Annotated in this window: 52 protein-coding genes and 1 other annotated feature (2 of these 53 cut by a window edge); of the genes, 13 read left to right on the forward strand and 39 right to left on the reverse strand. The window is 32.5% G+C overall.

All coding sequences use genetic code 11. The features are described 5' to 3' along the window. Nucleotides 1-678, forward strand: the 3' portion of a protein-coding gene (locus LQ673_RS07330; protein ID WP_025905507.1) for an NAD kinase. It extends 126 nt beyond the left edge of the window; only the last 678 of its 804 coding nucleotides appear in the window; its start codon lies off the left edge, out of view; its stop codon occupies nt 676-678. A gap of 57 nt (nt 679-735) precedes the next feature. On the opposite strand, the gene LQ673_RS07335 is transcribed toward LQ673_RS07330, so the two are convergent. From LQ673_RS07335 to ezrA, 4 genes are all read right to left on the reverse strand, one after another. Beyond that, the gene (locus tag LQ673_RS07335; protein ID WP_126477579.1) at nt 736-1,509 is read right to left on the reverse strand and encodes a sulfite exporter TauE/SafE family protein; all 774 of its coding nucleotides are present in this window, start codon (nt 1,507-1,509) and stop codon (nt 736-738) included. 47 nt (nt 1,510-1,556) lie between these two features. Further along, nucleotides 1,557-2,774, reverse strand: coding sequence for a tRNA uracil 4-sulfurtransferase ThiI (gene thiI, locus LQ673_RS07340; RefSeq protein WP_126477580.1), 1,218 nt, complete (start codon nt 2,772-2,774; stop codon nt 1,557-1,559). Further along, a complete protein-coding gene (locus tag LQ673_RS07345; RefSeq protein ID WP_191835679.1) occupies nt 2,764-3,909 on the reverse strand; it encodes a cysteine desulfurase family protein in 1,146 nt (381 codons plus the stop codon). Before LQ673_RS07345 ends, thiI begins: the two co-directional genes overlap by 11 nt. 142 nt (nt 3,910-4,051) lie before the next feature. After that, nucleotides 4,052-5,746 carry a septation ring formation regulator EzrA gene (gene ezrA, locus LQ673_RS07350; RefSeq protein WP_037588531.1) on the reverse strand — a complete coding sequence of 565 codons (1,695 nt, stop codon included), beginning with the start codon at nt 5,744-5,746 and terminating at the stop codon, nt 4,052-4,054. Nucleotides 5,747-5,882: 136 nt separating this feature from the next. Between ezrA and LQ673_RS07355 the strand changes: the two genes are divergently transcribed. After that, complete coding sequence (locus LQ673_RS07355) at nt 5,883-6,347, forward strand: GAF domain-containing protein (RefSeq protein WP_037588533.1); 465 nt, start codon at nt 5,883-5,885, stop codon at nt 6,345-6,347. Between the two features lie 225 nt (nt 6,348-6,572). Then, entirely contained in the window at nt 6,573-7,175 is a 603-nt protein-coding gene (gene rpsD, locus LQ673_RS07360; protein WP_037588534.1) for a 30S ribosomal protein S4, read from the forward strand. A 54-nt stretch (nt 7,176-7,229) separates the two neighbouring features. Here the strand turns inward: rpsD and LQ673_RS07365 are convergent, their stop codons facing one another. Then, nucleotides 7,230-7,982 carry a glycerophosphodiester phosphodiesterase gene (locus LQ673_RS07365; RefSeq protein WP_191835680.1) on the reverse strand — a complete coding sequence of 251 codons (753 nt, stop codon included), beginning with the start codon at nt 7,980-7,982 and terminating at the stop codon, nt 7,230-7,232. A 73-nt stretch (nt 7,983-8,055) separates the two neighbouring features. Between LQ673_RS07365 and LQ673_RS07370 the strand changes: the two genes are divergently transcribed. From LQ673_RS07370 to serA, 3 genes are all read left to right on the forward strand, one after another. Beyond that, nucleotides 8,056-8,499: an SACOL1771 family peroxiredoxin gene (locus LQ673_RS07370; protein WP_037588539.1), complete on the forward strand. Its 444-nt coding sequence runs from the start codon at nt 8,056-8,058 to the stop codon at nt 8,497-8,499. 101 nt (nt 8,500-8,600) lie between these two features. Continuing rightward, nucleotides 8,601-9,758 carry a pyridoxal-phosphate-dependent aminotransferase family protein gene (locus LQ673_RS07375; protein ID WP_037588540.1) on the forward strand — a complete coding sequence of 386 codons (1,158 nt, stop codon included), beginning with the start codon at nt 8,601-8,603 and terminating at the stop codon, nt 9,756-9,758. Beyond that, nucleotides 9,751-11,346, forward strand: coding sequence for a phosphoglycerate dehydrogenase (gene serA / locus LQ673_RS07380; RefSeq protein WP_037588542.1), 1,596 nt, complete (start codon nt 9,751-9,753; stop codon nt 11,344-11,346). The genes LQ673_RS07375 and serA overlap by 8 nt, the downstream gene beginning before the upstream one ends. Nucleotides 11,347-11,399: 53 nt before the next feature. Here serA and LQ673_RS07385 read toward each other — a convergent pair whose 3' ends face one another. The 3 genes from LQ673_RS07385 to LQ673_RS07395 all read right to left on the reverse strand — a co-directional run bounded on the left by LQ673_RS07385 (nt 11,400) and on the right by LQ673_RS07395 (nt 13,976). Beyond that, nucleotides 11,400-11,933 (reverse strand): helix-turn-helix domain-containing protein, encoded by a 534-nt coding sequence (locus tag LQ673_RS07385; RefSeq protein WP_037588544.1) that lies wholly within the window; start codon nt 11,931-11,933, stop codon nt 11,400-11,402. Nucleotides 11,934-12,076: 143 nt separating this feature from the next. Continuing rightward, nucleotides 12,077-13,192: an HAD family hydrolase gene (locus tag LQ673_RS07390; RefSeq protein ID WP_204171243.1), complete on the reverse strand. Its 1,116-nt coding sequence runs from the start codon at nt 13,190-13,192 to the stop codon at nt 12,077-12,079. 154 nt (nt 13,193-13,346) lie between these two features. Next, nucleotides 13,347-13,976 carry a lysophospholipid acyltransferase family protein gene (locus tag LQ673_RS07395; RefSeq protein WP_126477584.1) on the reverse strand — a complete coding sequence of 210 codons (630 nt, stop codon included), beginning with the start codon at nt 13,974-13,976 and terminating at the stop codon, nt 13,347-13,349. Nucleotides 13,977-14,143: 167 nt separating this feature from the next. Here LQ673_RS07395 and LQ673_RS07400 point away from each other — a divergent pair, with 167 nt between their 5' ends. Further along, entirely contained in the window at nt 14,144-15,400 is a 1,257-nt protein-coding gene (locus LQ673_RS07400) for a S1C family serine protease (protein WP_078099924.1), read from the forward strand. A 59-nt stretch (nt 15,401-15,459) separates the two neighbouring features. Here the strand turns inward: LQ673_RS07400 and LQ673_RS07405 are convergent, their stop codons facing one another. From LQ673_RS07405 to tyrS, 3 genes are all read right to left on the reverse strand, one after another. Beyond that, on the reverse strand, nt 15,460-16,314 hold the full coding sequence (locus LQ673_RS07405) for a TPM domain-containing protein (protein ID WP_037588550.1): 855 nt from the start codon (nt 16,312-16,314) through the stop codon (nt 15,460-15,462). Then, nucleotides 16,314-16,892 carry a LemA family protein gene (locus LQ673_RS07410; RefSeq protein WP_037588552.1) on the reverse strand — a complete coding sequence of 193 codons (579 nt, stop codon included), beginning with the start codon at nt 16,890-16,892 and terminating at the stop codon, nt 16,314-16,316. The genes LQ673_RS07405 and LQ673_RS07410 overlap by 1 nt, the downstream gene beginning before the upstream one ends. A gap of 120 nt (nt 16,893-17,012) precedes the next feature. Continuing rightward, nucleotides 17,013-18,275, reverse strand: coding sequence for a tyrosine--tRNA ligase (tyrS, locus tag LQ673_RS07415; protein ID WP_103361687.1), 1,263 nt, complete (start codon nt 18,273-18,275; stop codon nt 17,013-17,015). A 50-nt stretch (nt 18,276-18,325) separates the two neighbouring features. Then, nucleotides 18,326-18,519, reverse strand: a binding site (T-box leader). Nucleotides 18,520-18,619: 100 nt separating this feature from the next. On the opposite strand from tyrS, the gene LQ673_RS07420 reads away from it, so the two are divergent. Continuing rightward, entirely contained in the window at nt 18,620-21,079 is a 2,460-nt protein-coding gene (locus LQ673_RS07420; RefSeq protein ID WP_037588556.1) for a transglycosylase domain-containing protein, read from the forward strand. Nucleotides 21,080-21,647: 568 nt separating this feature from the next. On the opposite strand, the gene LQ673_RS07425 is transcribed toward LQ673_RS07420, so the two are convergent. Next, nucleotides 21,648-23,315, reverse strand: a complete 1,668-nt coding sequence (locus LQ673_RS07425) for a formate--tetrahydrofolate ligase (RefSeq protein WP_191835683.1) — start codon at nt 23,313-23,315, stop codon at nt 21,648-21,650. Nucleotides 23,316-23,480: 165 nt separating this feature from the next. Then, nucleotides 23,481-25,193: an acetate--CoA ligase gene (gene acsA, locus LQ673_RS07430; RefSeq protein WP_126477587.1), complete on the reverse strand. Its 1,713-nt coding sequence runs from the start codon at nt 25,191-25,193 to the stop codon at nt 23,481-23,483. A 149-nt stretch (nt 25,194-25,342) separates the two neighbouring features. Here acsA and LQ673_RS07435 point away from each other — a divergent pair, with 149 nt between their 5' ends. Genes LQ673_RS07435 through LQ673_RS07445 form a run of 3 tightly spaced genes read left to right on the forward strand, consistent with a single transcriptional unit; the run spans nt 25,343 to nt 27,776 of the window. After that, complete coding sequence (locus LQ673_RS07435; protein WP_037588559.1) at nt 25,343-25,978, forward strand: GNAT family N-acetyltransferase; 636 nt, start codon at nt 25,343-25,345, stop codon at nt 25,976-25,978. A 15-nt stretch (nt 25,979-25,993) separates the two neighbouring features. Continuing rightward, nucleotides 25,994-26,638, forward strand: coding sequence for a CBS and ACT domain-containing protein (locus tag LQ673_RS07440; protein ID WP_191835684.1), 645 nt, complete (start codon nt 25,994-25,996; stop codon nt 26,636-26,638). Continuing rightward, nucleotides 26,631-27,776, forward strand: a complete 1,146-nt coding sequence (locus LQ673_RS07445; protein ID WP_191835685.1) for an acetoin utilization protein AcuC — start codon at nt 26,631-26,633, stop codon at nt 27,774-27,776. Before LQ673_RS07440 ends, LQ673_RS07445 begins: the two co-directional genes overlap by 8 nt. 50 nt (nt 27,777-27,826) lie before the next feature. On the opposite strand, the gene ccpA is transcribed toward LQ673_RS07445, so the two are convergent. From ccpA to LQ673_RS07515, 14 genes are all read right to left on the reverse strand, one after another. Beyond that, entirely contained in the window at nt 27,827-28,816 is a 990-nt protein-coding gene (ccpA, locus tag LQ673_RS07450; protein ID WP_025905288.1) for a catabolite control protein A, read from the reverse strand. 260 nt (nt 28,817-29,076) lie between these two features. Next, nucleotides 29,077-30,156: a bifunctional 3-deoxy-7-phosphoheptulonate synthase/chorismate mutase gene (locus tag LQ673_RS07455; protein ID WP_037588564.1), complete on the reverse strand. Its 1,080-nt coding sequence runs from the start codon at nt 30,154-30,156 to the stop codon at nt 29,077-29,079. 257 nt (nt 30,157-30,413) lie between these two features. Continuing rightward, nucleotides 30,414-31,076: a YtxH domain-containing protein gene (locus LQ673_RS07460; protein ID WP_191835881.1), complete on the reverse strand. Its 663-nt coding sequence runs from the start codon at nt 31,074-31,076 to the stop codon at nt 30,414-30,416. Between the two features lie 91 nt (nt 31,077-31,167). Then, on the reverse strand, nt 31,168-31,719 hold the full coding sequence (locus LQ673_RS07465; protein ID WP_025905285.1) for a DUF948 domain-containing protein: 552 nt from the start codon (nt 31,717-31,719) through the stop codon (nt 31,168-31,170). Between the two features lie 90 nt (nt 31,720-31,809). Next, nucleotides 31,810-33,117, reverse strand: a complete 1,308-nt coding sequence (gene murC / locus LQ673_RS07470) for a UDP-N-acetylmuramate--L-alanine ligase (protein WP_037588568.1) — start codon at nt 33,115-33,117, stop codon at nt 31,810-31,812. A 22-nt stretch (nt 33,118-33,139) separates the two neighbouring features. Next, a complete protein-coding gene (locus tag LQ673_RS07475) occupies nt 33,140-36,376 on the reverse strand; it encodes a DNA translocase FtsK (RefSeq protein WP_191835884.1) in 3,237 nt (1,078 codons plus the stop codon). Nucleotides 36,377-36,383: 7 nt separating this feature from the next. Next, a complete protein-coding gene (gene ytpR, locus LQ673_RS07480; RefSeq protein WP_037588570.1) occupies nt 36,384-36,989 on the reverse strand; it encodes a YtpR family tRNA-binding protein in 606 nt (201 codons plus the stop codon). Between the two features lie 12 nt (nt 36,990-37,001). After that, nucleotides 37,002-37,880: a DUF1444 domain-containing protein gene (locus LQ673_RS07485; protein ID WP_025905281.1), complete on the reverse strand. Its 879-nt coding sequence runs from the start codon at nt 37,878-37,880 to the stop codon at nt 37,002-37,004. A gap of 155 nt (nt 37,881-38,035) precedes the next feature. Beyond that, the gene (locus LQ673_RS07490) at nt 38,036-38,350 is read right to left on the reverse strand and encodes a thioredoxin family protein (RefSeq protein ID WP_025905280.1); all 315 of its coding nucleotides are present in this window, start codon (nt 38,348-38,350) and stop codon (nt 38,036-38,038) included. Next, complete coding sequence (locus LQ673_RS07495; RefSeq protein ID WP_159315521.1) at nt 38,347-39,363, reverse strand: PTS sugar transporter subunit IIC; 1,017 nt, start codon at nt 39,361-39,363, stop codon at nt 38,347-38,349. The genes LQ673_RS07490 and LQ673_RS07495 overlap by 4 nt, the downstream gene beginning before the upstream one ends. Nucleotides 39,364-39,450: 87 nt before the next feature. Further along, the gene (locus LQ673_RS07500; RefSeq protein ID WP_025905278.1) at nt 39,451-40,179 is read right to left on the reverse strand and encodes an amino acid ABC transporter ATP-binding protein; all 729 of its coding nucleotides are present in this window, start codon (nt 40,177-40,179) and stop codon (nt 39,451-39,453) included. Continuing rightward, complete coding sequence (locus tag LQ673_RS07505; protein WP_191835880.1) at nt 40,176-40,895, reverse strand: amino acid ABC transporter permease; 720 nt, start codon at nt 40,893-40,895, stop codon at nt 40,176-40,178. Before LQ673_RS07505 ends, LQ673_RS07500 begins: the two co-directional genes overlap by 4 nt. Further along, nucleotides 40,876-41,655, reverse strand: coding sequence for an amino acid ABC transporter substrate-binding protein (locus tag LQ673_RS07510; RefSeq protein ID WP_058611995.1), 780 nt, complete (start codon nt 41,653-41,655; stop codon nt 40,876-40,878). Before LQ673_RS07510 ends, LQ673_RS07505 begins: the two co-directional genes overlap by 20 nt. A gap of 87 nt (nt 41,656-41,742) precedes the next feature. Beyond that, nucleotides 41,743-42,819 carry a M42 family metallopeptidase gene (locus LQ673_RS07515; RefSeq protein ID WP_239705213.1) on the reverse strand — a complete coding sequence of 359 codons (1,077 nt, stop codon included), beginning with the start codon at nt 42,817-42,819 and terminating at the stop codon, nt 41,743-41,745. Nucleotides 42,820-42,898: 79 nt separating this feature from the next. On the opposite strand from LQ673_RS07515, the gene LQ673_RS07520 reads away from it, so the two are divergent. After that, nucleotides 42,899-43,213, forward strand: a complete 315-nt coding sequence (locus LQ673_RS07520; protein ID WP_159315520.1) for a hypothetical protein — start codon at nt 42,899-42,901, stop codon at nt 43,211-43,213. Nucleotides 43,214-43,280: 67 nt separating this feature from the next. On the opposite strand, the gene LQ673_RS07525 is transcribed toward LQ673_RS07520, so the two are convergent. From LQ673_RS07525 to LQ673_RS07565, 9 genes are all read right to left on the reverse strand, one after another. Beyond that, nucleotides 43,281-44,480 (reverse strand): MalY/PatB family protein, encoded by a 1,200-nt coding sequence (locus LQ673_RS07525; RefSeq protein ID WP_159315519.1) that lies wholly within the window; start codon nt 44,478-44,480, stop codon nt 43,281-43,283. Further along, entirely contained in the window at nt 44,470-45,312 is an 843-nt protein-coding gene (locus LQ673_RS07530; RefSeq protein ID WP_232193771.1) for a YtnP family quorum-quenching lactonase, read from the reverse strand. Before LQ673_RS07530 ends, LQ673_RS07525 begins: the two co-directional genes overlap by 11 nt. Before the next feature lie 132 nt (nt 45,313-45,444). Next, the gene (trmB, locus tag LQ673_RS07535; RefSeq protein WP_025905271.1) at nt 45,445-46,080 is read right to left on the reverse strand and encodes a tRNA (guanosine(46)-N7)-methyltransferase TrmB; all 636 of its coding nucleotides are present in this window, start codon (nt 46,078-46,080) and stop codon (nt 45,445-45,447) included. Nucleotides 46,081-46,093: 13 nt separating this feature from the next. Next, nucleotides 46,094-46,885 (reverse strand): phosphotransferase family protein, encoded by a 792-nt coding sequence (locus LQ673_RS07540; RefSeq protein ID WP_025905270.1) that lies wholly within the window; start codon nt 46,883-46,885, stop codon nt 46,094-46,096. Nucleotides 46,886-47,148: 263 nt separating this feature from the next. Then, nucleotides 47,149-47,997 (reverse strand): D-amino-acid transaminase, encoded by an 849-nt coding sequence (dat, locus tag LQ673_RS07545; protein ID WP_037588586.1) that lies wholly within the window; start codon nt 47,995-47,997, stop codon nt 47,149-47,151. Beyond that, a complete protein-coding gene (gene pepV / locus LQ673_RS07550) occupies nt 47,994-49,412 on the reverse strand; it encodes a dipeptidase PepV (RefSeq protein WP_037588588.1) in 1,419 nt (472 codons plus the stop codon). The genes dat and pepV overlap by 4 nt, the downstream gene beginning before the upstream one ends. A 252-nt stretch (nt 49,413-49,664) precedes the next feature. Continuing rightward, on the reverse strand, nt 49,665-50,090 hold the full coding sequence (locus LQ673_RS07555; protein WP_025905267.1) for a YtxH domain-containing protein: 426 nt from the start codon (nt 50,088-50,090) through the stop codon (nt 49,665-49,667). Nucleotides 50,091-50,153: 63 nt separating this feature from the next. After that, nucleotides 50,154-50,861: a pseudouridine synthase gene (locus tag LQ673_RS07560; protein ID WP_191835882.1), complete on the reverse strand. Its 708-nt coding sequence runs from the start codon at nt 50,859-50,861 to the stop codon at nt 50,154-50,156. A gap of 3 nt (nt 50,862-50,864) precedes the next feature. Further along, nucleotides 50,865-52,499, reverse strand: a complete 1,635-nt coding sequence (locus LQ673_RS07565) for a putative polysaccharide biosynthesis protein (RefSeq protein WP_025905265.1) — start codon at nt 52,497-52,499, stop codon at nt 50,865-50,867. A gap of 122 nt (nt 52,500-52,621) precedes the next feature. Between LQ673_RS07565 and LQ673_RS07570 the strand changes: the two genes are divergently transcribed. Next, nucleotides 52,622-53,881: a BaiN/RdsA family NAD(P)/FAD-dependent oxidoreductase gene (locus LQ673_RS07570; protein WP_191835878.1), complete on the forward strand. Its 1,260-nt coding sequence runs from the start codon at nt 52,622-52,624 to the stop codon at nt 53,879-53,881. 153 nt (nt 53,882-54,034) lie between these two features. Here the strand turns inward: LQ673_RS07570 and LQ673_RS07575 are convergent, their stop codons facing one another. The 3 genes from LQ673_RS07575 to LQ673_RS07585 all read right to left on the reverse strand — a co-directional run. Then, a complete protein-coding gene (locus tag LQ673_RS07575) occupies nt 54,035-54,346 on the reverse strand; it encodes a rhodanese-like domain-containing protein (protein ID WP_191835877.1) in 312 nt (103 codons plus the stop codon). A 21-nt stretch (nt 54,347-54,367) separates the two neighbouring features. Continuing rightward, nucleotides 54,368-56,752: a leucine--tRNA ligase gene (leuS, locus tag LQ673_RS07580; protein WP_191835876.1), complete on the reverse strand. Its 2,385-nt coding sequence runs from the start codon at nt 56,750-56,752 to the stop codon at nt 54,368-54,370. Between the two features lie 290 nt (nt 56,753-57,042). Beyond that, nucleotides 57,043-57,671, reverse strand: the 3' portion of a protein-coding gene (locus tag LQ673_RS07585) for an MDR family MFS transporter (protein WP_159315514.1). Its footprint extends 547 nt past the window's final position; 629 of the gene's 1,176 nt are visible here — the last part of the coding sequence; the start codon falls outside the window, past its right edge; it ends in the stop codon at nt 57,043-57,045.

The following is a 57,671-nucleotide window of genomic DNA, read 5'->3' on the forward strand; positions in this document are numbered from 1 at the left end:
GATATTATTGCTTCAGTCGGGGGAGATGGGAGTTTCTTACAAGCTTGTAGAAAAACGAACTTTAATAAAGACAAAGTTTATATAGGTATTAAAACACGACTAGATCAGAATTATTTATATGTAGATTTTAGTATAGATGACATTCCACATTTAATTGAATCTATTGATTCTCATGAAGTAAGTGTGAGAAAATATCCCGTCCTAGAAGTAAACTTGAATAACCAAATGTCTTATATGTGTTTAAATGATTTTTACATTAAATCAAGTGTCATCAAGCCGATGAAGATGGAAATATACATTGACGACGAATACTTCGAAGCATTCAACGGAGATGGTTTATTAATTTCAACACCAACAGGATCAACTGGATATAACAAATCATTAGACGGCGCAATTATTGACCCTAAAATTAGAAGCATGCAACTAACTGAAATCGCATCACTGAATAACAATAATTTCAGAACAGTGAGTAGTTCAGTAGTATTGGGTGATACAAGAACCCTTAAAATCATTCTTGATAAAGAAGGTAACTATTATCCAATTATGGGACTAGATAACGAAGCATTAAGCATTCAAGAAACAGACTTTATTTCACTTAGAATTCAAGATAAATATATTCGAACATTGAAATTACCTCAGAATTCATTCTGGAGTAAAGTACAAAGAAAATTCTTATAACAATAAGCAACAACCCATAAACTAAAACACCTTAGCGCATAGACGCTAAGGTGTTTTTTACATAAAGTGACTACTAATATAGTCATATAGATTTTTGAGAATTAACGTTATCGTTACAATAATAAATAATACTTTAACGTAAGATACGCCTTTTTTAATAGCAAATGTAACCCCTAAATACGAACCGATTACCATAGATACTGCCATACTTAATCCATATATATAATTGACATGTCCTAAAACCATAAATAACAGTAATGCACCTATGTTAGAAGCAAAGTTTAAAAATTTAGCATTTCCGGCTGCGTGTAAATAATCAAGACCAATCATTAATAAAGCAAATAGGAAGAATGATCCTGTCCCGCCTCCAAGAAATCCATCATAATAACCAATTAACGTTACACCAATAATAAACAAGATTGCTTTTTTAAGTGACAATTTCTTATATCGATTAATGTCTCCCCAATCTTTCTTTACTATTGAGTATATGGTTACAAGTGCCAATATAATGATTGCCAATGGCTTTAAATATTCTGGTGGTAAATATGTAGCAGTAATCGCACCGAATATCGAACCTACAAAGGATAATGGAAATAATTTACCTACAATATCGAAATCTACTTTCTTCGCTCTTATAAATTTCATCGTACTCGTAAATGAACCGAATGAACTCGCTAATTTATTTGTACCTAGAGCTGTGGCTGGATCCATTCCCACTGCTAGTAATGCAGGTAAAGAAATTAATCCTCCTCCACCTACTACCGAATCGATAAATGATGCAATTAAACCAAACAAAATAATGATTAATAATATATTTAAATCAAACTCCATATGGATATCTCCTCTACTTTAATGATAACGACATCCCAACGTTCGTATTAAAGTAGTTCATCCATCCATTCGTCTTTTTGTTGATTCAAATCATCGTGCTTAGAAATTGTAAGTGTTTCTACATTTTTAACCGCTTCATCAATTAGTGGACCAAAATCAAATTTAGATTCAAAATATTCCACTTTTTCTAATTTAGGATTTGTCTTTGGATTTTTTGGTGTAAATATCGTACAACAATCCTCAAATGGTTGAATTGATAAATCAAATGTATTAATAGCTTTCGCCTTTTTAACGATATCTTCTTTATCAAATGTAAGTAACGGACGCAAAATTGGCATTGATGTTACACTGTTAATGGCATACATACTACCTAAAGTTTGGCTCGCTACTTGTCCTAAGTTCTCACCATTTACAATTGCATGTGCACCGATTTCATGTGCCACTTTTTCAGTAACTCTTAACATCATTCTTCTTGTACTAGTCATTGTAAAGCTTTCTTCAACGACTTTATGAATTTGCTTTTGAAGTTCTGTAAAAGGTACAATATGCAATTTGATATCGCCTGTTAAATGTGCAAGTTGTTTTGTTAAATCGATTACTTTTTGTTTAGCTTGTTCACTTGTATACGGTGGACTATGAAAATGAATAGCTTCAATTGTCACGCCTCGTTTCATTACTTCCATACCTGCTACTGGTGAATCGATTCCACCTGAAAGCATAAGTAATGTTTTACCACCAGTTCCTACAGGTAATCCACCAGCGCCTTCAAGTACGCGGTTGTACATATAAATAGCATCTTTACGAACTTCTACTTTAATTTTATGATCTGGTTGTTTAACATTTACTGTTATATGATCAGTATTTTGAAGTACATGACCACCTAACTCTTGTTGCAATTGAAAAGTATCAAGTTCAAACGTTTTATCTGCACGCTTGACGTCAATTTTAAATGTGTCACCATCTTTAAAATCATGCGCAAACTTTAAAGCGACTTCTTTCATTAAATCTAAATCTTTTTCAATTCGAACTACTGGACTTACAGAATGTACGCCAAACACAGTTTGAATTCTGCTCATCATTTCTTCAATGTCAGAACCTTCGTGTACATCGATATACATACGGTCACGATTTGCACGTACTTTATAACCTTGAAGTGGCATTAATCGGCTTTTGATATTTGCTTTTAATTTATTCACAAACATATTTCTATTACCTGTTTTTAAAGTCAGCTCTCCGTATCTCACTAATATGTGATCATAATTCATATTTTATTAACTCCTTTACCTCTTTATATACTTTATCAAAGGCATCTTTAAAACGTTCTATTTGTTCATTCGTTAAATCTGGTGCAATACTTATTCTTATACTTCCTTCAATTACAAGGTTGCTTAATCCCATTGCTTTTAACGTTTCATTATGAGAACTTTTCTTTGAAGAACATGCACTCGTTGTAGACAAATAAATTTCAAATTTAGAAAATGCATTGACTAATACTTCACCTTTAACACCTGGAAAAGAAATATTTAAGATATATGGTGCTGCATCGATTGGTGAATTAATCAAGACACCTTTATATTGTTCAACAAACGCTCTAATTTCTTTACCTCTTTGACTTAATGCTTGAGCATTACCTTCCATACGATCGTTCATTATTCTCATCGCTTTTGCTAATGCAATATTGACAGGTGCATTAACTGTACCGCTTCTTAAGCCTTGCTCTTGTCCGCCACCAAATATAATTTGTTTAATCGATTTAATTTGTTTAATTGCCAAAATACCTGAACCTTTTAGTCCGTGAAATTTATGTGCGCTTAAACTATAACTATCCGCTAAATTAATATCTAATGGTACTTTCCCAAAACCTTGTACACCATCTACATGAAAATGCACTTTAGGATATTCTTCTAAAATTCGACTAATTTCTTCAATCGGTTGAATTTGTCCCATTACATTATTAACATGCATACATGTAACAAGTACAACATCATCGTTTAGTAATTCTTGTAAAGATGATATATCTAATTTGCCATCATTCGTCGTTTTAATATATTTCAAATTAAAACCTTCGTCCTCTAATCCTCTCATCGTTTCAAGAACTGACGGATGTTCCATCTTTGTTGTAAGGATTGTATTACCAAATCTCTTTTTCGCTTTGGCCATTCCTTGAAGTGCGATATTATTCGATTCGGTAGCACCACTTGTAAATATAATATTGAATGGATCTTTTAAATTTAAATATTGTTTAATATTTTCTCTTGCTTTATCAAGTAAATGAGCAATCTTTATGCCGGCAGAATGAGGACTATTTGGATTGAAAAAGTATTGTTGATTCATTTGTGTATATGTTTGGATAACGTCCTCATTAGGCTTTGTCGTTGCAGCATTATCAAGATATATCATACTGTCACCTCTTTTTTTCATTATATAATGATACCACAAGTCATTTCGTATAGATATACTAATTGACTTAGAAAAAACATCCACTAACTCAGAAAAAAATAAAGGCAAAGACATTTACCATGTCTTCACCTTTATGACGTTCTTATCGTTTATTTACATCTTCTTCTATTTTTTCACTGATACCAGGTTCTACTTTTTCAAGTGCCGCTTCAGCTATTTCAATAGCACGTTTATATCTATTGTTAGCAAACAGTCTTTCTGCTTCATTAAGACTCTTATTCAGTTCATTATTTTCTTTTCTGTATCTATTACCATATTGAATTAATGTTTCAGCATGAACTGCATTGATAAGTACATCTGTTGTTTCATCTTCAAATTTATTCATTTGAAGAACAATGTTACTTACTTTATCTTTCACATATTGTACATTAATAGGTCTTTGACTAAAGATTTTATTTACTTCACGAATTTCGTGATCAATTTCATTTTTCATAATGATAAATCTTTCAGGTACACTTGGTAAATTAGATGCTAATAAATTTCTATATATTTCTTCTTTCTTAGATTGAACACGTAATGTATTTTGTTGAGCTGTAGCTTCGTCTTCTCTAAGAGAAACTAAATGATTTTGTATTTTTTGTTGGTTATCATTAATTACTTTAACATGTTCTTCTATATATAGTAGATTATCTTCAACTTCACTATAGCGTACATTTGTTTTAGCCATTTCACCTAAAATTTCATCGTATACACTAATTAAGTTTTGAATTTCATTCTCATACTGTCTTACTTTATGTACATCTTCTTCAGAAATATAATAGTTCTCTTTAACATATTCAATTTCAGTTTGAAGTGTGTAGTTCATATCTTTAGCATGGAATAATTCATCTGTAATAATTTCTTTAGATTGTTCGACAGTATTTTTAGATTTCACTTCATGTTCGATTAAATCATACATATCATCTAAAGAATCATTAATTTCATTAATAATGCTTTCAGCTTTTGTTAATTCTAATCTTCCAATCAATGGTTCAACTAAATTTAATTTGCCACGTAAAGTTTGTAATGTACCTTCCACTTTAACGTGTTCAAGGTTATAACCTTCAACTTTTAAATCTCTACATCCGAATTTCAAGTCTTGGAATTGACCTGGTAGTTCTTTTTGTACATCTTTAATTAATAATGGAATTTCCTCCATATCTTCTTGCATACGTTTCATATCCGTATTCAATTGATCGATATGACCACTTGCTTTAATGTAGTGTCCATCTTCAACAAGTTCTTCATATTGTTCAATTCTAGGTAGAAAAGCTTCGATGTTTTTTTCGATTAGTTCAGCAGCATCCCCAAACTGGTGTCTATTCGCTAATACTTCTCTCTTCGTTTCTCTATAAATCTGTTTAGATTCATCGTATAGTTTGTCGCTTGTTTCCACTGTTGTCATTAATTCTGTAACACTCTGAGTTAAACGCGTATATTTCTTTTCTATACCATCCATTATTTTGTTAGCATCAGCAATACTTTCTTCTGATTGTGAGAACTTAAATTTATCAAGTTCTGCATCAGCATCGTGAATTTTTGCATCTACAACTTTTAAATCTTCTTGTAAAACAGTTTGCCATTCTCTCTTAAATTGGTCATACTTGTCTTTAGCTTCACCATGGATATTTAATTTTTTAAGCTTCGCTAATTCATCTTGAAAAGGTAATTGCTTAATTTTTTGCTTACGCTGCTCAGTCTCAGTAATCAAATTTCGCTTTGATGTACGCAACCATAACATTATACCAATACCAATTAATATAATGATTATAACTGCAAGTGTTATATAAATTGCCATTATGTATTCTCCTCCTAAATCGTTCTCTTTATTATAACGTAAAATATATATCCAACAAACCTTTTTCTATGCAAAACATATTCAAAATCATAAAATAGTAATATAATTCAAATAAATATTGAAATGAGGAATAAAAATGTCAGAACAACAACTAGATTATTCATTACTCAACCGCCAATTAGATGGTTTATTATCAGGAGAACAAGATTTAATTGCTAATTTAAGTAATGCATCTGCGTTCATCAACCAATTCTTACCAAACATTAATTGGGTTGGATTTTATCTTATTAAAAATAATGCCTTAAAACTTGGTCCATTTCAAGGATTACCAGCTTGTGTAGACATTGAAATTGGTAAAGGGGTTTGTGGAACAGCTGTTGCCGAAAAGCAATCACAACTTGTTGAAGATGTTAATCAATTCCCTGGGCATATAGCATGTGATGCTAATAGCCAATCAGAAATCGTTATACCTATATACTATAACAAAGAAATCATCGGTGTGTTAGATATAGATGCACCTGTTAAATCAAGATTTAATCAAACTGATCTTGAAGGCTTAGAATTACTTGTCAAAACGCTAGAAAAGCATATCCATCTTTAAAATATAAATTGACATTAACTAAACAAAAATGTATAATAGCTTTTGTGTGAATTAACGAAAGTAGCAGTTAAATATTATAAGGCTCTATGTTATTCCCAAAGAAGGCGTGTTGTGTAACCGCGGCTGCAAGGTGAAGGCACACAAATATAACATATCCCTATGAGCATTTAACATTCTTTCTTGTTTCTTCATAACAATCAAACAAGAAAAAGGAGGAACTTCAAAATGGCAAGATTTAGAGGTTCAAACTGGAAAAAATCACGTCGTTTAGGTATTTCATTAAGCGGCACAGGTAAAGAATTAGAAAAACGTCCTTACGTACCAGGACAACACGGTCCAACTCAACGTAAAAAATTATCTGAGTATGGTCTTCAATTACAAGAGAAACAAAAATTACGTTACATGTACGGAATCAACGAACGTCAATTCCGCACTATTTTCGATAAAGCTGGTAACATGAAAGGTATCCACGGTGATAACTTCATGGCACTATTAGCTTCACGTTTAGACGCAGTAGTTTACCAATTAGGTTTAGCTCGTACTCGTCGTCAAGCACGTCAATTAGTTAACCACGGTCACATTACTGTAGATGGCGCTCGTGTTGATATCCCATCTTACACTTTAAAACCAGGTCAAACTATCGGTGTTCGTGAAAAATCACAAAAATTAAACATCGTATTAGAATCAGTTGAATTAAGTCATCACGTTCCTGATTACTTATCATTCGATGCTGACAAATTAGAAGGTACTTTCGTACGCGTTCCTGAACGTAGCGAATTATCTGCTGAAATCAATGAACAATTAATCGTTGAGTACTACTCTCGTTAATCTTTGTTCAAACAAAACCACTTTCATTTCGAAAGTGGTTTTTTATTTTATAATTTATGACTTCATCCATTCATCTAATAAATGTGCATAATCCGATATTAAACCATCAACACCCATCGCTAACATTTTTTGAGCCGTAGATTTATCATTTATCGTATACGGTAATACCTTAAGTTGCGATACATGTGCTGCCTCTACAAATCTTCTCGTTACAATTTTATAATTCGGATTAATATAGTTTGCATACTCCCCTATTTTCTTAATTGTCCTTCTATTTATAAAACGATCTTTCTTCTTAATCAAGACACCTAATTCTATTTCTGGCCATAAACTGTTTATTTGTTGAATTGAATTTCTATTGAATGACTGAATGATAATTTGATTGTGCGAAATATCATGTTGTTTGATCATAGCAATAATATCTGATTCGATATTTGGATAGTTTTCTGGTTGCTTGATTTCTATAAGTAGCTTTAAATGTGTGTCTTTTATTAATTTAAGTACATTTTGAAATAATGGAATTTGCTCACCAATATATGCTTGCCCTTTCCATTTACCGACATCATATTTTTTCAATGTTTCATATGTTAATTTTCTGATGACCCCTTTTTCTTGTGAAGTACGGTTCGTTGTTGGATCATGAATAACAACAAGTTCACCATCCATCGTTCTATGTATATCTATTTCAAGAACATCTATATTGAATTCTATTGCACGTTTAAAAGAAATCATTGTATTTTCTGGTGCTAATGATGGAACACCTCTATGTGCAACTTTTAATTTGCAATTTTGATTATTCACATTCATTGTCTACTCCTTTAAAATCAGTCATACTATAGATTATACCCAAATATTTTTAAATATAGAAAGGAACATGAATATGACAACACATATTTTTAATTTAAAAGGAACATGGACTAAAGGCAGAAATGCTTCTGGCCATATTACAACTGATAATTTATCTACTCGAGTATCAATCCCTGAAGTAATGGACGGACCAGAAATCGGTACAAATCCAGACGAGATGTTACTAGGTGCAGCTTCAACTTGCTATATGATTACATTGGCAGCAATGATTGAACGCTCTGAAATTGATATTGAAAGAATCGAAGTAGATTCTAAAGGTCATGTTGATTTCGAAGATGGCGTGATCACTTATAAAAAAATAGAACATTTCCCTATTATTTATTTATCTGAAGAACCAGATGAAAATTTACAAAAAAGATTAAACAGACTTGTTCAAAAAGCAGAAGAATCTTGTATGATAACACGTGCTTTAGCTGGTAATGTTCAAGTTGTAGCAACAGGTGAAATAAGATTTTAGTAATGAAAGCGTTTTAATCAGAATTTTCAATAAATTCACTATTATTTTACTATTTTCTTTGCTACAATATAGAACATAAATTCAGTAAGGAGTGTATATATATGTATCAGCATGATTCTTTATTACTCGCACCAGGTCCTACAACTGTTCCTAGGGAGATTTTAGAAAGTATGAATCAACCTATGACAGGACATAGAACAAAGGAATTTAGTCAAATTATCCATCAAGCATCGAGAGATTTACAAACAATTTTTGGGGCTAAACACCCTGTTGCTATTCTAACTTCATCAGGAACAAGTGCTCTTGAAGCAGCTATGGTTAATGTAGCGAATCCTGAAGATGATATTGTCATTATTGTTTCAGGCGCTTTTGGGGATAGGTTTAGAAAAATCGCATCCTCATATCCATTTAAGGCACATATTTTTGAAGTTGAATGGGGAAAAGGTGTCGATTTAAAAGAATTTGAAACATATTTAAACTCACTTAATGTTGATGTTAAAGCCGTATTCACACAATTTTGTGAAACATCTACTTCTGTAAAACACCCTATTAATGCTTTAGGTAAGTTAGTTAAACAATTTAATCCTGACATCTATTTTGTAGTGGATGGCGTTAGTATTATTGGGGCAGTTGAAGTAGATATGGAACAAGACAACATCGATGTGCTCGTTTCAGGTAGTCAAAAAGCAATCATGTTACCACCTGGAGCAGCTTTTGTAGCATATAATGATAGAGCTATCGAAAGGTTTAAAGAAGTGACAACTTCAAGATTTTATTTAGATTTAAATAAATACATAACTTCTTTAAACGATGATTCAACACCTTTCACACCAGCTGTATCACTTATTAGAGGTGTACAAACTTATTGTGATTTAATTCAAGAAGAAAAATTTGAAAATACAATCAAAAGACACGAAGTATGTAAAACAGCCGTTCGAGAAAGTTTAAAAGCTTTAGATATGGAACTATTAGTTGAAGATGAATTTGCTTCACCTACTGTAACAGCTTTTGTGCCAAATAAAGATGAAGTTAAGACGATTAAAGATGAATTACTTAATAGATTCAACATTACAATTGCAGGTGGTCAACAGCATCTTAAAGGAACAATATTAAGAGTTGGTCATATGGGTAAAGTCTCTCCGAATGACATGTTGCAATTTATTAGCGCATTAGAAATTATACTTTCAGAAATACGAGAACAATCAGTACTTGGTAAAGGTGTTTCAAAATTCCAGGAGGTAGTTAATCAATATGTTTAAAGTAATTGTAGTCGATCCAATATCAGAAGAAGGTTTAAAAAGTTTAACAGATCATGAAAAATTCGAAATAGACATCAAAACTGGCTTGAGTGAATCAGAAATCGTTAACATTATCGGTGACTATGATGCTTTAATCGTAAGAAGCCAAACTCAAATCACACCCCCTATTCTAGATGCAGCAAAAAATCTTCGCGTTGTAGCTAGAGCTGGTGTTGGTGTTGATAATATTGATATCGATCACGCAACCAAACAAGGTATTCTTGTTATTAATGCGCCTGATGGTAACACTATTTCTGCAACTGAACATTCTATGGCAATGATTCTTTCTATGGCTCGAAATATTCCAGAAGCACATCGCTCTTTACAAGAGGGTAATTGGGATAGAAAAAAATATCGTGGGACTGAATTATACAAGAAGACACTTGGCGTAATTGGTGCAGGTAGAATCGGTTTAGGTGTTGCCAAACGTGCTCAAAGTTTCGGCATGAATATTCTTGCATTTGACCCTTATTTATCTAGCGATGATGCGAAACGTTTAGAAATTACGAGAGCAACTGTAGACGAAATTGCTGAACAAGCAGACTTCATTACAGTGCATACCCCTCTTACACCAAAGACTAAAGGACTTGTAAATGAAGACTTCTTCAATAAAGCGAAACCTAACTTACAAATCATCAACGTTGCTAGAGGTGGTATTATCGATGAAGATGCCTTAATTAAAGCACTTGATGAAGGTAAAATCGAAAAAGCCGCTCTAGACGTATTTACTGAAGAACCAGCAAATAACACACCACTTACGCAACATGAAAAAATCATCGTAACACCACATCTTGGTGCTTCAACTATTGAAGCTCAAGAAAAAGTTGCAGTATCTGTTGCAAATGAAATCATTGATATCTTTGAAAATAATAACGTCTTACATGCTGTAAACGCACCACAAATGTCTGGTGAAGTTGAAGCAGAACTTAGACCTTTTGTTGAATTAAGTAGAACAACTGGTGAAGTTGGTATCCAACTATTTGAAAAAGGTCCAAGAGAATTAAAAATTAAATATCATGGTGAAATTGCATTAGATGATACAAGTTTAATTACAAGACAACTTGTTATGGGTGTCTTACAACAAGACTTAGGTGATCATGTTAATTTAATCAATGCACTCGTATTGTTAAATGAACAAGGTGTAACGTATCAAATCGAAAAAAATAGTAAAAAATATGGTTTCAGCAACTATATTGAATTGGAATTAGTGAACAAAGATCATTCTATTAAAATCGGTTCAACTGTATTAAATGGTTATGGACCTCGTATCGTAAGAATCAATGACTATCCAGTAGATTTCAAACCTGAAAAACATATGTTACTTATCCATCATAATGATAGACCAGGTATCGTAGGTAAAATGGGCCAAATCTTAGGAGAACATGGCATTAATATTGCTTCAATGCATTTAGGTAGACATTCTATCGGTGGAGAAGCATTAATGATATTATCAATAGATGAAGAAGCTTCAGATGAAACAATAGATGACTTATTTGCTATTGATGGCTTCCAAAGCATTAAAAAAGTCGAACTAAATAAACAACTATAAACAATAAACCACGTTTTAGCATTCAGCTAGCACGTGGTTTTTATTATGCATATTTAACTAACAAATGCTTTCAGTACGAGTCTTGCTCGATTGTTGTTCATTTCATGAATATCATAGTACGTTAAGATATGTAACCTTAAATCATTGATCAATTTTTCTTCAGATGATTTACCAATACTTTTCACTTTACCAACAATCCATAAAATAAATGACGTTAAAACAGTTTGAGAAACGTCTTTCATATATTGTTGATCATGAGATATATCAGATTGCTTAATATCATTAATCAGACTATAAACCTCTTTACTCACTAAAAATTCTTTAGGACTCGTATCAATCACAATCTTTAGTTCTTCGACAGTTTGTGCTTTATAAAGTGTCCCCTTTTCTTTAATTTGCCGTAATTCATTTCTAGTACTGTCATAGCTTAAATTAAGAAATTGAGCAATCTCTTTTATTAAATCATCACTATATGAATTAGGATCTTGCTTATTGAGTTTAGAAATTTTCTTATGAGAGAACCCAGTTTGCCTTATAAAGTGGTTTCTATCAGCATCATGATTTTTAAGTAAAATATCAATATACATAATTCCAACCCCATTTGTTTTTTTAAAATTTTTCCACAGTTCTATTATACAATATTTGTAAGTAAATATTGTAATGAAATCTTATAAAATTTTTATTCATCAAAAAATCCCACAAATCTTTGTTGATTTGTGGGATTTTCAATTTATAATAATACGTTTCTAATATCTAATACGTTATCTACAATATAATCAGCATGATAATCTTCTAGTTCTGCTCTTGCTGACTGACCTTTTAATCCAGTGAGTGTGCCTATAAATGTTGCACCTGTTTTTTGTGCACTCAATAAATCAGCTAATGAATCACCTACTATATATATATCTTGCTCACTAAACACTTGTTCTTGTTCTTTAATATAAGTTAAATAGTTCTCTGGGTCATTTCCACCATTCGCTATTAAATAGCTAAACGGATTTGGTTTACCGAGTGGTTTAAATTCTGGATATGTTGTTTCTGCTTTAAGCACTTCTGATGCTGTTCCAATATGGAATTCATCAAATTGTTTTAACCAACCGATTGTTTCAAATGGAACGATTGTTTCTGTTCTTGGTCTACCTGTAGCAATACCAATTTGATAGCCTGCTTCTTTCAAATCTTCTAGCAATTGTGTTACTTCATCCATATCAGCTAACACTACTTCTTCTTTTATATAACCATTTTTAAAAGTTGTACGAGGTGTTTTATGTTCAACTTCTTGATATAAATCAGTACCTAAGTACCATTCTTGATAAACTTCTTGTGCTACATCCCAGAACTTACTTTTCAGTTCAAAAATTGAAGCATCTTCTACATTTAGTTCTTCTTGTGCAAAAGCGATAAGATCATGATAAATATTTTCTTTACCGGAAGTCGCTTTAGATAAAAATCTACGAGGTGTTTCAATATTTATCTCTTTACCTTCTATTTGTTGAGCATAATTTTTCAAAGTATTGTCGTCAAAGTTAACGTTACTCAAGTCAAGATTTGTAGCTTTTGATTGCTTTAACAATTCAATTAAATGTGTACTAATCACAATAAAAAGCATATCCCAGTTAGAATTTAAACCTAAAGACTTAAGTTGATTCAGAATTTGATCATCAATAAATATGTCTTTTCTAATTTGTTTAATATCTTGTTCGTCTAATGTTTCTATGTCTACTGTTCCTTTTAAGTTTAAAAAAGCTTCACTATGTAAAATTTCATAAACTGTTAAAGCAGAAACATCAAAACATCTTTCTTCACTTAAAAAAACACCGTCTACATCAAATAATACTTGTTTCATATTATGCCTCCATTTTTTGAACATTCTGATTATAATTTTAGCATAGATTATTACTGAATACATTAGTATTACAACATAAGATAAATGAAAACGTTTTAGTTTAAAATACAAAAAAATCTTACAAGCAAATGGTCGCTTGTAAGATTTTTAAATGTTATTTTTGTCTAGATTTCTGAGCGATATACGTCACTTCTTTTTGTAAAGTATTCGTTCTTTCTTCTAATAAAGTCATAATTTTAGCGATTTTTTCACTTTTCTTCATATCACTTGGAAAGTCGTTTGGATCAATCGGATCTCCAAATTTAATAAATGACTTTTGTCTAAATCCAAAAATTGATTTAACTTGTTTAGGTCCTTCAAAAGCAGCTGGTACAATCGGTTTGTTACTTAATACAGCAATCGTTGCAGCCCCTCTTTTTAATGGTGCTTCTCCTGTTTCTGCTCTATGACCAGATGGGAAGATACCGACACTTTTACCTTCATTTAATAATTTAACAGGTATTTTTAAAGTACTTGGACCTGGTTTTTCTCTATCAACTGGAAATGCATTCAATGAATGAAAGAACTTATCTGACCAGTCTTTCGAAAACAATTCCTTTTTAGCCATATAATTAATTTCTGTAGGATATAAACTTAAAGCTAACATGATCACTTCTACATATCCTGTATGTGTACATGTAACGATATAAGGTTCATCAGGAACTTTTTCTTTGTCGATTGCTACAATTTGTTTCCCGAATTTTTGAAAAATAGTATGTAAAACAGTACTCGCAAATTTATACATTTAATGACCACTCTCTTCTTAATGATATACATATTCTATCATTGTCGTACTTACGTAACAAGTTTTCATACAAAATATTGTAACAATTTAAAACGACCATATCATTAGCTTTTTAAAAGAATTTCTATAATAATTATTTTATGGACAGTGTTTAAGGAGGCAATACAATGGATCAAAATCAAAATGAGGATCAACAAAATATTAATAAGACAACTTCAAATGGTTACTATTACAAACAAAAAAATAAAATCCCTTGGTATCAAAGTTGTCTTATCCCATTTATTTCTGGTATTTTAGGTGCGGTATTAATACTCGCATTATATATCGGCGGGACTAAAATAGTAGATGTATTTAGCAATTATAATGATGAAGCAAATATTACAAAAGCACCAGCTAATGAAAAAGGTGGCAATATTAAAGATAATAAATCAAGTAACAAATCCGTTTCTAAAATGATTGAAGATGTTTCACCTTCAATTGTAGGTGTTATAAACAAACAAAAAGCAAGCGGACTAGAATCATTTTTCGGTGGTAACAACTCCGAGGATTCAGACGGGTCTGGTGATTCAGAAGAAACGGGAACAGGTACAGGCGTGATTTATCAATCTAATGGTAATAGTACTTATATCGTAACGAACAACCATGTTATAGAAGGTGCAAATGAAATAGAAGTTCGCCTTCATAATGATAAATCAGTAAAAGCTAAACTTGTAGGTACAGATGTTATGACAGACTTAGCAGTATTAAAAATAGAAGGCAATTATAATATAGAACCAATTAAATTCGCAGATTCATCTAAAGTTAAAGCTGGTGAAACAGTATTTGCTTTAGGTAACCCATTAGGTGTAGAATTTGCAAACAGTGTGACACAAGGTATTATTTCTTCAGAAGAACGTACGATGAATGTACAAACTTCTCAAGGTGTTACAGAAGCAACAGTTATTCAAACAGATGCTGCCATAAACCCAGGTAACTCAGGTGGCGCATTAATCGACTTAAACGGTAACCTTATCGGTATTAACTCAATGAAAATTTCAAGATCAGATGTAGAAGGTATCGGCTTTGCAATACCAAGTAATGAAGTAAATAATATCATTAAAGATATTATGGATGACGGTAAAGTTACACGACCTTATATTGGTATCAGCATGATTTCAATAGATGATATACCAAACCAATACAAGAAAGAATTAAATCTTACAACAGATAAAGGTGTTTACATTTCTGAAGTAGATAAAAAAGCAGACAACGGACTTAAAAAAGATGATGTCATCACAAAAGTAGACGATAAAGATGTATCAGACGTTTCTGATATTAAAAATTATATCTACAATGAGAAAAAACCAGGTGACAAAATCACAATCAAATACATTAGAGATGGCAAAACACATACAACAAAAATCACATTGAAAGAACAAAACTAATTCAAAAAAGCATGCAACTCATATCGAGTTGCATGCTTTTTCTATATACATATTTCAAACTAGAATCCTCTACCTGCGCCACCGCCAGAGAAGCCGCCTCCTCCGCCGAAGCCACCTCCGGAGAAGCCTCCACCTGAGAAACCGCCACCAGAACTACCTGATGAGCCTCCAAAGATAAATGGACCAGTCATACCGCGTCTTGTACCTCTTCTATTTCCACCTCTTGGAGGTCTACCGCCTCCATTTTTGAAGTAGATGATGAAGAATACAATAATAAATATGATAAAGATGATAAATGGTATTTTTCCTAACCCACTACTTTGTGGTTCGTCTTCTGTGAACTTCTTACCATCGTATCCGTAACTTTTAGCTACTTCATCCCACACTGCATCATATAAATTTGTTAAACCTTGACTGTAATAAGCGTTTGCTTTTTTAGTATCTTTAGTTTGAGCAGCTTTCTTTTGGTAAGGCATGAATTTAGAATCGATCAATTCCCCAACTTTAGAGTCATTGAGGACACCTTCAAGTCCATCTCCAACTGCTATATCAATACCTCTATTATTGTTCTCATTACCGTTATCCATATTTAATAGGATAACAATCCCACGATTATGCTTTTGGTCACCAACTTTATAGTGTCGCCCCGCTTCTAACGCATAATCTTGGCGAGGTGTTTGACCTATTGATTTCATCGTCATTAACAAGATATCTGCATCTGTTCCATCTTGTAATTTTTGACCTTTTTGATTAATTTTGTCTTTATCTTGATCAGTCATTAATTTAGCATGATCTTGTACAAATACAGGCTGTTCTAACTTAGGAAATTTATCATCAGCTGCATGTACGACATAACTTAGTGAAAAAAAGCTAACAATAAGCAAGACACAAAATCGTTTAAACATTGATTTCATTAAGATTCGTCTCCGCCAAAGTCAACTTTTGGTGCATCTTTAGCTTCACCTTTGGCTTGGAAATATTCTTTCTTATCAAAATTAAACAATCCTGCTATGATACTAGATGGGAATCTACGAGTAGCTTGATTATATTCATTAATAGATTCATTATAATCTTTTCTAGCTACTGCAATTCTATTCTCAGTACCAGCTAATTCGTCTCTTAATCCTGTAAATTGCTTATCTGCTTTTAAATCTGGATAATTTTCACTGATAGCAAGTAAACGACTTAACGCACTATTAACTTCTCCATTTGCTTCTGCTTTTTCTTCTGGCGTATTCGCACCTGCTAATTTACTACGTGCATCTGATACATCTTTAAATACTTTTTCTTCATGTTTCGTGTAACCTTTAACTGTATCAACTAAGTTAGGAATTAAGTCAACACGTCTTTGAAGCTGATTATCAATATTAGATAATGACTTATCCGCTTCTTCTTCAAGTCCAACTAATCTATTGTATGGACCGATCATAAATAAGCCAATAATAACAATTACTGCTACAACAACAATAATTGGTCCTAAATATTTTTTCATTAAATGTCTCCCTTTCTATTTATAAATAAATGGTCTTCTTTATTATACAATAAATACCATATGTATGCGAAAAAAGACTGAGACAAACATCGTTGCCTCAGCCTTAATAGCTTACAAATATTAAACGTATTTAACCATTGTGTATTTCTTCTTACCTCTTCTGACAATTGTAAATTCGTCATCTATTTTATCTTCGCTTGAAATCTCGTGGTTAACATCTTGAATACGTTCACCGTTTAAGTAGATTGCACCATTTGTGATATCTTCACGTGCTTGTCGTTTTGAAGGAGAAACACCTGCTTCAATAATAAAGTCAACAAGTTGTACAGTTTCAGAACTTACTTCAGCTGTTGGCACATCTTTAAAACCTTCTACGATTTCAGATTTTGTTAATGATTTAATATCGCCTTTAAATAGTGCATCTGTAATTCTTTTAGCTTCTTCTACAGCTTCTTCACCATGTATAAAGCGAACCATTTCTTCAGCTAATACTTTTTGAGCTTCTCTTAAATGAGGTGCTTCTTCAACTGTTTTTTCAAGTCTTTCAATTTCTTCTCTATCAAGGAAAGTAAAGTATTTCAAGTATTTCACAACATCAGCATCTTGTGAATTAATCCAGAATTGGTATAACTCGTAAGCTGATGTTTTACTTCTATCTAACCATACAGTACCTGATTCAGATTTACCGAATTTTTTACCATCTGCTTTTGTAACAAGTGGAATTGTGAAACCGTAAGCTTCAGTGTCACCGTACATTCTTCTCATTAAATCTAATCCTGTCGTGATGTTACCCCATTGGTCTGAACCACCGATTTGCATTTTACAATCGTAATTACGGTTTAAGTAACCGAAATCAATGGCTTGTAAAATCATGTACGTAAACTCAGTGTATGAAATACCTGTTTCTAATCTTGTCTTAACAGAGTCTTTCGCTAACATGTAGTTTACACCCACATGTTTAGCGTAATCTCTTAAGAATGAAATTAAGTCTATTTCTTTTAACCAATCTTTATTGTTAACAAGAATCGCTGAGTCTTCACCTTCAAAATCAAATATTTTATGCATTTGATTCATGATTCCTCTTACGTTAGCTTCAACTTGTTCATCAGTTTGTAATTTTCTTTCTTCTGAACGTCCTGATGGGTCACCAATCATACCTGTACCACCACCGACTAAGACGATTGGTGTGTGTCCATGGTTTTGGAAACGACGTAATGTTAAATATGGTAATAAATGTCCAATGTGCAAACTATCAGCTGTAGGATCTGCACCACAATATATTTTAACTGACTCTCTATTTAATAAGTCTTCAATTTCTTGTTCATCAGTTTGTTGATAAATTAAACCTCTCCATTTTAAATCTTCTAAAAGTTCATTTGTCATTATATTTTCCTCCTCTAAAATAGAATATAAAAAAGCACCCTCACAAAAAATGTAAGGGTGCTTGAATACACGGTACCACCATACTTATGACGTAAATTCATACATCATCACTCTTTAATGTTACGTACATTAAAAACGTTGAACTTGTTGTTATAAAGGTGTATTCATCATTATCACTTTATCAGTTCGCAGCACCACTGACTCTCTTAAAAAGAAAATAATCACTACTTCTCCTTTAGCTCATTACCTTATGCAATTAATTACAAAGTATAATGCTAACTTTTTTAAAAGTCAACACTAAACATATATGTTATAATATTGATGATTAGATTGGAGGTAAAAATTTGAGTTCAAATCAGTCTAAAAACAAACTTAAAGAACAATTTAATCGTTCAAGTAAGAAATATAAAGATACTTTTAAAGAAACAAAATGGTCCCCAAAACTCATATTCCATACTACATACAATGTAATAAGCAATTTATTTTTCATTATTGTTTTTATTAGTTGTTTATTATTAGCTTTAGGATTGGGTATTGGCGGCGGATACTTCGCAGGACTTGTCAAAGATGAAAAAGTAATGTCTAAAAAGGAAATGAAGCAACAACTTTATTCAATGACAGAAAGCACATCTGTTTATTTTGGTTCTGGAGAGTCACTTGGTCGATTAAAAAGTGATGTCCAAAGGGATGTTATTAAAGGGAAAGACATAAGTAAGAATGTTAAAAATGCACTTATATCAACAGAAGATGAAGACTTCTATAACCATAACGGTATTGTACCTAAAGCTTTTATAAGAGCATCAGTACAAGAAGTACTTGGTAGTGCCAATTCTTCTGGCGGGAGTACATTAACGCAACAACTTGTTAAGAACCAACTTTTAACTAATGAAACATCATTTGAACGTAAAGCTAAAGAAATGCTACTTTCAATGAATGTTGAAAAGAACTTATCAAAAGAAGAAATTATTGATAGTTACTTAAACGTCGTTTCATTCGGAAGAAATTCAAATGGTTCTAATATAGCGGGTATTGAAGCCGCTGCTCAAGGTGTATTTGGTAAATCAGCTAAGAATTTAAACATCGCACAATCTGCGTATCTTGCTGGATTACCACAGAATCCTTACACATACACACCTTTCTTACCGAATGGTGATTTGAAAGATGATGAATCCTTGAAATACGGCATCAATCGTCAACACTATGTTCTGAAAAGAATGTATCAAGAAGAAAAAATTACGAAAAAAGAATACGATGAAGCATTAAAATTCGACATCAAGAAATCATTTGTTGATAAAGTTGAAGAACCTAATCAGAAATATCCATTCTTAACTGAAGAAGTTGAAAAACGTACTGTCGATATCCTTAAATATCATTTAGCTAAAGAAGATAATATTTCTAAGAAAGAACTTGATCAAACGCCAGTTCTTATGACGAAATATACTGAAAAAGCTAATCAAGCTATGCGAACTGAAGGTTACCGTGTAGATACAACGATTGAAAAAGATATGTACGATAAACTTCAAGAAGTTAAAGATAATTCTGGTAGCTACTCTTGGGATAGAGAAGCAAGTTATACAAACAGTGAAGGTAAAAAAGCTTCTAAAGAGTTTCAACATGAAGTCGGTGCATTATTAAAAGAAAATCAATCTGGTAAAATTCTAGCGTTCGTTGGTGGTAGAGATTACGAAAAATCACAAATCAATCATGCAACAAGTGCTAAACGTTCACCAGGTTCAACAATGAAACCATTACTCACTTATGCACCAGCATTTGAAAATGGATTAATCACACCAAACACTGCCCTACTGGATAAAAAATTCGACTTCCAAGGTTATTCACCTGATAACTACGATAGAAGAGAATTTGGACCAGTAACAGCAGATTATGCTTTAAGAAACTCTTTAAACTTAAGTACTTTAAGATTGTATAGCAATGTTCAAGACTACAAACCATGGGAAAACTTAAATAAAATGGGTATGACCGTACCAAAAGATATCCAAGATGGTTTAGCCTTAACACTTGGTACAGCAGACTTCACGTTAGAACAAGATGTGAATGGTTACAGTACTTTAGCTAATAAAGGTGAATATAATGAAAGTTATATGATTGAATCTATTAAATCACGAGATGGTGAAGTGATTTATCAACACAAAAAAGATCCTAAACGTATCTTTAGTGAATCAACGACATATTTAACAACAAGCATATTAGAAGGTGTTCTTGATGACGGTTCAGGTTATCAAATTAAGAATTCATTTGACGGTAACTGGGCTGGTAAAACAGGTACATCACAAGATGCTAAAGATAGCTTGTTTGTAGGCTATACACCAAAAGTTACACTAGGTATTTGGATGGGTTATGACCAACCAATAACATTTGATGAAGACAGTCATTATCAATTATTTATGTGGAGAGATATGGTTAATGCATTATCTTCTACAGATAGAGAAAAATTAGGATACGATAGTGAATTCTCTAGACCTAGCACAGTTAAAGAAGACACAATTTGCCAATACACAAATTCTACAGGAAGCTGTAGCAGCGGCGAATCTAAATCTTCTACATTAATATCTGATAAAGTCGATACTTCGAATAAAGATATTAATTCTGACTATGTATTAAAACGACTAGGACAAGCAATTGATACAAACACATCATCAAAAGTTAAACCAAAAGAACGCGTATCTAAAAATTCTAAAGAAGCTTGGTCATATAAATCAAGCAGCAATAAAGATAGTAATTCAAACAGCAATAGCAAGCCATCCAGTGGTACAAGCACCGCACCACCAAGTGGCAATAATTAGATAAATCGTTTATAACACCTCATTTTCAATGAAAATGAGGTGTTATTTTTTTAAGTATGATTTTATGAAAGACTTGCCTTATTTACACTTTCGCTAGGTTTTGTTACTAACGGTGTCTTTAGTTACACTTCGGCCGACTTTTGTTACTAACAGCCTCCTTAGTTACAATTCCGCTGAGTTTTGTTACTATGGCATGCCTTATTTACAATTCGACTGACTTTTGTTACTAACGGCCTCCTTAGTTACAATTCGACCGACTTTTGTTACTAACGGCCTCCTTAGTTACAATTCCACCGACTTTTGTTACTAACGGCCTCCTTAGTTACATTTCGACCGACTTTTGTTACTATGGGCACCCTTAGTTACAATTCCACCGACTTTTGTTACTATGGCATACCTTATTTACACTTCGACCAACTTTTGTTACTATGGCGTGCCTTATTTACACTTCGGACGACTTTTGTAATTAAAACTCTCTCTACATATCCCCTAAATACTTTAAGCAACGAAAAAAACTGTTGAGACAGCCATTATTATCTCAACAGTTTTCTAATAAGTTATATTTTAACTAGAATAATCCTACTGCAGAACCGTCTTCGGTAACATCCATATTTAATGCTGCTGGTTTCTTTGGTAAACCTGGCATTGTCATGATGTCCCCTGTTAATGCTACGATAAATCCTGCGCCAGTTCTTGGTGATAGTTCTCTAATTGTTATATCGAAGTCTACTGGTGCACCAAGTTCTTTTGGATCATCTGTAAATGAATATTGTGTTTTCGCCATACAAACTGGATATTTATCCCAACCGTTTTCTTTAATTGTCTTCAATTGTTTTAAGGCTTTATCACTGAATTTAACAGATCTACCGCCATATACTTTCTGAACAATTGTTTCTATTTTTTCTTCTATAGATAAATCCAAGTCATAAAGATGTTTAAATGATTGTGGTGTTTCTAATACTTTTAATACTTCTTTAGCAAGTTCAACGCCACCTTCTCCGCCTTTTTCCCAAACTTCTGTTAAAGCTACTTTTACGTTATTTTCTTTACACCAATCTAAGACAACTTGTACTTCATCATCTGTATCGTGAATAAACGCATTAATTGCTACAACAGGCTCAACGCCAAACTGTTTAATATTATTGACATGTCGTTCTAGGTTTACGATACCTTGTTGAACAGCTTGAACATTTTCTTCTTTAAGATCAGTTTTTGCTACACCGCCATGCATTTTTAACGCACGAATAGTTGCGACTATTACAACTGCACTTGGATCAAATCCAGCTTTACGTGTTTTGATATTTAAAAACTTCTCGGCACCTAAATCTGAACCAAATCCACTTTCTGTTACGACGATATCCGCTAACTTTCTAGCAGTATTCGTAGCAATAATAGAGTTACATCCATGCGCAATATTCGCAAAAGGTCCACCATGTACTAATGCAGGCGTGCCTTCTATCGTTTGTACGATGTTAGGTTTTAGCGCGTCTTTTAAAATAAGTGTTAAAGCACCTTCTACTTTTAAATCACGAACCGTTACGGGTTGCTTATCGACATTATAACCAATTGTAATATTAGCTAAATTTTCTTTTAAATCTTTAATGCCGTTTGATAAACAGAATATAGCCATTATTTCAGATGCAACGGTGATATCAAAACCATCTTCTCTTGGTACACCTCTAGTTGGACCACCTAAACCAACTACAACTTGACGTAACTCTCTATCATTCATATCAAGTACACGTTTCCATTCAACTCGTCTAGAATCAATATTAAGTTCGTTACCTTGATAAATGTGATTATCGATAAATGCTGACAACGCATTGTTTGCAGTCGTTATCGCGTGTAAGTCACCATTAAAATGTAAATTGATTTCTTCCATTGGTAAAACTTGTGCATAACCACCACCTGTTGCGCCACCTTTCATACCAAATACAGGACCGAGTGAAGGTTCTCTTAATGCGACCATTACATTTTGATTAAGTTGATTAAACGCATCTGCTAATCCAACCGTTACCGTTGATTTACCTTCACCAGCTGGCGTTGGACTTAAAGCTGTTACAAGTACAACTTTACCTTTTTCCTCTAGATCATTTAGCTTTGTAATATCAACTTTTCCTTTATAGTGACCATAAGGTTCCAAAGCATCATGAGAAATCCCCACCTTCTCAGCTATTTCACTAATTGGTCTTAAAGTACTTTGTTTTGCAATTTCTAAATCTGATAAATGACTCAACATCGTTCACTCCTTAAATTTATATTACAAATTAAATATTAAATGACATATCCTAACACTATTAGGATATACAATTCACTCATAAAAGTCGATATGTAAGCTACTTTTATTTAATTATCCCGTAAAAAAGAACACGCCAATTATATGACGTGAACTTTATTTAAATTAATCTTCAAGCGTAGATAAGTCACCTGCTGGTAAATCTAATTCCCAAGCTTTAAGTACACGTCTCATAATTTTACCTGAACGTGTCTTCGGTAATTTATCTTTAAATTCAATTTCACGAGGTGCTGCATGTCCAGCTAATCCTTCTTTAACAAACTTTCTAATTTCTTCTTTAAGTTCGTCTGATTCTTCATAGCCATCCCTTAAAGCAATAAATGCTTTAATAATTTCACCTCTTACTGGGTCAGGTTTACCGATAACACCCGCTTCAGCAACAGCTGGATGTTCAACAAGTTTAGATTCAACTTCAAATGGACCTACACGTTCACCAGCAGTCATGATGACATCATCAACTCTACCTTGGAACCAGTAATAACCATCTTCATCTTTATATGCAGAATCTCCTGAAACATACCATTCATCATTGATAAAGTAAGAATCATATTTAGGTTGGTTATTCCAAATTGTTCTCATCATTGATGGCCAACCTTTTTTAAGGGCTAAGTTACCCATTCTATTCGGTGGTAATTCATTACCTTGATCATCTACAATTGCTGCTTCAATACCTGGTAAAGGTTTACCCATTGAACCAGCACGTATATCCATAGAAGGATAGTTTACAATCATATGTCCACCTGTTTCAGTCATCCACCAAGTATCATGTACTCTATGATTAAATACGTTATGTGCCCATTTAATAACTTCTGGGTTTAACGGTTCACCAACTGAAAGTATATGTCTTAATGATGAAAGATCATATTTACTAACAACATCATCGCCAGCACCCATTAACATACGTAACGCAGTTGGCGCTGTATACCAAATCGTTACGCCATATGTTTGAATAAAGTCATACCAGCCTTCTGGTGAGAATCTTCCACCTACGATACAGTTTGTAACACCATTTAACCATGGACTAAAGATACCGTATGATGTGCCGGTTACCCAACCTGGGTCAGCTGTACACCAATAAACGTCATCTTCTTTAAAGTCTAATACATATTTACCAGATATATAATGTACGATCATAGCCTCTTGAACATGTAATACACCTTTAGGTTGTCCTGTAGAACCTGATGTATAATGTAAGATCAAACCATCTTCTCTATCTAACCATTCAATATCAAATTCTTCACTTGCTTGTTCAAATGATTGATTGAAATCAATGTATTCATCACTTACTTCGTCATCTACAACGACAATATGTTCAAGGTTTGGTAATTCATCTTTCGGAATTCTACCAACCAAATCATTCGTCGTAATGATAACTTTAGCTTCACTATTTTCTAATCTGTCTTTAACTGCTTTTTCCATAAAGGCTTCGAATAATGGACCTACGATAGCCCCAATCTTCAAAGTACCTAATAAAGAGAAATATAATTCAGGTGTTCTAGGCATAAATATAAATACTCTATCACCTTTTTGTACATTCGCTTCATTTTTCAAGACATTTGCAGCTTTATTACTCGCGATTTGTAATTCTTTAAATGTATAACTATCTTGTCTATTGCTATCTTTATAATGAAGTGCAATTTTGTCCCCTTTACCATTATCTACATGACGATCTATACATTCGTAAGCCATATTTATTTTTCCAGTTTCACTCCAACTGAAATTCTTTTCGATATCTTTCCAATTATGATTTTTTACTGTTTCATCATAATCAGCAAGGTTATAAGAATCATTTAATGCTTCGTATACTTCGACTTTCATTTAAATCTCCCCTTTTATGAATGTAATCGTTTTCAATAAAGCCTATTTACATTATAATATAAATAGATGATACTTTTCAAAAAAATTTGATTATTCAAAATACATATTACAAATATAGAATATCATACTTAATGAAAGGAGGTACAACATTGGAATTCAAGAAGACTTTTATTTCTGAAACTGTCCCCTATGATAAAGACACAGATATTATCGTTGAAGGACCTGTACATCCAGATGAATTACGAAACATGACTTTTGATGAAGGACTCAATAGTTTTAGAGTATCTAAAGAACAATTTGAAGCCATTATTGAAATTGCTGAATTACCTGAAGGAAGAATAATTATCGCACGTATTGATCAACATATTATCGGTTATACGACATACTTATACCCTGACCCATTAGAGAGATGGTCAGATGGTAATTTACCGTATATTCTAGAATTAGGCGCTATTGAATTGTCTTTAGATTATCGTAAATATGGTCTAGGTAAAAAAATGCTTCAACTTGCTATGAAAGCACCAGAAATGGAAGATTTCATCGTCATTACAACTGAATATTATTGGCATTGGGATTTAAAAAATAGTGGTTTAGATGTTTATCAATATCAAAAAATCATGCATAAAATGATGGCTGAAGGTGGATTAGAAGTGTTTGCAACAGATGATCCTGAAATTATTAGTCATCCAGCAAATAGCCTAATGGCAAGGATTGGACAAAATATTCAACAAGAACAAATGGAAGCATTTGATAAGCTCAGATTTATGAATCGATTTTTCTTTTAGAGGGGGTTTAAATTTATGTTAGTTGAAAAAATTATGACATCACCTTGTACGACAATACAAAGTGATAAATCTATTGAAGATGCTTTAGTATTAATGACACAAAAAGAAATTAGACATTTACCGATTGTTGATAAAGAAGATCATTTACTCGGTATTATTTCTGATAGAGATATAAAAATGGCACTGCCTAGCATATTATCTGATGACGAGCCTAACAAAAGTTTGTCATTATCTGTTTCAAAAATTATGAGACGCAATGTGATACGTTGCCATCCACTTGATTTTGTAGAAGATATTGCACTAGATTTTTATGAAATGTCTATCGGTTCAATTCCAGTTATTCGAGATAATAAAGTAATTGGTATCGTAACCCAAAAAGACATGCTTAATACATTTCTAGAACTTACAGGTGTGACTATGCCTGGTTCTATTATTGAAGTACATATTGATGATAAAGTTGGCGCACTTCATGATATTACAAGAATATTTAAAGAACAAAATATTGATATCTTAAACGTTCTTGCATATGCAGATCAACAAGATATTAATAAGAGATACCTGATGTTACGAGTGAAATCAATGAATCCAGAGAAGATATACAAATTATTAGAAGAACAAGATTACCACGTCATCTATCCGTTTGGTATAAAAAATGACTAATGTTAAATATGTATATTCTGAAGATTTATTGAAATATCGTTTTTCAGATAGTCACCCTTTCAATCAAATGAGACTTAAATTAACAACTGATTTACTCTTTGATTTAGGTGTATTAACAGAAGCACATATTATTCCACCTCGGGTAGCAACTGATGAAGAACTTCAACTCGTACATGAACCAAATTATATAGAAGCAATAAAGAAAGCTGGCAATGGTGAATTACCATTAGAAGAATATGATAAATACGGATTAAATTCTGAAGACACACCACAATTTGTAAATATGCATGAAAATAGTGCACGTGTTGTTGGTGGAACTTTAAGTGCAGTAGATGCTGTTATGTCTGGAAAAGCAACAAGAGCATGCCATCTTGGTGGTGGCTTACATCACGGCTTTAAAGGTAAAGCGAGCGGATTTTGTATATATAATGACAGCGCTGTTGCCATTCAATACATGCAATCAAAGTATAATCAACGCGTCTTATATATTGATACAGACGCTCATCATGGCGATGGTGTGCAATGGTCATTTTATACAAACGAAGACGTCATGAACTATTCTATACATGAAACTGGTCGATACTTATTTCCAGGCACTGGTGCGTTAACAGAACGCGGTGATGGTAAAGGATTTGGAACGACTGTCAATGTACCATTAGATGCTTATACAGAAGACGATTCATACATAGACGTCTTTAAAGATACAGTAGAAGCCGTTTGTAAAGCATATAAGCCAGATGTCATACTTAGTGTAAATGGTGTGGATATACATTATTTAGATCCACTCACACATTTGAGCTGCACACTTGATACATTGTATAAAATACCTTATATCGTTAAAGGTTTAGCAGACAAATATTGTGATGGCAAAATCATTATGATTGGTGGCGGTGGCTATAATATATGGCGCGTTGTACCTAGAGCGTGGTCACATGTATGGTTTGCACTAAATGACCTACAAACACCTGAAGGCTCGCTACCAGATTCATGGTTACAAAAATACCAATCACACGCACCATTACCACTACCTTCAACTTGGGTAGATGAAAAAGAAGACTATACTGAAATACCAAGAAGAACAGAAATAACAGAAAAAAATAATAATACTAAATTAAGAATATTAGACTGGTTTAATTAAATATAAAAAAAACGACTGAAACAATTGTTTGTTTCAGTCATCTTTTTCTATTATTTAGTTGTACCTCTATATTCTACTCTATAAGGTAAAATCACATTAGGTTCATCAATTTGTTCGTCATTCATATATTTAGTTAATAATCTCATACCAACTGCACCAATATCATATAATGGTTGTGTCACACTTGATAATTGAGGTCTAACCATATGAACTAATCTTGTATTATTGAAACTTACAACTTGTAAATCATTTGGTACATTAACACCTGCATCTTGAGCTGCGTGTACAATACCAATTGCTTGTTCATCACTAATACATAAAATAACATCCGGCTTATCTTGAGAAACAGCCTCATAAGCACGGCTACCATCTTTATATGTTTCATTACCAACAAATTTAGCATTGTCTTCGATTTCAAGACCAGCTTCTTGAAGTGCAAGTTCTAATCCTTTAAAAGCATCATCTTGTGCTTTTTCTGAATATCCTCCACCTACAAATGCAAATTTCTTAGCACCTTTCTTGATCAATGATTCAGCAATTTCTTTACTAGCTTCTGTATAGTTAATGTTAACTGAAGCAAGTTTAGAATCTTTGTCATTTGTACCAGAAACGACTACTGGTACTGATGATTTATCAATAAGATCTACTGTTTCATCTGTTAAAGTACCACCTAAGAAAATGATACCGTCAACTTGTTTACTTAATAAATTATTAAATATCTCTTGTTCTTTTTCACTATCATTATCAGAATTTGAAATGATTGTATGATATTTATACATAGTGGCAATATCTTCTAATCCACGAGCTAATTCAGAATAATAAACATTTGAAATGTCAGGAATAATTACCCCAACAGTTGTTGTTTTCTTGCTTGCTAAACCTCTAGCTACAGCATTAGGTCTATAATTTAATCTTTTAATGACTTCATTTACTTTATCACGTGTTGAAGGCTTAACATTTTGGTTACCATTCACGACACGTGAAACTGTTGCCATTGATACTTTTGCTTCTCTTGCAACATCATATATTGTTACAGTCATAATATCCTCCTATCTTGAAAACGTTTTCTACTTTATTCTAGCACGTTTTCATAATGTTTTCAAAGTATATGAAAGCGAACTCACAATTACCAATTATAAAAGATTATAGAGGTGTTGTCGATACAATTGCTCTAATATTTTTGGTTTTTGTGTAAATTGTAAATAGTTTTTCAGAAAACAAACGAACATATGTTAATTTACAACATAAAAAAACTGGCGAAAAGTTATGATAACTTTTCGCCAGTTGATGTATATGAATATTATTTTTCGTATAATTTAGCAGCTTCAACGATTTCTTTGTAGAATGCATCAAATTCGTTTAAGTCCATTTGTTGACCAGCATCACTTAATGCTACAGATGGATCAGGATGTACTTCTGCCATTACACCGTCAGCTCCAACTGCTAATGCAGCTTTAGCACATGGTAACATAATATCTTTACGTCCTGTACTATGCGTAACGTCTACCATAACTGGAAGATGTGTACCTTGTTTTAAAATTGGAACTGCTGAAATATCTAATGTATTTCTTGTAGCTTTTTCATATGTTCTAATACCTCGTTCACATAAGATAATGTTATTGTTACCTTGTGAGTGAATGTATTCTGCAGCGTAGATGAATTCTTCGATAGTTGCAGAAAGACCACGTTTTAATAAGACAGGTTTATTTGTTCTACCTGCTTCTTTTAATAACTCAAAGTTTTGCATGTTTCTTGCACCAATTTGGAATACATCTAAGTATTCATCAGCCATTTCAAAGTGTGCAGGATTTACAATTTCACTTACGATATTTAAACCGTATTTATCTTTAGTATTTTTAAGAATTTTTAATCCTTCTTCACCTAAACCTTGGAAGTCGTAAGGAGAAGTACGTGGTTTAAATGCGCCACCTCTAATGAATTTTTCGCCTCTATCAGCTAAATCTTTCGCAACTGCATCAACTTGTTCTTGTGATTCTACAGAACATGGACCGAATACGAATGATTTTTTATTATTACCAATAATTGCACCATTGTCGAATTGTACAATAGTATCTTCTGGTTTTAATTTACGAGAAACATATAAATGTTTTTCATTTTCAGATTTTTGTAAGTCAGTAGAAGCTTTAAAGATCTCTTTAAATAATTGCTTAATAGTATTGTCGTTATATGGTCCTTGGTTATTATCAATTAAATGATTTAACATTTCTTTTTCACGTTGTGGATCATATACTTGAGTACCTTGTTTACGTTTTTCTTCACCAATTTTTTTAGCTAAAGTACCACGCTCTTGTAATAAAGCTAAAATTTCATCATTAATACCTTCAATTCTTTTTCTTAAATTCTCTAATTCATTTGACATCCTTTTCACCTCATGTAAACAATTTAACTCACATACTTTAAAGCGATAAAATATATAAGTAATTAGATGTTAGTATAACAATTAAAATGCTCTGATTCAACCCCAACATCTCAAAAATATTAAAATTTATTACTAATCAGACTAATAAAGTATATTTTAATTTATAATAGTGTTCATTACAATATAAAAAACTACCGAAAAGTTATGTTATGACTTTTCGGTAGTACAAATAATATGCGTTAAACATCACTTATTTATTATTTTTTATCGAAAGTTTTTTTCTCTACAACTGTTTTTGGACCTTTTAAGTCTTCATTTTCGACTTCAGATTTAATCGCACCTTTTTGTGCTTTTAATTCTTCATCGCCTACATCGTCAGCTGTTACAACGCCTTTATTCGCTTTCTTTTCAGCTTGTTTAGATTTTACTTCTTCTGCTTTTTTCTTAGTTTCTGTTTTCTTTTCTGAAGCTTTTGTTTTAACTTCTTCTTTTTTGTCAGCGGCTTTAGCTTTTACTTCTTCCACTTTTTGACTAGCTTCTTCTTTTTTATCAGCAGCTTTAGCTTTCACTTCTTCTGCTTTTTCGTTAGCTTGTGCTTTTTTATCTTCAACTTTAGTTTTGACTTCTTCTTTCTTTTCTTCAGCTTGTGTTTTGATTTCTTCAGCTTTAGATTGAGCTTGAACTTTTAAGTCGTCAGTTTTAGTTTTAACGTCATCGATAATTTTGTTTGATTTCTCACTTAAATCATCTTGTAATTCTTTCCCTGATTTAGGAGCTAATAATAAACCAACAATTCCGCCTACTACTGTACCTAATACTACACCAAATACAAAATCTCTACCGTTTGTATTTTTTTCATATTCAGCTTCATATGTTTCTAAACCATGTGTATATAAATCTCTATTGTATTTGTTTTCCATTATATTTTCCCCCTAATTTTATTAAAGAAATCAGGCTGTGACATTTTGATATGCCTCAGCCTGAAAAGATAGTTATTTGCTTCCATGCACTTTATTTTTTCAAGCCTGCACCAATTTTATCTTCATCTAGGTTGTCACCTGATGTTGTTGTTTCATTGTAGTCTTTCGGCACTTGCGCTTCAAAATCTTTAGAAGCATTTACATTATTTTTGTATGATACGTTACTTCTACGATCTCTTCTTAATTGCCATTTATCTGCAACTTCCATTGCAACATTTGACCATTGAATAACTTGAGAAATCTTATCTTCATTTTGTGAGATATTGTGAGTAATAGAATTTGTAACTCTATCTACTGAATTATTAAGTGTTTGTACAGAATCTCCAACACCTTTAACTGCATCTACTACTGAGTTTAAGCGTAATGATTTATCTTGAATATCTTCAGTTAAACGATTTGCTTTGTGAAGTAAATCAGTAGATTCACGTGTGATACCTTGTATTTGGCCTTGAATGCCATCTAAAGTTTCATTAATTCCTTTAACTGTTTTTAATAATTGCATTAAAAATAGTGCTAAGACAACACAAATAATTAAAAATGCAACCGCAGCAATTATGCCTGCTATTGGTAAAATCCAATCCATACTGAACGCCTCCTAATAATTATAAAACTAATCTTTATTCGATTTACTAATATTTAATACCCTCACTATTAAAGTATAAACATATTATATTTAATGTGATAGTGAAGAAACATAGGCTTTTTGAACTTTTTGAATATCTCCAGCACCCATAAATAGTATAACACCATTATCATGCTTTTGTAGCTGAGAAACTGATTCTTCGCTTATTAAATCCGCATTAGGAATTAATGCTTTTAAATCATGTATTGTCAGCTCACCTTGTTGTTCTCGAATAGAACCAAAGATGTCACATAAGTATACTTTATCAGCAAGGTTTAAACTTTCAGCAAATTCGTTTAAGAAAGTTTCTGTTCTTGAAAATGTATGAGGTTGAAATACTGCAACCACTTCGTTTTCAGGATATTTTTTTCTAGCTGATTCAATTGTAGCATTAATTTCTCTCGGATGGTGTGCATAGTCATCGATTAAGATTTGATTGTCGTAAAAACTTTCACTAAATCTTCTTTTTACACCACCAAATGTTAATAATGCTTCTTTAATATTTTCAATATCTAGTTTTTCTAAATGACAAATTGCAATAACTGCTAATGCATTTAGAACGTGGTGATCACCATACATAGGTGTTGTAAATGTACCTATAAGTTCATTTTTAGATTTAAAGTAAACATCAAATGTTGTACCTTTAGAAGACGTTTGAACATTGTCAGCATAGACATCATTGTCGTGCTCAAAACCGTAAAAGTAAATTGGAACATCTGCTTTAATTTTTCTAAGCTCAGCATCATGTCCCCAAGCAACGATTGCTTTTTTAACATTGCTAGCCATCTCTTGGAATGCATTTGTTACGTCTTGTAAATCTTTAAAATAGTCCGGATGATCAAAATCAATATTTGTCATAATCGCATAATCTGGATAATAACTTAAAAAGTGTCTTCTATATTCACAAGCTTCAAAAGCAAAGTATGAGCTATCAGGTAATCCCATACCTGTTCCATCACCTATTAAGAATGATGTCTTTTGATCACCATTCATGACATGTGATAATAATCCAGTTGTCGATGTTTTACCGTGTGCACCTGTAACTGCAACTGACGTATATTGAGACATAAATTCACCTAGGAAAATATGATATCTTTTCACTTCAAGTCCCATTTCGTATGCTTTAGCTATTTCAGGGTGTGTATCTGGAAAGGCATTACCTGCTATAACAGTCATACCTTCTTGAATATTTTCTACATCAAAAGGTAATATTTTAATGCCTTTATTTTTTAATGCTATTTCAGTAAATACTGTATTCTCTATATCAGAACCTTGTACTTTATGTCCCATGTCGTGCATGATTTGTGCAAGTGAACTCATACCTGCACCTTTTATGCCGACAAAATGAAATAATGTCATTTCATGTCACTCCTTCTATTTCTTAAATGTTAGTTTCTCTTTCTTCTATCATATCTTTAGTAATGAGTACATCTCTTGGTTTAGAGCCATTAGGTCCAGATATATAACCTCTCTCTTCAAGGTTATCAATCATTCTAGCTGCTCTATTATATCCAATTTGGAAATGTCTTTGTATAAGTGAAGTTGAAATATGACCTTCGTTTAACATAAATTCACAAACTTCATCAAACAGTGCATCAGCAGGTTGTTCATTTACCTTTTTCAACAATGTTTCTTCTTTGAATAGATAATTTGGTTTCATTTGACTACTTACATTTTCAACTGTTTCGTCAATTTCATCATCTGATACAAATGCACCTTGAACTCTTATCGGTTTATTCATACCGTTACCAAGATATAACATATCACCATTACCAAGTAATTTCTCTGCTCCACCAACATCAAGAATTGTTCTAGAGTCAATAGAAGACGATACCATGAATGATATTCTTGTTGGTACGTTTGCTTTAATTAAACCTGTAATCACATTGACGGATGGTCGTTGTGTCGCAAGAATCATATGTATACCACATGCTCTAGCTTTTTGTGCAATTCTAGCAATAGATTGTTCAACTTCTTGAGGTGACATCATCATTAAATCAGCTAACTCATCTATAACTATAATGATTTTTGCCATTCTTTGCTCGTAATTTGCTTTCTTATTAAATGCCGTAATATTTCTAACATGTAATTCCGCAAAACGTTTATATCTACGTTCCATCTCTTCAACAGCCCATTTTAAACTAGCTGTTGCCGCTTTTACATCGGTAATAACTGGCGCAACTAAATGCGGTAAATTGTTATACGGTGCAAGTTCTACCATTTTAGGATCAATCAGTAATAGTTTCAGTTCATCTGGATGATTTTTATAAAGTAAACTTGTTAAAATAGCATTAATACATACTGACTTACCAGAACCTGTAGCACCGGCAATGAGCGCATGAGGTGTCTTTGCAATATCCATTAATAGCGGCTCGTTATTTATTTTAAAGCCCATAGCTACAGTTAGTTTACTCTCTGCTTGTTGGAAAGGTTTAGACGTGATCATCTGGCCTAAAGGAATCTTTTTAGGACTTTGATTAGGCACTTCGATACCTACTAAACTTGTACCTGGAATAGGTGCTTCGATACGGATATCTTTAGCTGCTAATGCCATTTTAATGTCATCTTGTAAAGCAGTAATTCTAGATACTTTAACACCTTTTTCAACAGATAATTCAAATCTCGTTACAGTTGGCCCTTGTATCATATTTACTACATGTGCAGGCACATTAAAATGATAAAAAGCTTCATCTAGTTCTTTTTTCTTTTCCTCTAACCATTCACTATTATCTTCTTCCTCGACAACATCATCTAATATAGATACTGGTGGAAGTACATAAGATGGTCCTTTACGTTTAACAGCTTGGTTAGACCCATGTTGTTCGTTTTGAGATTCACTTTCTGTTTGTTGTATGTTTGATGTTTGTGTCTTGTTGATATTTGATGAACTCTTAAATGCTTGATGTTTACGCTTATCTGAAGGTGTCATCATCACGTTAAATGGTGAAGATTTCCTTACCGGCTTAGGCTTCAAGATAGGTTCGTGAGAAGTTGTCTCTTTAGGTTCTTCAGGTTGTTGAACCGTGTCCTCTACTTCTATAGGTTCGTTATTTGATTCTTCTTCTGCAATAACATTATCCGCTTCTTCTGTTTCAGTATTACTTTCCACATCAACATAATCAGACTCGAATAAGCTTTCATCTCTATCTTCTTCTGTTTCGTCAAATGTTAATACATCTTCTGCATTATCGATTGTATCTATTTCTTCCGCTTCAGAATCAGAATCTTCTACTTCTTCAAAATAAATATCATCTTCGACAAATTGTTCTGATTGTGTAACGGATGCATCATCGTCTTCATCAAGAGAGTCATGCGTATCGATTATTTCTGAAGGTTCGATAACAGCTTCATTAGAATCATCTTTATCTTCTTCAAAATGCTGTATTTCTTCAACTTCAGTACTATCTTCAGCATTATTAATTTCTTCTACTTCATTGTCTGATTCTACTTCTTCAAATTCTGAAACTTCCTCTTCGTTTGAATCGTGAGTTGAGTTGACTTCTTCTTGTTCAGCATCAACTTCTTCAACGATTTCATCAACATCGTCTTGTTGAATGTCTTCTTCTGTATCATCAAAATCCAAGTCTATCTCTTTAAATTCATATGTAGTTAAATCGTTGACGTCTGGTTGTAACGCATTGGAATTAGCCGTCTCTTCATGAGAGTCGTTTGATGCATCTTGATGTATGTCATTTTGTAATTCATCGTGTAAGTCTTCTTGTTCATCTTCCACGTCTTGATAATCTTTTGGATCATTTTTAATAAATGACGCTTGTTGTTTTAAATAATAGTCTTGATTTTTAATTTGTGACTTTTTCTCTTCTGAATCAAGACTGTTAAGTTCTTGTTCTCTTTTTTCTCTTAAAGCTTTTTCAAATTGTTTTTTCTTTTGAAGTTTCTTCTCACGTTCTTTTCTAATTTCAGAAACAATTTGTGAAGCATAAATATTTTCAATGTTAATCGTATTGTCCGTCTTTGAATAAGTAGGGACATCTCGTACGATTTCACTACTTTGTTTACGTTTATTTTCTTTTACAGCATCATTTTGTGAAGATTGAGCTGAATGATTTTTCAAACCACTATTAGGAACTTCTTTTTGTTTTCTCATACCGAATATTGCTGAAGGTACTTCAGAAGCTTTAAATTTTGGCTGATGTAAAGCATTTAATCTCTCTTCAAATTGATAGTCATCATGATGACGTTTACTGTTGTCGTATCGTTGAGAAGATTGTTTACTTTTCGTACCGTAATGATGTGTTACATTCTGGTCATAACTTCTTGACTTCTTAGCAGGTTCATATGAATCTACATTACGATTTCTTCTACGTCTTCTTCTATTCGTTGGAAAAGAAGCTGAGCTTTCATCATAAAATCTACTATCATGATATTTCTCTTCTCGTTGACTTGTTTCATTATCATATTGATGATGCTCTTGATTTGATTGCTCTTCATATTCCATTTGTATCGGAAATCTAAATTTGCCTTTAGGTCTTCTATAAATTTCTTCATTAGTTGAATCGTCATCTGGATGATGATCAAAAGACACTTGATCGCTTTTTTGCTTTTCATTTTTTTGTTCGTTTTTCGATTGCCCGAATATATCATCAAACCAACTCATAGGTTCACTACCTTTCGTCTTCAAAGAATGGTGTTCCTACAGTATAACTATCATCAAGTACCATTATACCTTTTTCTTTTGGAGCACCTTCTAAATCAAGTTCTTTCATTGAACAAATCATACCGCTAGAAGGAACACCACGTAATTCTGCATCTTTAATAATCATTCCACTAGGCATTACCGCTCCTACTTTAGCAACAACAACTTTTTGTCCTTGATCAATATTTGGAGCGCCACATACAATTTGTAATGTCTCATTTCCAACATCAACTTTACATACTGATAGTTTATCTGCATCAGGATGTTTTGATTTTTCAGATACGTATCCTACTACAAACTTAGGAGATAAATCAACGTCTAATTTATAATTAATATTATTTTTCTCTAGTAAGTCTTGAATACTATTAATGTGTTTCTCTTCAACTTTAATATTGCCATTGCCTTCTATTTGAACATATTTAGAAGCATTGAATATATTCAATCCAACAATTTTATCTTCGCTTTTGATAATTGTTAAATCATTTTGAAAATCATATTCTAATCCTTCAGTTAAAGGTTCAAAAGTAACCATTAATACGTCGCCAACACCATTTTTATTATAAAATAAATTCATTTCTCCTACTCCTTACAATCTTTTTTGATTATTTTTCATTTTTTTAAATATTTCTCTATTTTTTTCTAAACGCTCAATAACTTCTTGGTTTCTCTTACGAGAGTGATTTTTACCTAAAATAAATATTGGTTCTAAAGGTTTATCAGGTGTATAAGAGAATGATAATGATGTTATTGGCACTAAGCCATTTTGGAAGAATTGCATCGTCATTTGCGCTACAATATCATATCCAATTTCATTTTTAATATCACAAATCACCAATACATCTTGATGAGGTGTAGCTAATAACATTTCCCCTTCAATATTTTGATAAACATCTTTTAAGAATGTTTGATTAAGAATTCGTGAAGCATCATATCCATCATTCGTGTTTATGAAATAGAATGTATTGCCTTGAACTTCATCAGACTTGTACGTTGTTTTTCTCTTTTTAATATTGAATAACGCTTGCTCTTTAATTTGTTCTTTCGTTAAATTAAGTTCACTGAGCATAGACTCATCTATTAGTCTATAAGTATTTCCTAAATCAAGCGCATAATATATATTTGTTTCAGCTGTATGTTCATCAATGACAAAAGGTGTACCTTCTTTCGTTTCTTTATGAAAACTAGTAGACCTTATGACAGGCAAGATCTCAATTTTATTAATTTCTTTATTGGATTCATCTTGCATTGCATTTATTGTTTCAGTGACGTAATAAACAATTTCGTCTATTGTTTTATTACCGTTATTTTTATATTTAGCAATAATCGGAGCTAATTTAACTGAAAGCCCTTTTTGATTATCCGTTCGTTCAATTCTTAAACTTTCATTTTCCCTATCAAACTTAAAATTTGCATCTAAAGTTTTCAATCGGTCTTTTAATAAATCTCTCATTTGAAAGACATTCATACTTAACACTCCTATTTTTATACCTCTATATAGTTTACAACAAATCGCAGTTATGTAACAGTGATAAACATATTTAAATGAAGTTAAATAAAATAAAAAAGCAGGTAATTCGAAAATAAAAGAAACTTTTTTCGACCTGCTTTTTTTATATAAATTTAATTATTTAATCCATCAATAAATGCACTAATTTGTGGAATTGTTTTTCTTTCTTTACCAACGTATCTATCAAGTTCTTGACCGTTGTTATAAGCGATAAAACTTGGAATGCCCATAACATCAACTTCTTGGCATAAATCAATAAATTCATCACGATCAACTGATACGAATTGATATTGATGATATTTCTCTTCAAGTCCAGGTAAATCAGGATCTATGAAATGACAATCCGGACACCAAGATGCTGTGAACATAAATATTGTTGGTTCGTTAATCAATGATTTGTATTCTTCGATTGACGTTAATTGTTTCATTTCTTTGCACTTCCTATCATTAATGTTTGTTGACCATCTTTAATTATATGATACTTCTTCAACAATTGATAAACAAATAAACTGATTACAGCTGGTAATAAGAAATGGAAGAATGCAATTTGTAAGTATACTTCAGTCGTACTACCCATTGTTTTAATCGTCATAATTTGCCCTACAAGTCCACTTGAACCCATTCCAGCACCAGCAGCATTATTTTCCATTGGCCAAAAGACTGTCATAATTGGCGCTACGACAATACTTGCTACGACTGGTGGTATTAATATAAAAGGCTGCTTTAAATAATTTGGAATTTGAAGTTTACTTGTACCAATACCATGAGCAATAACACCTGAAATACCATTATCTTTATAGCTTGTTACTGCAAATCCGACCATATGACAACAACCACCTATCGTAGCTGCTGCTGCCGCTGTTCCACTTAAGCCAAGCATTAACGCTAAAGCTGCACTTGAAATTGGACTACTTAGTGTAAGTCCAACTATAAGGCTGACGAATATCCCCATTAATAAAGGTTGTTGATCCGTACTTAATTGTATCCAGTTTCCTAATGCTTTCATAAATGCATCGATAAATGGTGCTATAAACTTTGCAATTGCTGCACCTATAAATAACGTTAAAATCGGTGATAAAATAATATCTATTTTAGTTTTGCCTGAATATAATCTTCCAAGTTCACTTGCAAATACTGAAGATAAATAACTACCTACAGCGCCCCCTTGTTCATATCCATACATTCCTGTTACAGCAGTTGTAAATATAATGAGTGGTGATGCGCCTAAACCGTAACTCACTGCTACCCCTACCCCAGCTCCAGTTAAAGTTTGAGCTAACTTACCTATTTCTATCATCATTGAAGTATCAAAATATGTATTTAATGATTGGCCTAAAGTTTCAATAATCAGTCCAACAATTAATGTGCTAAACAAACCTAAAGCCATATAACTTAATCCATCTATAATTGTTCGATTAAAAAAAGATTTTACGCGTTCCATTTATTCACACTCCTTAAAAGGATTATACAATAAAAAATACACATGTCATTATTTAAATTAAAATAATAACATGTGTATATTGAAACTTTATACTTCTATAACATTTAGAAATTTCTTCAATGCGTCTGTTTTCGGTTGAGTAAACATTTCTTCCGGTTTACCTTCTTCACCGATTAAACCATCATGAATGAATATCATTCTATCAGAAACTTCTCTAGCAAATCTCATTTCATGTGTAACAATAACCATCGTCATACCTTCATTGGCTAAATCTTTAATAACTTTTAATACATCATTCACTAACTCTGGGTCTAATGCTGATGTCGGTTCGTCAAATAACATCACTTTAGGGTTCATTGCCAATGCTCTCGCAATCGCCACACGTTGTTGTTGACCACCAGATAAAGCATGAGGTCTTTGATCTTTAACACTTTCTAATCCTACTTTTTCTAAAAGTTGAAGTGCTTCGTCATATGCTTTTTGTTTATTTACTTTTTTAACAGTAACTAAACCTTCCATAACATTTTCAATTGCTGTTTTATGTGGAAACAAGTTGTAATTTTGAAACACCATACCTGATTGTTTACGCACTTTAATTTGTGACTTCTTATTATCTGCCGTGTACGTTTCGCCATTAACAACTACAGTACCTTCAGTCGGAATTTCCAATGCATTCATCATTCTCAATAAAGTTGTCTTACCAGAACCTGATCTTCCAATCAAAGTAATCACTTCACCTTTATCTACTGAAAGATTAATCCCTTTGATGACTTCTTTATCATTAAATGACTTTTTAATATTTTGAAGTTCAATCATGAACGATACCCTCTTTCAATATAAGATTCATAGTAAGATTGAACGATTGATATGATAAAACATACAATCCAATACAATATCGCTACTAGTAAATAAATCGTTAAGAATTCATATGTTGTAGAAGCGACTTCTTGTGCTTTTCTAAACATTTCTGCTACTAAAATAAAGCCAAGTAAAGACGTATCTTTAATCAAGCTTAAGAATGTATTACCTAATGCAGGTACTGAAACTCTAATTGCTTGAGGTAATATAATTCTTTGTACAGTTTGTTTATAATTCATACCAATCGAGTATGCCGCTTCAGTTTGACCTTTCGGAATAGACATAATTCCACCTCTTAAAATTTCAGATGCGTATGCACCTACATTAAAAGAAAGACCAATTATCGCAGCTATGACAGGTGACAAAGTTAATTGATTGTCTGCATTTCCTGTTGCCAATCTACCAATCTCAGGGATTCCGTAAAAGATAATGAATAATTGAACAATCATCGGTGTACCACGAATGATTGAAACATAAAAACGTGCAATCCCTTTTAGAACTTTACTACTTGATATACGCATTAATGCTGTAACTAATGCCAAAATTAAACCAAGCACAAAAGTAACTAAAGTAATAGGAATAGAATATTTAACTAGCCCCTCTAACATCGGTAGAAATGCTTGTTTGGCAGCATTTAATGCATGAAGTTGCTCATCATTTAGGCTCTGAAACATTAGCGCCAAACCATTTCTTACTTATTTTTTCTAATTCGCCATTATCTTTTAAAGTTTTTAGACCTTTATTAAAATCTTTAATCACTTTGTCATCTTCTTTTTTACTAAATGTAAATGCAGATTGACTTTGTTCAGCATCACCTTGAATTGCTTTTATTTTAGCGTTAGGTTTTTGCTTTTTATAATCTAAATATGAAACATTATCATTGAAAGTACCTTCAACACGATTTGATTGTAATAAATCCATCGCTTGGTTGAAGCCATCTACTTTAGTAATATCTGCACCTTTAGATTTTGCAAGTTTACCATAGTTAGATGTTAAAGTTTGTGCTAATTTTTTACCTTTAACGTCGTCGAATGATTTAATGTCTTTATTATTCTCATTTACTACTAATACACCATTTGAATAAGTGTATGGATCTGAGAATTTATATTTTGCTTTTCTTTCATCGTTGATACCAACTTGGTTAGCAATCATGTCAAAACGTCCTGAATCTAACCCAGCAAACATTGAATCCCATTGTGTTTCTTTAAATTCAACTTTGTATCCCATTTCTTTAGCAACTGCTTTTGTTACTTCTACATCATATCCAGTTAACTTATCATTTTTATCATGGAAGCTAAATGGTGAATACGTACCTTCTGTACCTACTACAATTGTTTTATCATCTTTCTTGCTACTTTCTTTCTTGTCGTTGCTGTTTCCACATGCAGCTAACACAACAATTAATGCAATAATTAAAAATATACCCTTTTTCATTTATACATCCCTCTATTCTTAGTATCCAAATCGGAATAAACATATTTTAGACCGAATTACAACTACTGTCAATTACTAAAATCTGGACTATTTAAATTTCAAATATTCAATCTTTTCTGAACTTAAATTTAACACGATTTCATTGAGTAATAATTTTGCACTTTCGTAATCTCTTGCGTCATAAATAGCTTTACTTGTATGGATATATCTAGCACAAACACCGATTACCGCAGTTGGGATACCTGTTAGAGCTTTATGAATTTCTCCACCATCTGTACCACCTGGTGATTGGAAGTATTGATGATTAATTTCTTTTTCTTCAACCATTTCAATTAAATAATCTCTCATTCTTTCAGATAAAATCATCGTACGATCTAAAATTCTAATTAATACACCTTTTCCTAAAGCACCTGATAAGCCAACGTGTCCTTTCATATCATTTGCAGGTGAACAATCCACAACTAATGCTAAATCTGGTTTGATTAAATTCACACTTGCTGAAGCACCTCTTAAACCAACTTCCTCTTGAACATTTGCGCCTACATATAAATCAACATCAAGCTCTTCATCTTTAACTGCTTCCAATAATTCTAATCCAACTAAACAACCATATCTATTGTCCCATGCTTTAGCGAGTATTCTATTCTCTGTTAGTTGTTCAAAATTCGTACTTGGAACAATTGTATCACCAATTTTAATGCCCATTTCTTTTAATTGATCAATGCTTTCTGCACCAACATCTAAAAGCATATCTTCAATAGAAACTCCTGACTCTTTACCTGTTCTAAAATGTTTAGGAATACTACCAACTACGCCGTTATAGTATTTACCGTCAAGCGTTTTTAACTGTAGTGTTTGTGATAGCCATACGTCTGATGACACACCGCCAAGTGGTGTGAACTTTAACATACCCTCTTTTGTCATTTCAGTAACCATAAAGCCAATTTCATCCATATGAGCTGCTACTAATACTTTAGGAGCATTTTCTTTTTTAGATTTTTTCACGCCATATATGCTGCCCATATTATCACCAATAATTTCATCAACAAATGGTGCCATTTTTTCCTTTAAATATTCACGAACTTCGTTTTCAAATCCAGGTACAGCGTGTAATTCTGTTAATTCTTTCATTCTATTAAGTGTTTCTTGTCTAATTTGTGTCATTGTAAATCTCCTTATTGAAATATTTATCTATCATTCAGTCTTTGTGTTAAACTTAAATTAAATAGAAGGAGGCATGGTCATGCAGAATAATAAGTTCCGCTTTTTCATTATATTATTGTCCATTTTTACTGGTTTAGGAATTATTGCTTCTATCGTATATGCTAAGCAATATAAACCATATAGTTGTGAAGAAATACTTAAACAAGTCAAAGCACAATTTAATAATGTTGAAGCCTCTTATATATTACATATCCCAAAGACCTACCAAAAATTTGGCATTGAAACTAAAGTTGTGCATGGTGGTATTACCGTTAACAATGATGGTAAACAAGTACACTATGAATTTATAGCCGATGCCTTTAATGGCCAAGTCATTGATATATTTGAAATTTAATAAGTTTAAAAAGATGAGTCTGAGTGATTAATTTAAACCTCAGACTCTATTTTTTATGACTGAAACATTATTTAACTTCATCGTGATCTAGTGCGTCGAATGACTTTTTGATAGATTCTAAACCGCTTCTTAATTTTTCTTCACTACAAGCTAAATTCATTCTGAAATGATGACTTTCTCCAAGCTCATATGAATGTCCGATGCCTGTTGCAAGTTTACCTACAGATTGCAATGCTTTTTGAACATCACTTTCTACGTAACCACTTTTAGAAAAGTCTATCCAAGCTAAATATGTCGATTCAGGTTTAATAAATGATAACTGATCAGACATTTCATTTTTAATAAATTCATCTAAGATGGTCATATTCTTCTCGATATGTTCATTTAATTGATCTACCCATTCACCTGCTTCATTATAGGCTACTTTAACTGCTTCAACAGCCAATGTATTTGCAGCAGACAATCCATAATATGTTGCCAATTTACGATTGAATTGTAATGTGAAATAGCGATGTTTTGTAATCATATAACTACTTGCTAAACTCGCTAAGTTAAATGTTTTACCTAATCCAGTAACAACAAGAATTGGAGAATCTAATGTCATTTCATTTGTCATAGAATAGAATCCATTTTCACTTCTCACAAAATCCATATGAATTTCATCAGAAACAATAAAGACACCATGTCTTTCACACACATCTTTCATAAATGCACATTCTTCTTTAGTCCAAACTTTACCTGTTGGATTATGAGGACTACACAGTACTAACACTTTAACATCATCACGCGCTGCCATTTCTTCAAATTGTTCTTTATCCAACTCATAACCATTATCCGTCGCAACTAACGGAGATTCGACAGCAACTCTTTTATTACCTTCAATTAAATTTAAAAAGGCATTATATGAAGGTGTATGTATTAAGACACCTTCGCCTTCTTTCGTAAATTCACGTATAACTTCAGTTACCGTAAACAAAATACTTGGCACATAATATATATCATTCTTTTGTATATTCACAGAAAATCTTGTTTTATACCAATTTTTAATCGCATTTAAATATGCTTCTTGCTTCCATACTAAATAACCGAAATGTGCTTGATCTAATTTGTTTTTCAAATGGTTAATAATAAAATCAGGTGTCTTAATATCCATATCAGCGATCCAAAATGGTTCTAAGTTCTCATAATCATAAACTTTACGTTGTCCATCATATGCTACTGTTGCTGTTCCCCTTCTATCAATCACTTCATCAAAATTATATTTCAATTAAATCATCCCTTCTTATTTCTTCTTTAATTCCCTTCGTTTGTTCATCAAGCTTAAGCGCAAAATAATTGGCATCATGATAGAACACGAACCAATAATCTTCTTTAATATATCTTTGTAAAAGCCTTTCCTTAGCATTAATAGAATCCATTGGATAGTCATCATAAGCTGTAACCCATAAAGGATTTAGATGGGCTAATGTAGGCAAGATATCGGCCATATGTACAGCTTTCACACCATTACTTTCAATTTCAATGACACTATGCCCAGCGCTATGACCACCAGTATGTATCATTTTAATGCCTGGAACGATTTCCATCGAATCCACAAATGTTACAACTTGATGTTCAATACCTTTATAATTTTGTTCCCAATATGTAGCACTACTTCGTATATTTGGGGCTCTCAATTCATTCCATTCAATTTGTGATGTATAAATTGTTGCATTTTTAAATACTGATTGACCATCTGCAGTTGTAAGTCCACAAGCATGATCAAAATGCATATGAGACATCAATACAATATCAATATCATCTATGGTCAAATTAAATTGCTTTAATGAGTTACTAATATCACTTTCATAAGTTGTACCATAGTTTCTTTTTTGTTTATCTGTTAATTTACCATTACCTATCCCAGCATCAATTATAATATTGTGTTCATCTGTTTGAACGAATATTGGATGTGTTACGAGAGGTATTTGATTAAGTTCATTAGGCGGATATTTTTTAGTCCACAATGCTTTTGGAACGACACCAAACATTGCACCACCATCCATTTGAGTAATACCACCTTGTAATGGATATAATTTAAAATCACCTATATTTAACAAGAAATTCCCCTCCAATCATTTATTATTATTTTATCACTAATTAGAGTAATGAACATCTTTCATGATTGCTACAACACATTAGTTAAAAATGGCATAAAAAAAGAAGTTAGAATCATAACGATTCCAACTTCCTTATTTAAAGCTTGCTTCCATACGATAGATTCTAAAACCTCTACTAGAGAATTTATCTTCGTATTCAGTACGGATATTATCTTCAGGCTCATCTTCATGTAAATTCAAATTAATATAATCAAATGACATACCATATTGAGACATACTTTCTAAACTATACTCAAATAATCCTTGATTATCTGTTTTGAAATGTATTTGCCCATCTTTTTTCAAAATGTGCTGATAAATTTCTAAAAAGCTAGAAAAAGTTAATCTTCTTTTAGCATGTCTTGTCTTTGGCCATGGATCTGAAAAATTCAAATAAATTCTAGAAACTTCATTTTCAACAAAATACTCTGTTAATAATTTAGCATCTTGATTAATCAATTTAATATTGTTTAATTCCATTTCTTTAACTTTTTCAAGAACACGGACCATAACATTTTTATCTTTTTCAATTGCTACGTAATTGATATTAGGATTTTGTTTAGCCGTCTCAGTAATAAATCTACCCATACCAGTTCCGACTTCAATATGAATGGGTTGATCTTTATCAAACCATTCTGCCATCTTATATTGATGATTAAGATCTACATCTACTATATTGGGATGATCTTTTAAGAAATCGTCAGCCCAAGGTTTATTTCTCATTCTCATTCAAAGTTACTCCTTATATAAATACATTTCTTGTCATCACTTCATTTAAGAAGTGTAACCAATCATTCATATCTTTATAACGTTTTTTCTCTTCATACCACTCTACCATTGCGATAGCTTGAATCAATGTATACCACTTCATACGTTTCTTTAAATCATGCGTATCGTTAATGCCATACATACTTAGCCAATCTGACCAATCTTTCTCATCAACATAAGTATATAAAATCATTCCGATATCAATAGCTGGATCTGCAATCATTGCACCTTCCCAATCTACTAAGAAAAGTTCATCTTGATCAGATAAAAGCCAATTATTGTGATTCACATCTCCGTGTATGACTGTATAGAATCTACTGTCTAATGTTGGCATGTTATCTTCTAGATATAACAATGCTTTTCTCACAGTGCGGTTAGACAATACATGTCGTGACAATGAGCTGTTAATTTTATTAAATAAAATCTCTGGATGCATAGGTTTCATTTCCATACGTTTAAGCATATTTAATAATTGTTTAGAAGAATGTATTTTTTTAAGAAGTTTGGCAACACGGTTAGAATTCATTTCATCTTGGACTAACTCTCTACCATTTTTCCAATGTTGTGCAGTTACAACTTCTCCTGTTTCGATTCTTTTTGTCCAAACTAATTTTGGCACGATACCTTCAGCAGATAATGCTGTTAAGAAAGGACTTGAATTACGTTTTAGGAAGAGCTTGCGGCCATCTTGTTCTGCCATATATGCTTCACCAGATGCACCACCTGCTGAGTCTAATGTCCATCCTAATTGATAAAAATGTTCCAACCTATCCACCTCACTTTCAATAAAAGAAAAAGAAAAAGACTCAAGAATATTCTTTTTCAAGAGTCATATTTTAATCTTAAAAATTTTTGTTTAATTTTTGTAATTTTAGTGCGCTTGATTTAAATTTTATTATCTTTCGGTTAAGATTTCAACCTCATAAATGAAAACTTTCGAGTATTTTGAACCTATTCATATACAATAAGTCTTATAAATTCAGTATCCACTTGAATTACTTAAGATATTAAAATTACACTAAAAAATTTTTATGATTTTGACTCTATATAATTATTAAATGCATTTTGTAATTGCTTCGTAATTTGTCCGACTTTTCCGTCACCTATTTTTTGATCATTTACTTGCACAACTGGCATGACTTCAATAGATGTACTTGAGATAATCACTTCATCTGCATTATTTAAGAAATCTAATGTAAATGATTCTTCAATAAATGGAATATTTAAATCCTCGGCTAATTCTTTTATAACACGTCTCGTAATCCCATTAAGAATTAAATTATTTGCAGGATGTGTATAAATCTTGCCATCTTTAATCGCATAAACGTTACTTGAACTACCTTCTGTAACTGTTTCGCCTCTATGCATGATTGCTTCAGCAGCATCATTTTGTGTAGCTTTCTCTTTTGCTAACACGTTACCTAATAAGTTCAAGCTCTTAATATCACATCTTAACCATCTGATATCTTCAACTGTAATAGCTTTAACACCATTTTCTAATTCGTCATATGGTCTGTCATAGCTTTTAGAGAATGCTGAGAATACAGGCTTTGTACTCGCATCAGGAAACGGATGGTTTCGAGGTGCAACACCACGTGTCACTTGAATATACACGCCACCATTTACAACATTATTCTTTGCTGCTAATTCTTTTGTTACTTCTGTTAAACCTTCAACAGAATACGCGTCTAAATTAAGTCCGATTTCTTTCGCACTTCTAAATAATCTTTCATAGTGTTCTTTAGATGTAAATACTTTACCATCATATATACGTATGTATTCGTATATGCCATCACCAAAGTTATAACCTCTATCAGAATAGCTAACCTTACCTTCAGATTCATCAACAAACTCATCATTTATATAAATATAACTCATTCATCATCACCCTTTACACAGACATTGTATATAGCTTCTAAATAAATTGCAGTTGCATTAAATAATTGTTTTTTCGTGATATATTCATTTTTTTGGTGCATTAAATCTTCAGAATCTTTAAACATGGCACCGAATGCCACACCTTTATCTAAGTTTCTAGCATATGTACCGCCACCGATTGTATACGGCTCGGACTGATCACCTGTTTGATTGCGATATGCTGATAATAATTTTTCAATGAATGGATCATTTTTATCTACATAATGTGGAACTTGGTGTTTGTCCATTTCAATGTCGAAGCCTTTTTCTTTCACTTCTTCAGAAAAACGAGACATTGACTGATCGAAATTAAAGCCTTCTGGATATCTTAAATTAATACCAAATTGACCACCATCTACATCTGTATAACTCATAATACCTGTATTAGTCGTCACTTCACCCATTTCTTCAGTAGCAAATTTCATACCCATTTTTTCACCTTTTGGAGAATCAACTAAATATTCATTTGCAAATTTCACGTATGAGCTCGCGTATTTATCTAAATTTAATTCATTTAAGAATTGAATAAGGTATAACCCAGCATTCACACCTAATGTAGGATCCATACCATGAGCTGATTTACCATGAACAACGATGTTTAAGAATCCTTCATCAATTGTTGTTTCGCCTTCAATCTCATGTTCATTTAAAAATGATTCAAATTTCTGAACAACATTCGTCATTTGTTCTTTGATAAGTAATTTAGCTTGAGCAGTATCTGGTACCATATTGAATCTTTCACCTGAGAAGAATGCTTTTAATTCTACTTCAGGCTCATCATTATCTTCCACATAACCAGATTGAACGATGTTGAATGTTACAATCCCTTTTTCTCCATGGATTAGAGGGAATTCTGCATCTGGTGCAAAACCTACTGAAGGCATTTCTTCAGTTTCAAAATAACGATCTGTACATTTCCAATCAGATTCTTCGTCAGTACCTACAATAATATGTATTCTTTTTTTCCATTCGACTTTCATATCTTCAAGTATCTTAACGGCATAGTATGCTGCAATTGTTGGTCCTTTGTCATCAAGTGTACCTCTTGCAATAATTGCATCTTCTGTTTCTACAGGTTCAAACGGATTAGAATCCCATCCAGCACCTGCTGGCACAACGTCGACATGGCAAAGTATACCTAATAAATCGTCACCTTTACCCGCTTCAATTCTACCTGCGATATTGTCTATATCAACGTGAGAAAATCCATCTCTTTCCCCTAACTTATACATATAATTTAACGCTTCTTTTGGACCTGGTCCAACTGGCGCATCGTATGTACTTGCTGCATCATCTCTTACACTTTCGATGCTTAATAGCCCCTTTAAATCATTTATAATATCTTCTTCATATTCTTTAACTTTATTTCTCCACATCGAAAATCATCTCTTTCTTAACTTGAATAGTTATCTATATAATACATGATATTTTTGTAAATATGAAATAGAATTACCGATAAATTTTTAATTTTTTATGCGAAAAGTTATTTCCTTTTACGTACGACTAAAGTCTTATATAAAATTATTTTTTTGAATCTTATTATTTCCCGACACGACAAAAGTTGTTAACAAAAAACTAGGACAAATAAGTTGCCCTAGTTTTAGCCAATATTGAACATAAGAAGAAAATTATTTCTTCAAGTCTTCTTCTGTAACAACTCTTAAATTGTTGTTTGCAGTTCCGCCTTCATCATCAAATTTAGCTTCTCTTTGTTCAGTTGGATCTTGATCTTCTTTTTTTAGACGAGATTTAGCATTTGATGCATAACCTTTTGGATCTTCTTTTGCTTTTTGGAATTCATTTTTTGCCTTTTCTTTAGCTGACTCTTTATAAGAAGTTGGATCTTCTTTATATTTTGAGTACTCGTCTTGTGCTTTACCTTTTAGTTCATTTGCTTTTTGTTTAGCATTTTCTTTGTAGTTCTCTGGATCTTCTTTATATTTCCCGTATTCATTTTTTAATTTATCTCTATTTTCTTTTTTAGATAAGACAACTGCTGCTGCAGTTCCCCCTAATACTACTAACGTTCTAAATAATCCTGCTTTTTTAGCCATTTGTATCCACCTCTATTTAGTTAATAGTTATTATATTACCCCGAGGAAATCTTTCTAAACATTTTAAACAGATAAATTTAAAAGTTTAAAATCTTCTTCTAATAAATGTCTATACTCACCAAGTTCTAAACGGTCATCAAGTTCTAAATCAGCAATTTGAACACGTTTTAAGTAAGTCACTTCACAACCTATCGCATGAAACATTCGCTTAACTTGGTGGAATTTACCTTCGTAAATCGTAACGTAAGCAATAGAGTCCTCCCCATTTTCTACAATTTCTAATTCACTTGGAGAAGACGTAAAGTCTCCTAAATCAATGCCTGCTTTAAAAATATCTATTGCATCATCTGAAATGTGTCCAGATACTTCAACATAATACTTTTTAGCGACTTTTTGTTTCGGACTCATAAGTTGATGCGAGAATTTACCATCGTTTGTTAAAAGTAATAAACCTTCTGTATCTTTGTCTAAACGCCCTACCGGGAATAAATCTAAATGCATATATTCTGGAACAATATCAATGACAGTTTCATGTTCATCATCTTCTGTTGCTGAAACGAATCCAGCTGGCTTATTCATCATTAAATAAACAACTGGTTCATATTCTATCGGGATATCATCAAATGTTATGACATCTTCTTCTGGATTAATATGCATTTCAGGTTTCTTAACGATTTCATCATTAACAGAAACGAGATTTTTCTTTAGAAACTTTTTAACTTCTTTTCTTGTTCCGATACCTGAATTTGCTAAAAATTTATCTAATCTCATCATTTACACCCACTTAATTTTGCGTCTAATTTTTGCAGTTAAATCACCTAAAAATTCATCCGCTAAACGAGAACGCATTGTTAAATATCCATATACGATTACACCTACACATCCACCGACAATAAGTGTGATAAGCGCACCTAATTTAGATGTTGGATCAATGATTAATGACACAATAAAGTAACTTAACTCAACGAATAATACCATGATTATAGTATAGAAAGTAATTCTTAATGTATGGTAAATTGTGATATTAAATTTAAAGTCTGCATATTTATATAGAACAACACAATTTAAGATAACAGCTACTAATAATGCAATTGCCGTACCAATAACAGCACCTAACGTATGGAATACCATAATAAGTGGTAAGTTTATAACTGCTTTAATGACTAATGACGCGATAACGATCCATACTGTTAAGGCTTGTTTATCAATACCTTGCAACATTGAAGCTGTTACAGATAATAATGCGATTAAAATACTAACTGGCGCATACCAGAATAATATTTCTGTACCCATTGGATTATAACTATAGAACACATTATATAATGGCTGTGCTAATACCATAATGCCAAGTGATGCTGGGACTGTTAAATATAACAATACGCCTAATGATTTTCTAATTTGATGATGCATTGCATCAATTCTACCTGAATTGTAAGTATTCGTAATAAATGGTACTAAACTCACTGCGAATCCTGCTGCAAGAGATGTTGGAATCATAACAATTTTATTAGTTGTCATACTCAGCATTGTGAAATAAATATCTTGTAATTCACTACCTACACCTGCCATCGCTAATCCAGTATTATGTGTAAACTGGTCAATTAAATTAATAATCGGGAAACATAAACTTACGATTACAAATGGAATACTGTATTTAATGATTTCTTTATATATTTTGATATACGATACATCAATATCACTTGTATCTTGTTCAACTTCTGCTTTTATTAAATGTCTTCTCTTCATCCAAAAATAAAGTAAAGTCAGTAATGCGATAATTGCACCGATACCAGCTGCAAAAGTTGCAACTTGGTTGGCCATTAATACAGAACCATCCATTACATTTAATACGATATAACTTCCGCCAAGTATAAATGCGATACGTGCTACTTGTTCAGTTACTTCAGATACTGCTGTAGGACCCATTGAATTAAATCCTTGGAAGATCCCTCTCCATGTTGCGAGTAATGGAATAAATAATACTACAAAACTTATTGTTCTAATAACAGTTGTAATATCTTCTATACCCCATCCACCTTCTATACCACCTTTATTTGCTAAAGTTAATTGAGCAATAGTTGGTGATAAGAAATAAAGTAATAAAAATCCGATAAATCCTGATACCGTCATAACTAAAAAGCTTGACCGGTACAATTTTCTACTTACTTTATAAGCACCTAATGCGTTATATTTAGATACATATTTCGCAGCTGCTAAAGGAACGCCCGCAGTTGCTATTGTTATCATGATTGTGTATGGTTGATAAGCATATGTAAATGGAGCAAGATTTTTTTCATCGCCTATAATAGCGTAAAAAGGTATTAAATAAAGAATACCAATTACTTTTGTTATTAAAATACTTGCAGTAAGTAGGAAGGTTCCCCTTACTAGCGCTTTACTTTCTGACATAATTTCATCCCTATCTAATTTACTTTTAAATTTAATAATAACAGGTTTATTTCTATTCTACTACTTTTTTAAAGACACATTATTCGTTAAAATATTATTACATCGACTTATGGAGGTAACTTATGTATCATACAATAATTATCGGCGCTGGACCTAGTGGTTTAATGGCCGCATATAGTGCAAGTTCAAATGGTAAAAACGTCTTGCTACTCGAAAAGAAAAAAGGCTTAGGACGAAAGCTCCGCATATCTGGTGGCGGTAGATGTAACGTTACCAACCGCTTACCTTATGAAGAAATTATAAAAAACATTCCTGGTAATGGAAAATTCTTATATAGTCCATTTTCAACATTCGATAATGAATCTATTATACAATTTTTTGAATCTAGATCTGTACAATTAAAAGAAGAAGATCACGGACGAATGTTCCCTGTTTCAAATCGCGCTCAAGATGTTGTTGATGCACTAGTTGATTCCATTAAACAAAATGGTGTAGAAATACGCCAAGAAACTACAGTATCATCTATTGAAAGTGAAAATCAACAAATAACAGGCGTCACACTACAAGATGGTACATTTATCCCTGCAAAGACTGTCATCATCGCATCAGGCGGTTGCAGTGTACCACATACTGGATCGACAGGAGACGGGTATAAATTCGCTGAGCGTTTAGGTCATTCCATAACAGAACTATTCCCAACAGAAGTACCAATTAAATCTAGTGAACCATTCATTAAAAACAAAACACTACAAGGATTAAGTTTACAAAATGTTGGACTATCTGTCCTTAAGAAAAATGGTAAACCTAGAATCACACATCAAATGGATATGTTGTTTACACATTTTGGCGTTTCAGGACCAGCAGCATTAAGATGTAGTCAATTTGTTTATAAAGAACAAAAATCTCAAAAGAAAACCGACATACAAATGTCTATAGATGCCTTTCCAGAAATTAAAGCACATGACTTAGAACAACAAATTGTAAAAAAATTAAAAGACGAACCAAATAAAGCGATTAAAAATGCACTAAAAGGACTAGTCCAAGAAAGATATTTACATTTTATCTTACAACAGTCAAGTATTGATTTAGATGTGACATACCATCACTTGTCCCAGCAAGCCATTCGAACATTCGTAGAAAACCTTAAATCATTTACATTCACAGTAAATGGTACACTTCCACTCGATAAAGCTTTCGTAACAGGTGGCGGTGTTAATATTAAAGAAATCGAACCTAATACAATGGCATCCAAAATATGTGCAGGACTATACTTCTCAGGAGAAGTACTAGATATCCACGGTTATACAGGTGGCTATAATATAACAAGTGCACTTGTCACAGGATATGTAGCAGGCTATAACGCCGCACAATTTAATGATTAAATTTCTATAGCATGAATATAGTATGAGGTGTGATTTATGGTACCCTTATTTACAAAACTGCTCTAAATTGTTACTAACTCTAAACAATATTATACTCACACATTATTTAAGGCTGAGACATTTTAAAATGTCTCAGCCTTATCTATTTCTTCATTAAATTCTTTTGTTTTCTAAACCATCGTCGCCCCACTCATTCATGCCGCCTTCTACGTTTACTGCATCAATGTCATGGTCATTTAAATAATCAACTACTCGAGCACTTCTAACGCCACCTGCACATATAATATAATATGTTTGGTCTTTAGAGAAATGATCTAATTCATTTGGAATTTCTCCCATTGGAATATGTTTTGCGCCAGGTATTACACCTAACGCTACTTCATGATCTTCTCTCACATCAACTATATTAATTGGACTATTAGATGTAATTTTTTCTGCTAATTCTGTTACTGTAATTTCTTTCATCACTAGAACACTCCTAATTGATTAATTTGCTACGATATTAACTAACTTTTGTGGAACTGCAATCACTTTACGGACTGTCTTACCTTCAATCGCTTCTTTGATTTTTTCATTATCCATCGCAACTGCTTCCATTTCATCTTTCGATAAATCTTTAGAAATTTTAATTTTGTCTTTTAGTTTACCGTTAACTTGGATAACAATTTCTATTTCGTTATCTACTAGTAATGACTCATCAAATGTTGGCCATTCTTCATAAGATAAAGTATCGTTATGACCAAGTTTTTGCCATAATTCTTCAGAAATGTGTGGCGCAATTGGTGATAACATTTTAACAAACCCTTCAGCATAAGCTTTGCTGATTTGATCTTGTTTATAACAATCATTAATGAATACCATCATTTGACTGATTGCAGTATTGAAGTTTAGTGTATCGAAGTCTTCAGTTACTTTCTTTACTGTTTGGTTATACACTTTGTCTAGGTCTGGAGTTTCATTTTCAACGACCTTATCCGTAATTTTCCCTTCTTCTGTAACAAATAAACGCCATACTCTATCTAAGAAACGACGTGAACCGTCTAATCCATTTTCACTCCATGCAATTGCTGCATCTAAAGGACCCATGAACATTTCATATAGACGTAATGTGTCTGCACCATGAGAACGTACAATATCATCAGGGTTAACGACATTACCTTTTGATTTACTCATTTTTTCATTACCTTCACCAAGAATCATACCTTGGTTAAATAATTTTTGGAAAGGCTCTTTAGTTGGTACTACACCGATATCGTATAACACTTTATGCCAGAATCTTGAATATAATAGATGAAGCACGGCATGTTCTACACCACCGATATATAAATCTACTGGTAACCAGTGTTTAAGTTTTTCAGGATCAGCTAATTGTTCATTGTTATGAGGATCTATATATCTTAAGTAATACCAACAGCTTCCTGCCCATTGTGGCATCGTATTCGTTTCACGACGACCTTTCATGCCTGTCTTAGGATCTACAACATTAATAAAATCATCGATATTAGCTAAAGGAGATTCTCCTGTACCTGATGGTTTAACTTGATCTGTTTCAGGTAAGATTAATGGAAGTTCTTCTTCAGGAACAGTTGTCATTGTACCATCTTCCCAATGAATAACTGGAATTGGTTCACCCCAATAACGTTGTCTACTAAATAACCAATCTCTTAATTTATAACTTACTTTTTTATGACCGATACCTTTTTCTTCAAGTAATTCAATTGCTTTAGGTACCGCTTCTTCTTTTGTTAAGCCATTTAATACATCTGAATCAATCATTTTTCCATCTTCATCATATACTGTGATGATATCTAAATTGAATTTCTCTGCAAACTCAGCATCTCTTTCATCGTGTGCTGGAACTGCCATAACTGCACCTGTTCCATAACTAATTAACACATAATCAGCAACCCAAATCGGCATTTTTTTACCAGTGAATGGGTTTGTTGTAAATGCACCAGTGAATACACCACTTTTATCTTTTGCTAAATCTGTTCTTTCTAAATCAGATTTACGAGAAGCTGCTAATTTATATGCTTCAACTGCTTCTTTTTCATCTTCAGTCGTAATTAAATCTACTAAAGGATGTTCTGGTGAAAGTACGGCAAAAGTTGCACCGTAAATTGTATCTGGACGAGTTGTAAATACTTCAAATGATAAATCCGTATTATCAATATTGAATTTTAATTCAGCACCTTCAGATCTACCAATCCAGTTTCTTTGCATATCTTTAATAGATTCAGGCCAATCTAATTCATCTAAATCTTCTAATAAGCGATCTGCATATTCAGTGATTTTTAATACCCATTGTCTCATTGGTTTACGAACAACTGGATGTCCTCCACGTTCTGAAACACCATCAACAATTTCTTCATTAGATAATACTGTGCCTAAAGCTGGGCACCAGTTTACTGCTACTTCATCAACATAAGCTAATCCTTTATTATATAATTGAATGAAAATCCATTGCGTCCATTTATAGTAGTCTGGGTCAGTTGTATTCACTTCTCTATCCCAGTCATATGAGAAACCTAGCTCTTGAATTTGTCTTTTAAAAGTCGCAATATTTTTAGCTGTAAATTCTTTAGGGTCATTCCCTGTATCGATAGCATATTGCTCAGCTGGTAAACCAAATGCATCCCAACCCATTGGGTGAAGTACATTGTAACCTTGCATTCTTTTATATCTTGAGACGATATCTGTAGCTGTATAACCTTCAGGATGTCCTACATGTAAACCAGCGCCAGATGGATATGGAAACATATCTAAAGCGTAGAATTTCTTTTGTCCAAGATTATCGTTAGCTTTAAATGTTTTATTAGCTGCCCAAAAATCTTGCCATTTCTTTTCAATTTGTTGATGATTATAATTCATTTGTTCGTTCCTCCTATAAAATAAAAAAAGCCATCCCAACCATCATAACAGTTGGGACGACTTGAATAAATATGCCGCGGTACCACCCAGAATTCACAATTAAGTGCGCTTCATTTATATGGTTTAAGATTGCTTTTAATAAATAATAAATCGTTCATAAGTTCACTTAATGGATATCATCAGTTCACAGCACCACTGACTCTCTTAAGATTCGCATTAAAGCTACTTTACTTATATACATCCTAATATTATGCAATTTCAATATATTTTGCAAGTCTTATTTATTAATATCATGTATCTTGCTTTGGAATACCTCTATCATAAATGTATAAGAAGTAATAACCTATTAAAATAAGTAATATCATACTGTAAAACATCATTTTCATATCAAACATATCAACTATTACGCCACCTACAACTGGCCCAAATGCTTTCCCTACTGTTGAAGATGCGTTTACAATACCTTGATATGCACCCATTCTGCCTTTAGGTGCTAATTTATTTGCGATTGCAGGTACTGCTGGCCATACAAACATTTCTCCAAATGTTAAAATAACCATCCCTACTACAAACATAGTAAATTGCTCAGCAAAACTTGTAATGACATAACTTAATATAAAAATCGTCAGCCCTATAAACATTTGTAATTTCAATTTCTCTTTAAATCTATTGATAAATGGCGCAATTAAAGGTTGTCCTGCTAAAATCAATACACCATTTATTGTCCAAAGGAAACTATATTGTTTCAAGGAAATTCCAACTGACTGTGTATAGGTTGCAATTGTCGTTTGCCACTGAACATATCCGATCCAACATAAACTAAACATAATACATAGAAGTATAAGTGCAGTGAATTTACTTTTATCTTTAACTTGCATAGCACTCGTGATGCCTTCATCATTTTTCAAATGAATATCTA

Source organism: Mammaliicoccus sp. O-M54, from assembly GCF_022386035.1.
Classification (GTDB): domain Bacteria; phylum Bacillota; class Bacilli; order Staphylococcales; family Staphylococcaceae; genus Mammaliicoccus; species Mammaliicoccus sciuri_A.

Excerpts from the sequence above, each read along its gene's own strand:
- LQ673_RS07510 (WP_058611995.1), bottom strand. The coding sequence starts at position 41,655 with ATGAAAAAGGGTATATTTTTAATTATTGCATTAATTGTTGTGTTAGCT.
- trmB (WP_025905271.1), bottom strand. The coding sequence starts at position 46,080 with ATGAGAATGAGAAATAAACCTTGGGCTGACGATTTCTTAAAAGATCAT.
- leuS (WP_191835876.1), bottom strand. The coding sequence starts at position 56,752 with ATGAATTATAATCATCAACAAATTGAAAAGAAATGGCAAGATTTTTGG.
- LQ673_RS07455 (WP_037588564.1), bottom strand. The coding sequence starts at position 30,156 with ATGTCAAATGAATTAGAGAATTTAAGAAAAAGAATTGAAGGTATTAAT.
- LQ673_RS07390 (WP_204171243.1), bottom strand. The coding sequence starts at position 13,192 with ATGAAACAAGTATTATTTGATGTAGACGGTGTTTTTTTAAGTGAAGAA.
- LQ673_RS07505 (WP_191835880.1), bottom strand. The coding sequence starts at position 40,895 with ATGTTTCAGAGCCTAAATGATGAGCAACTTCATGCATTAAATGCTGCC.
- LQ673_RS07410 (WP_037588552.1), bottom strand. The coding sequence starts at position 16,892 with ATGAAAAAATATTTAGGACCAATTATTGTTGTTGTAGCAGTAATTGTT.
- LQ673_RS07465 (WP_025905285.1), bottom strand. The coding sequence starts at position 31,719 with ATGGATTGGATTTTACCAATAGCAGGCATAATTGCTGCGGTTGCATTT.
- LQ673_RS07335 (WP_126477579.1), bottom strand. The coding sequence starts at position 1,509 with ATGGAGTTTGATTTAAATATATTATTAATCATTATTTTGTTTGGTTTA.
- LQ673_RS07375 (WP_037588540.1), top strand. The coding sequence starts at position 8,601 with ATGTATCAGCATGATTCTTTATTACTCGCACCAGGTCCTACAACTGTT.
- LQ673_RS07385 (WP_037588544.1), bottom strand. The coding sequence starts at position 11,933 with ATGTATATTGATATTTTACTTAAAAATCATGATGCTGATAGAAACCAC.
- murC (WP_037588568.1), bottom strand. The coding sequence starts at position 33,117 with ATGACATTATTTCATTTTGTCGGCATAAAAGGTGCAGGTATGAGTTCA.
- LQ673_RS07405 (WP_037588550.1), bottom strand. The coding sequence starts at position 16,314 with ATGAAATCAATGTTTAAACGATTTTGTGTCTTGCTTATTGTTAGCTTT.
- LQ673_RS07440 (WP_191835684.1), top strand. The coding sequence starts at position 25,994 with ATGTTAGTTGAAAAAATTATGACATCACCTTGTACGACAATACAAAGT.
- LQ673_RS07395 (WP_126477584.1), bottom strand. The coding sequence starts at position 13,976 with ATGTATAAATTTGCGAGTACTGTTTTACATACTATTTTTCAAAAATTC.
- LQ673_RS07555 (WP_025905267.1), bottom strand. The coding sequence starts at position 50,090 with ATGGCTAAAAAAGCAGGATTATTTAGAACGTTAGTAGTATTAGGGGGA.
- LQ673_RS07575 (WP_191835877.1), bottom strand. The coding sequence starts at position 54,346 with ATGAAAGAAATTACAGTAACAGAATTAGCAGAAAAAATTACATCTAAT.
- thiI (WP_126477580.1), bottom strand. The coding sequence starts at position 2,774 with ATGAATTATGATCACATATTAGTGAGATACGGAGAGCTGACTTTAAAA.
- ezrA (WP_037588531.1), bottom strand. The coding sequence starts at position 5,746 with ATGGCAATTTATATAACACTTGCAGTTATAATCATTATATTAATTGGT.
- pepV (WP_037588588.1), bottom strand. The coding sequence starts at position 49,412 with ATGTGGAGAAATAAAGTTAAAGAATATGAAGAAGATATTATAAATGAT.
- LQ673_RS07490 (WP_025905280.1), bottom strand. The coding sequence starts at position 38,350 with ATGAAACAATTAACGTCAATCGAAGAATACAAATCATTGATTAACGAA.
- LQ673_RS07570 (WP_191835878.1), top strand. The coding sequence starts at position 52,622 with ATGTATCATACAATAATTATCGGCGCTGGACCTAGTGGTTTAATGGCC.
- LQ673_RS07565 (WP_025905265.1), bottom strand. The coding sequence starts at position 52,499 with ATGTCAGAAAGTAAAGCGCTAGTAAGGGGAACCTTCCTACTTACTGCA.
- dat (WP_037588586.1), bottom strand. The coding sequence starts at position 47,997 with ATGAGTTATATTTATATAAATGATGAGTTTGTTGATGAATCTGAAGGT.
- LQ673_RS07400 (WP_078099924.1), top strand. The coding sequence starts at position 14,144 with ATGGATCAAAATCAAAATGAGGATCAACAAAATATTAATAAGACAACT.
- LQ673_RS07515 (WP_239705213.1), bottom strand. The coding sequence starts at position 42,819 with ATGACACAAATTAGACAAGAAACACTTAATAGAATGAAAGAATTAACA.
- LQ673_RS07560 (WP_191835882.1), bottom strand. The coding sequence starts at position 50,861 with ATGAGATTAGATAAATTTTTAGCAAATTCAGGTATCGGAACAAGAAAA.
- LQ673_RS07500 (WP_025905278.1), bottom strand. The coding sequence starts at position 40,179 with ATGATTGAACTTCAAAATATTAAAAAGTCATTTAATGATAAAGAAGTC.
- LQ673_RS07475 (WP_191835884.1), bottom strand. The coding sequence starts at position 36,376 with ATGAGTTGGTTTGATGATATATTCGGGCAATCGAAAAACGAACAAAAA.
- LQ673_RS07495 (WP_159315521.1), bottom strand. The coding sequence starts at position 39,363 with ATGGAACGCGTAAAATCTTTTTTTAATCGAACAATTATAGATGGATTA.
- LQ673_RS07345 (WP_191835679.1), bottom strand. The coding sequence starts at position 3,909 with ATGATATATCTTGATAATGCTGCAACGACAAAGCCTAATGAGGACGTT.
- LQ673_RS07445 (WP_191835685.1), top strand. The coding sequence starts at position 26,631 with ATGACTAATGTTAAATATGTATATTCTGAAGATTTATTGAAATATCGT.
- ytpR (WP_037588570.1), bottom strand. The coding sequence starts at position 36,989 with ATGAATTTATTTTATAATAAAAATGGTGTTGGCGACGTATTAATGGTT.
- serA (WP_037588542.1), top strand. The coding sequence starts at position 9,751 with ATGTTTAAAGTAATTGTAGTCGATCCAATATCAGAAGAAGGTTTAAAA.
- ccpA (WP_025905288.1), bottom strand. The coding sequence starts at position 28,816 with ATGACTGTAACAATATATGATGTTGCAAGAGAAGCAAAAGTATCAATG.
- LQ673_RS07355 (WP_037588533.1), top strand. The coding sequence starts at position 5,883 with ATGTCAGAACAACAACTAGATTATTCATTACTCAACCGCCAATTAGAT.
- LQ673_RS07460 (WP_191835881.1), bottom strand. The coding sequence starts at position 31,076 with ATGGAAAACAAATACAATAGAGATTTATATACACATGGTTTAGAAACA.
- LQ673_RS07370 (WP_037588539.1), top strand. The coding sequence starts at position 8,056 with ATGACAACACATATTTTTAATTTAAAAGGAACATGGACTAAAGGCAGA.
- LQ673_RS07485 (WP_025905281.1), bottom strand. The coding sequence starts at position 37,880 with ATGAATGTCTTTCAAATGAGAGATTTATTAAAAGACCGATTGAAAACT.
- acsA (WP_126477587.1), bottom strand. The coding sequence starts at position 25,193 with ATGAAAGTCGAAGTATACGAAGCATTAAATGATTCTTATAACCTTGCT.
- tyrS (WP_103361687.1), bottom strand. The coding sequence starts at position 18,275 with ATGACAAATGAACTTTTAGAAGATTTAAAATGGAGAGGTTTAATTTAT.
- LQ673_RS07365 (WP_191835680.1), bottom strand. The coding sequence starts at position 7,982 with ATGAATGTGAATAATCAAAATTGCAAATTAAAAGTTGCACATAGAGGT.
- rpsD (WP_037588534.1), top strand. The coding sequence starts at position 6,573 with ATGGCAAGATTTAGAGGTTCAAACTGGAAAAAATCACGTCGTTTAGGT.
- LQ673_RS07520 (WP_159315520.1), top strand. The coding sequence starts at position 42,899 with ATGCAGAATAATAAGTTCCGCTTTTTCATTATATTATTGTCCATTTTT.